The organism is Oceanobacillus sp. J11TS1 (genome assembly GCF_018333215.1).
In the GTDB taxonomy this organism is placed as follows: Bacteria; Bacillota; Bacilli; order Bacillales; family Amphibacillaceae; genus Oceanobacillus.
Window position 1 is genome coordinate 1 of sequence record NZ_BORO01000031.1, and the last position, 43735, is coordinate 43735.

General features: G+C 38.0%; 36 protein-coding genes, 1 rRNA gene and 1 pseudogene. 9 read left to right on the top strand and 29 right to left on the bottom strand.

The features are described from left to right. Window positions 1–84: ribosomal RNA gene (locus KI343_RS17195) — 16S ribosomal RNA — on the bottom strand; the annotation flags it as partial. A gap of 657 nt (window positions 85–741) precedes the next feature. Next, the gene (locus tag KI343_RS17200; RefSeq protein WP_212927652.1) at window positions 742–1617 is read right to left on the bottom strand and encodes a nucleotidyltransferase-like protein; all 876 of its coding nucleotides are present in this window, start codon (window positions 1615–1617) and stop codon (window positions 742–744) included. Between the two features lie 353 nt (window positions 1618–1970). Here KI343_RS17200 and KI343_RS17205 point away from each other — a divergent pair, with 353 nt between their 5' ends. After that, window positions 1971–2342, top strand: a complete 372-nt coding sequence (locus KI343_RS17205; protein ID WP_212927653.1) for a YgzB family protein — start codon at window positions 1971–1973, stop codon at window positions 2340–2342. 247 nt (window positions 2343–2589) lie between these two features. Here KI343_RS17205 and perR read toward each other — a convergent pair whose 3' ends face one another. The 4 genes from perR to KI343_RS17225 form a co-directional block, all read right to left on the bottom strand. After that, the gene (gene perR, locus KI343_RS17210; protein ID WP_212927654.1) at window positions 2590–3030 is read right to left on the bottom strand and encodes a peroxide-responsive transcriptional repressor PerR; all 441 of its coding nucleotides are present in this window, start codon (window positions 3028–3030) and stop codon (window positions 2590–2592) included. 99 nt (window positions 3031–3129) lie between these two features. Further along, complete coding sequence (locus KI343_RS17215) at window positions 3130–3687, bottom strand: cob(I)yrinic acid a,c-diamide adenosyltransferase (RefSeq protein WP_212927655.1); 558 nt, start codon at window positions 3685–3687, stop codon at window positions 3130–3132. A 26-nt stretch (window positions 3688–3713) separates the two neighbouring features. Continuing rightward, complete coding sequence (bcp, locus tag KI343_RS17220; RefSeq protein ID WP_212927656.1) at window positions 3714–4187, bottom strand: thioredoxin-dependent thiol peroxidase; 474 nt, start codon at window positions 4185–4187, stop codon at window positions 3714–3716. A gap of 58 nt (window positions 4188–4245) precedes the next feature. Beyond that, a complete protein-coding gene (locus KI343_RS17225; protein ID WP_212927657.1) occupies window positions 4246–4680 on the bottom strand; it encodes a potassium channel family protein in 435 nt (144 codons plus the stop codon). A gap of 306 nt (window positions 4681–4986) precedes the next feature. On the opposite strand from KI343_RS17225, the gene KI343_RS17230 reads away from it, so the two are divergent. After that, on the top strand, window positions 4987–6285 hold the full coding sequence (locus KI343_RS17230) for a glutamate-1-semialdehyde 2,1-aminomutase (protein ID WP_212927658.1): 1299 nt from the start codon (window positions 4987–4989) through the stop codon (window positions 6283–6285). An 85-nt stretch (window positions 6286–6370) separates the two neighbouring features. On the opposite strand, the gene KI343_RS17235 is transcribed toward KI343_RS17230, so the two are convergent. The 4 genes from KI343_RS17235 to mutY all read right to left on the bottom strand — a co-directional run bounded on the left by KI343_RS17235 (window position 6371) and on the right by mutY (window position 10513). After that, on the bottom strand, window positions 6371–8119 hold the full coding sequence (locus KI343_RS17235; protein WP_212927659.1) for an ABC transporter ATP-binding protein: 1749 nt from the start codon (window positions 8117–8119) through the stop codon (window positions 6371–6373). A 199-nt stretch (window positions 8120–8318) separates the two neighbouring features. Continuing rightward, window positions 8319–8852 carry a nucleoside tri-diphosphate phosphatase gene (gene ntdP / locus KI343_RS17240; protein ID WP_212927660.1) on the bottom strand — a complete coding sequence of 178 codons (534 nt, stop codon included), beginning with the start codon at window positions 8850–8852 and terminating at the stop codon, window positions 8319–8321. Between the two features lie 236 nt (window positions 8853–9088). Beyond that, the gene (locus tag KI343_RS17245; protein WP_212927661.1) at window positions 9089–9259 is read right to left on the bottom strand and encodes a gamma-type small acid-soluble spore protein; all 171 of its coding nucleotides are present in this window, start codon (window positions 9257–9259) and stop codon (window positions 9089–9091) included. Between the two features lie 177 nt (window positions 9260–9436). After that, complete coding sequence (mutY, locus tag KI343_RS17250; RefSeq protein WP_212927662.1) at window positions 9437–10513, bottom strand: A/G-specific adenine glycosylase; 1077 nt, start codon at window positions 10511–10513, stop codon at window positions 9437–9439. Window positions 10514–10585: 72 nt separating this feature from the next. Between mutY and KI343_RS17255 the strand changes: the two genes are divergently transcribed. Then, on the top strand, window positions 10586–11575 hold the full coding sequence (locus KI343_RS17255) for a metal-dependent hydrolase (protein WP_212927663.1): 990 nt from the start codon (window positions 10586–10588) through the stop codon (window positions 11573–11575). Between the two features lie 63 nt (window positions 11576–11638). Here the strand turns inward: KI343_RS17255 and KI343_RS17260 are convergent, their stop codons facing one another. Beyond that, window positions 11639–11971, bottom strand: coding sequence for a YfhH family protein (locus KI343_RS17260; protein WP_212927664.1), 333 nt, complete (start codon window positions 11969–11971; stop codon window positions 11639–11641). 388 nt (window positions 11972–12359) lie between these two features. On the opposite strand from KI343_RS17260, the gene KI343_RS17265 reads away from it, so the two are divergent. Beyond that, entirely contained in the window at window positions 12360–13559 is a 1200-nt protein-coding gene (locus KI343_RS17265) for an acyl-CoA dehydrogenase family protein (protein ID WP_212927665.1), read from the top strand. Window positions 13560–13798: 239 nt separating this feature from the next. On the opposite strand, the gene recX is transcribed toward KI343_RS17265, so the two are convergent. Beyond that, a complete protein-coding gene (gene recX, locus KI343_RS17270) occupies window positions 13799–14623 on the bottom strand; it encodes a recombination regulator RecX (protein ID WP_212927666.1) in 825 nt (274 codons plus the stop codon). A 141-nt stretch (window positions 14624–14764) separates the two neighbouring features. On the opposite strand from recX, the gene KI343_RS17275 reads away from it, so the two are divergent. Together KI343_RS17275 and KI343_RS17280 are read left to right on the top strand one after the other, a co-directional pair. After that, window positions 14765–15685 (top strand): TIGR01777 family oxidoreductase, encoded by a 921-nt coding sequence (locus tag KI343_RS17275; protein ID WP_212927667.1) that lies wholly within the window; start codon window positions 14765–14767, stop codon window positions 15683–15685. Between the two features lie 315 nt (window positions 15686–16000). Further along, window positions 16001–16564, top strand: coding sequence for a GNAT family N-acetyltransferase (locus tag KI343_RS17280; protein ID WP_212927668.1), 564 nt, complete (start codon window positions 16001–16003; stop codon window positions 16562–16564). A gap of 107 nt (window positions 16565–16671) precedes the next feature. Here KI343_RS17280 and KI343_RS17285 read toward each other — a convergent pair whose 3' ends face one another. The 10 genes from KI343_RS17285 to KI343_RS17330 form a co-directional block, all read right to left on the bottom strand. Further along, window positions 16672–17550: a ComEC/Rec2 family competence protein gene (locus KI343_RS17285; protein ID WP_244857075.1), complete on the bottom strand. Its 879-nt coding sequence runs from the start codon at window positions 17548–17550 to the stop codon at window positions 16672–16674. A 110-nt stretch (window positions 17551–17660) separates the two neighbouring features. Next, a complete protein-coding gene (locus tag KI343_RS17290; RefSeq protein ID WP_212927669.1) occupies window positions 17661–20696 on the bottom strand; it encodes a hybrid sensor histidine kinase/response regulator in 3036 nt (1011 codons plus the stop codon). Between the two features lie 330 nt (window positions 20697–21026). Then, entirely contained in the window at window positions 21027–22010 is a 984-nt protein-coding gene (locus tag KI343_RS17295; RefSeq protein WP_212927670.1) for a response regulator, read from the bottom strand. Between the two features lie 682 nt (window positions 22011–22692). Then, the gene (locus KI343_RS17300) at window positions 22693–24984 is read right to left on the bottom strand and encodes a collagen-like triple helix repeat-containing protein (protein WP_212927671.1); all 2292 of its coding nucleotides are present in this window, start codon (window positions 24982–24984) and stop codon (window positions 22693–22695) included. Between the two features lie 374 nt (window positions 24985–25358). After that, window positions 25359–27509 (bottom strand): ATP-dependent Clp protease ATP-binding subunit, encoded by a 2151-nt coding sequence (locus KI343_RS17305; protein ID WP_212927672.1) that lies wholly within the window; start codon window positions 27507–27509, stop codon window positions 25359–25361. A 320-nt stretch (window positions 27510–27829) separates the two neighbouring features. Beyond that, window positions 27830–28612 carry a delta-lactam-biosynthetic de-N-acetylase gene (pdaA, locus tag KI343_RS17310; protein WP_212927673.1) on the bottom strand — a complete coding sequence of 261 codons (783 nt, stop codon included), beginning with the start codon at window positions 28610–28612 and terminating at the stop codon, window positions 27830–27832. Between the two features lie 60 nt (window positions 28613–28672). Next, on the bottom strand, window positions 28673–29980 hold the full coding sequence (locus KI343_RS17315) for a Na+/H+ antiporter family protein (RefSeq protein WP_212927674.1): 1308 nt from the start codon (window positions 29978–29980) through the stop codon (window positions 28673–28675). A gap of 143 nt (window positions 29981–30123) precedes the next feature. Then, window positions 30124–30921, bottom strand: a complete 798-nt coding sequence (locus KI343_RS17320) for a YfkD famly protein (protein WP_212927675.1) — start codon at window positions 30919–30921, stop codon at window positions 30124–30126. Window positions 30922–31062: 141 nt separating this feature from the next. Continuing rightward, the gene (locus KI343_RS17325) at window positions 31063–31749 is read right to left on the bottom strand and encodes an amino acid ABC transporter permease (protein WP_212927676.1); all 687 of its coding nucleotides are present in this window, start codon (window positions 31747–31749) and stop codon (window positions 31063–31065) included. A 9-nt stretch (window positions 31750–31758) separates the two neighbouring features. After that, on the bottom strand, window positions 31759–32628 hold the full coding sequence (locus KI343_RS17330) for a transporter substrate-binding domain-containing protein (RefSeq protein WP_212927677.1): 870 nt from the start codon (window positions 32626–32628) through the stop codon (window positions 31759–31761). A gap of 205 nt (window positions 32629–32833) precedes the next feature. On the opposite strand from KI343_RS17330, the gene KI343_RS17335 reads away from it, so the two are divergent. Next, complete coding sequence (locus tag KI343_RS17335) at window positions 32834–33154, top strand: hypothetical protein (protein WP_212927678.1); 321 nt, start codon at window positions 32834–32836, stop codon at window positions 33152–33154. Window positions 33155–33256: 102 nt separating this feature from the next. Here the strand turns inward: KI343_RS17335 and KI343_RS17340 are convergent, their stop codons facing one another. The 5 genes from KI343_RS17340 to KI343_RS17360 form a co-directional block, all read right to left on the bottom strand. After that, window positions 33257–34048 (bottom strand): YihY/virulence factor BrkB family protein, encoded by a 792-nt coding sequence (locus tag KI343_RS17340; protein ID WP_306432593.1) that lies wholly within the window; start codon window positions 34046–34048, stop codon window positions 33257–33259. A gap of 191 nt (window positions 34049–34239) precedes the next feature. Beyond that, entirely contained in the window at window positions 34240–34536 is a 297-nt protein-coding gene (locus KI343_RS17345; protein ID WP_212927679.1) for a YtxH domain-containing protein, read from the bottom strand. 13 nt (window positions 34537–34549) lie between these two features. After that, entirely contained in the window at window positions 34550–35017 is a 468-nt protein-coding gene (locus KI343_RS17350) for a low molecular weight protein-tyrosine-phosphatase (RefSeq protein WP_306432594.1), read from the bottom strand. Window positions 35018–35244: 227 nt separating this feature from the next. Further along, the gene (locus KI343_RS17355) at window positions 35245–36240 is read right to left on the bottom strand and encodes a glutaminase (RefSeq protein ID WP_212927681.1); all 996 of its coding nucleotides are present in this window, start codon (window positions 36238–36240) and stop codon (window positions 35245–35247) included. A 220-nt stretch (window positions 36241–36460) separates the two neighbouring features. Next, window positions 36461–37189, bottom strand: coding sequence for a CAP domain-containing protein (locus KI343_RS17360; RefSeq protein ID WP_212927682.1), 729 nt, complete (start codon window positions 37187–37189; stop codon window positions 36461–36463). Window positions 37190–37733: 544 nt separating this feature from the next. Between KI343_RS17360 and mreBH the strand changes: the two genes are divergently transcribed. After that, window positions 37734–38741, top strand: a complete 1008-nt coding sequence (mreBH, locus tag KI343_RS17365) for a rod-share determining protein MreBH (protein ID WP_212927683.1) — start codon at window positions 37734–37736, stop codon at window positions 38739–38741. Window positions 38742–39182: 441 nt separating this feature from the next. Here the strand turns inward: mreBH and KI343_RS17370 are convergent. Both KI343_RS17370 and KI343_RS17375 read right to left on the bottom strand, forming a co-directional pair. Continuing rightward, window positions 39183–40356: pseudogene (locus KI343_RS17370) on the bottom strand (saccharopine dehydrogenase family protein). Between the two features lie 45 nt (window positions 40357–40401). Continuing rightward, the gene (locus tag KI343_RS17375) at window positions 40402–41901 is read right to left on the bottom strand and encodes an aldehyde dehydrogenase family protein (protein ID WP_212927684.1); all 1500 of its coding nucleotides are present in this window, start codon (window positions 41899–41901) and stop codon (window positions 40402–40404) included. Window positions 41902–42142: 241 nt separating this feature from the next. On the opposite strand from KI343_RS17375, the gene KI343_RS17380 reads away from it, so the two are divergent. Beyond that, the gene (locus tag KI343_RS17380; protein WP_212927685.1) at window positions 42143–43486 is read left to right on the top strand and encodes a sodium-dependent transporter; all 1344 of its coding nucleotides are present in this window, start codon (window positions 42143–42145) and stop codon (window positions 43484–43486) included. Window positions 43487–43735 lie beyond the last annotated feature (249 nt).

The following is a 43735-nucleotide window of genomic DNA, read 5'->3' on the forward strand; positions in this document are numbered from 1 at the left end:
TTCCGTTTGCTTCCTGCGCTCGACTTGCATGTATTAGGCACGCCGCCAGCGTTCGTCCTGAGCCAAGATCAAACTCTCTATAAAAGTTTTTTGTTTCTTAGCTTTCAGAAGTCAACTTCTGACTTATCCAATAAGAAAAACGAGGTTGTCTTTCTTCTTTCGTACTGGTTGTTTTGTTCAGTTTTCAAAGAGCAATTTTTATTTCTTCGCCTCAAGCAGCGACTCTATTAATATAACATAAAAGGAAGATTGTTGTCAACAACTTTTTTTATTTTATGTTACCTGAGCGCTCGCTCGAATCAGCAACGAAATTAACTTTACCATGTTGGAAATAGAAAGTCAACGGTTATTTTAAAATTTATTCAAAGTAAATTTTAAACCTTGTATATATCATTGCACGAAGGCGCCTATATTCATCTATACATCATTATATAGAACTTTAGGAAGTCCCCACATTTCAGTTTTTACACTCCCTACAAAAACAAGTAAAACACTATTTAATTAGTATTTCTCTTGTTTTTATAGAATAGATTACTTCTATTGTCTATCCACGAAGTCTTTTTTAAATACCCACATTAGGAGGCGAGCGCAGAAGCCCCTGCTCCACATGACAAGTTCGCAAGTAATTTCTCTTTCATAGAAATATAAATCATAAAACTAAAAAATTACTTATACCGCAATTTCATAAGAATTGCAGGATAAGTAATTGTCTATTCTTGCCACCTTCCGTTTGATATACCTTCAACATAGATCCTTTACCCTATACATTCTCTGAAACACATCAGGATTTTTAGTAGGAACTCGTTTCATATCAATAATGTCCTTCTCTTCTAAATAAGAAATAATGGCATGCAAGTCTAAAGTGTAATGTTCAATCTCCGGTAATGCTTTAATAGAAGCATAGGACCAATATTCATCTTTCTGGCGTAAGACATTTAACAAATGCGCTGAAGCAGATGCCGCTTTATGAAACATCACAAAATCCATTGCAATCAACATTAATTCTATTCTCTTCTCTAAATCCTCTGTACTATCCATTAATTTTTCATAAAGCTTGTACACTTCCAAATCAATGTTTTTCACCTGGTTCCATACAGTAACTTCTGGATAATAACCTTGATCAATGACAGATAGCCTTGCTAAATAATGCAGGGCATTTAAAATCTTGCTGTAGGAATCCATTACCTCTTTTGCTTCATATAATGCTTTCCCCTCGCTGAAATTTTTCAGCAGCTTTCCGAAATCAATCATCTTTCTAAGCGTACGCTTTTCTTCCGGAAAGGACTGGAGCTGGTCCTTCAAACCCATCACAAATTCATTTCTATCATATACTTTCCTTCCATAAATAACCCATTCTACCGCACGCCGATAACCGCTTGTGTCAATCCAATCCATTAAAATGGATCTAGATACCATATGCATAGCCACTTTCTGGCCATTCACTTCATAATGCTTCACATACCAATCCACTTCTTGGTTCTCAACAATAATAAGTAAAATACTATCAAATTCATCGGTGATTGGACGGTCAAATTGTGTTTTCTCTACAATCAGTATTCCTAATGTATTTGGATTGCTCGCATGTTCTTGATAGATTATTCTTAAAAAATTCTCCATGTAATGGTGCCTCCCTGTTCTACTTCTTCCAATTAACATAATTCGATATATCCTTTTCAAAATCCTCTTTTGTGCGAGATAGGAAAGGATAAAATTTACGAAGAAACAGTTTCGATTCCGCTAGTTTTAAAGACGATAAGAGTCAAAGAACACTTTCTAGTACCTGGGTTGACCCCAAATGTTTTCGGGGGAATGAGTTATTCCAACCCGAGGAGTAACTGCGCTTCCTCGTTAAAAGTCACAACGAAAGCGATAATTCTCACGCCTAAAATGCCAGCTAGCTAATCTCTCATTAATATTCATTCTTCTAATATTCTATGATATACTACAATTGTAACTTAAGGGGGATCTAAATGGCACAACAAGTAACGTATTCAAGTAAAATAAATAAAATTCGTACCTTTGCCTTAATCCTTGTATTCGCTGGTATTCTTATCATGTATGGCGGAATTATGGTTCGCCGTATAGAGTGGTTAATGCTCACCCTATTTATATTAGGTGTACTAATGATTATACTTAGCTGTGTAGTATACATATGGATTGGCACTTTATCTTTGAGGGCGGTTCCAGTCATATGCCCAAACTGTGAAAAGCCTACAAAAATGCTAGGTCGCGTAGATGCTTGTATGCATTGTAAAGAACCATTGACATTGGATAAAAATTTAGAGGGTAAAGAATTCGATGAACGGTTTAACAATCGTAAATTCCGTGAAGAAAATAAATAATGGAAGAAGTATCTTTCCGGAAAAGTTATTTGTACAAAATATGTTCAGAATTTGCTGGATTAAAAAACTTTTGTCCCAGCATCCTCTGATTACTCATTAATCTAGAAAAAGCACCATGCTCTACAGAAAGAATCTCTTTCATTCGAGGCATAGTGCTTTTTAACTCAACCAAAAAGATGATTAGACATAATACACGAGCCATGTTGCAGTACTATGTCTAATCATCTTTTTTATATTCATTATTTCCTTATTTTGCCGCCTGTTTCTCTTTACAAGCGTTACATGTACCGTAAACTTCCAGACGATGGTGGCTTACATCAAAACCTGTTACTTGCTCCGCTAGCGATTCAACTTCATCTAATGAAGGGTAATGAAAATCAACAATCTTTCCACATTGATTGCAAATGATATGATAATGATCTGATGTGTTACAATCAAACCTGCTTGAAGAATCTCCATACGTGAGTTCTCTTACTAGTCCAATATCCTTTAACACCCGCAAGTTATTATATACCGTTGCAACACTCATATTCGGAAATTTTCCTTCAAGTGCTTTATATATATCATCTGCAGTTGGGTGAACCATTGAATTAAGCAAATACTCTAGCACGGCGTGTCGTTGTGGTGTAATCCGGACGCCTGATTCTTTTAAAGTATCAATTGCTTGCCGTAATTTATCTTCAGACACCCTAAACACCTCTCTTCCCAATTAATAAAATTATTACATTATAATTCTTATAATTAGTTTATCGCCCTGTGTGCATAATGTCAATCATTCACGTACAAATCAAACATCGACGCGGAGGGGTTTTTCTTCTCCTCCTAGTTGCTGATTTACATACCTGGCAGCAACAAATAAATAATCCGATAGCCGGTTCAAATATGCGAAAACAAGCTTATTCTCCACTTCATCCTCTAATCCTATCGTTAAACGTTCCGCTCTTCTAGCAACTGTGCGCGCATGATGCAGCGCACTGGCTGCCCGATGTCCGGATGGCAGTATAAAATTCTTCAAGGGTTCAAGTGATGCATCCCACTCATCAATTTGCTTTTCCATCTCGTCAATATGCTTCTGCTGCAACTTCCAATAAACTTCCTTTCCTTGTGGCGTGGATAATTCTGCCCCAACGTGAAAAAGAATGGTCTGTACGCGGTATAATTGATCCAGAAAAGCAGCTTTTTCATTCCAATCTGTTTCTTCAATATAGCTTGTTGCAAGGCCGATACTCGAATTCACTTCATCACATGTACCATACGCTTCTACTCTTAAATGGTTTTTCGGTACACGTTGGCCGTAAACTAACGATGTCTGTCCTTTGTCGCCAGACCTTGTATAGATTCGCATGTTATTCCCCTCCTGTCGTAAAGATCTTAATTTACTTCATTTTCTTTCAAATAATTTAAAGCATCTAGTACATGGTCTTTCACCCGGACTTTACGGTACGCTTTCAAAAGCTTCCCTTCTTTATCTATAATAAATGTAGAGCGCTCAATACCATAATATTCTTTCCCAAAGTTTTTCTTCAACTTCCATACCCCAAATTGATCAGCTACCTGATGATCTTCATCTGAAAGTAAGGTAAACGGCAAGTCATGCTTATCAATAAATTTTTGATGGCGCGTTTCTGGGTCTGGGCTGATGCCGACAATGACCGCATCTAATTCCCTGAAGCTTTCATGATGATCTCGGAAATCACATGCCTCCGTCGTACAGCCAGGCGTCATATCCTTTGGGTAAAAATATAGGACCACGTATTTCCCTTCAAAATCAGATAAACTTACTTGTTCACCATCCTGATTTGGTAATGTAAAATCTTTAACTTTTGTTCCTAACTCGATTGACATCTTATCCCTCCATTTTATCTATCCTCTATCTTCAATATAGCATATCGCTGAGTCAGATTCATTTATCACTATCTCTGCTGCTGATTTGTACAACCTTTAAAACAAAAGCGGCAGGGAGTATATAGCCAATCAGAGCTTCCGAAATGGCAATAACTCTGCCTAATCCTACCGGTGCCAAATCGCCATATCCTATAGTTAACAATGTTACCCCGCTAAAATAAATGGAATGTACAATTGATCCCCAAATGGTTACTTCTCTGAGTTCACCATGCTCGACAAGCACAATCCCTTGGAAAGATAAAACAAAATAAATCAGCCCATAGCCAACCATCGTAATACAATACACAATCAACAGTGCTATAAATATTTCTAAAGAGAAATGCCCTTCTTTCATTTGTATAGGAGAAGGAAACGATTTATATTGAATAAAATCATAAATGCTTTTGCCAATTAAAAATATAATCATGATAAAAACGATCCAAGGGATTCCCATTCCACTTACTCCCTCCAAAAATGCCTTTTCTCTATGTCTATGCAGAAAGTGAAACAGTTTGTACAAGTTTTCCTTTCATTTTTTTGTTATATTAGTAACTAGGGTAAAAATAAACGCTAAAAGATGCTGTTCAAAAAGTCCGGTAAAAATGACATTTTGAGAAAAGGTACTATTCGGTCCTTTTTACCCTCCTTTTTGATCATACAGTAAAAGCATTGCTATTTATTTCTACCTTTCTTAAAAGAACTTGTACAAGTTATATGATTAAAATGCTTTGCAAGTCGGTTAGAACGAGGAGGAAACAAGATGAAATTTACACATTCTGAAAAGCTACATCAGGAAGCTTTACAACATATTGTTGGCGGGGTTAATTCTCCTTCCCGCTCTTATAAAGCTGTCGGCGGTGGATCGCCTGTATATATGAAAAGAGGACAAGGGGCCTATTTCTGGGACGTTGATGACAATAAATACATTGACTATTTAGCGGCATACGGTCCAATCATTACCGGGCATGCACATCCACATATTGCTAAAGCCATTGCTGAAGCAGCAACAACAGGTGTCCTTTACGGAACACCGACAGAACTTGAAAATACATTTGCGAAAATGCTTAAGGAAGCTATTCCTTCATTAGAAAGAGTTCGTTTTAATAATTCAGGTACGGAGGCTGTAATGACAACCATCCGTGTTGCACGCGCCTATACAAACCGAACAAAAATCATCAAATTTGCCGGCTGCTACCATGGACATTTTGATGCTGTATTAGTCGAAGCAGGCTCTGGTCCATCTACACTTGGCACACCTGACTCAGCAGGCGTTCCTGCTTCGAGTGCTTCTGAGGTGATTACCGTTCCATTTAATGATTTAGATGCATTTAAACAAGCATTGGCATCTTGGGAAGGGGAAATTGCAGCAGTACTCGTTGAGCCGATTGTTGGTAACTTCGGAATTGTTGAACCGTTTGAAGGGTTTTTAGAGGAGGTCAATGAACTTACTCACCGTGCAGGTGCCCTCGTCATTTATGATGAAGTTATTACCGCATTTCGTTTTACTTACGGAAGTGCACAGCAAGTCTATCATATCGAACCCGACTTAACAGCTATGGGTAAAATCATCGGCGGGGGTCTGCCTATTGGAGCTTATGGCGGACGAAAAGATATTATGGAGCAAGTTGCACCGCTTGGGCCAGCATATCAAGCTGGTACCATGTCAGGAAACCCGGCTTCGATGGCAGCAGGGATTGCTTGCTTAGAAGTATTACAACAAGAAGGTGTCTACGAAGAATTAGAACGTCTGGGAAAACGCCTGGAAGAAGGTATTTTAGAAAAAGCAAAAGAAAATGATATCCGTATTACAATCAATCGCCTTCGCGGAGCTTTAACCGTTTATTTTGGAGTCGATAAGGTAACAAATTATGCGGAGGCAGAAGCTTCCGATGGAGAAGCGTTTGCTACATTCTTCCAGCTAATGCTGAGAGAAGGCATTAATTTAGCTCCTTCTAAATATGAAGCATGGTTCTTAACAACAGAGCATACAGATTCTGATATCGAAAATACGATTGACGCTGTTGGCCGTGTGTTTGCAAAAATGGCAGAGAATCAATAATTTAATGATAATAAAAAGGCTTTTCTAAGAGACGGATAATCTCTAAGAAAAGCCTTTTTTAATTTTTATTTCAAATTCTATTCCGCTATTCATCCAAATTCTGAATTTGGTACAAATCATAATAATGTCCGCCGAGTTTCATTAACTCATCATGCGAACCTATTTCTACAATTTCCCCATTTTCCACAACCACAATGCGGTTTGCGTGGGTTATGGTTGCTAAACGATGGGCAACAATGAAAGTTGTTCTGTCAGAAGCAAGTTTCTCCAAGGTTTCTTGAATTAAATGTTCACTTTCTAAGTCAAGGGCGGATGTTGCTTCATCAAAGATAAGCACGGGAGGATTCTTCAAGAATACGCGTGCAATGGCAACCCGCTGCTTTTGCCCCCCGGATAATTTCACACCGCGCTCACCAACCATTGTTTCATACCCTTCTGGCATTGCTTCGATAAAGTCATGGGCATTCGCTGCTTTTGCTGCCCGAATAACTTCCTCTTTTGTGGCTTCTGGATTTCCCATTCGAATATTCGTCTCAATCGATTCTGAAAACAAAATATTATCTTGAAGCACCATCCCAATATTATCTCTTAAGGCACGGGCTTGCATATCACGTAAATCCATTCTATCTATTTCAATGGAACCGCCTGTAACATCATAGAAGCGGGGGATTAAACTAATCAATGTTGATTTTCCTCCGCCGCTCATACCTACAAAGGCTATTGTTTCCCCTTTTTCCACGTGAAGATTAATATCTTTTAATACCGCTTCTGCTTCCTCATCATATTGGAACGAAACATGATTAAAAGTGACTTTCCCTTGTAATCGCCCTGGATCTACCGCGTCTTCTTTATCTGTAATATCATACGGTTCATTCATCAACTCAAATACGCGGTCAATGGATGCAACGGATTGCACTAATGTAGTAGATGAATTAATCAACCGGCGCAAGGGACTATATACTCGCTCCATATATCCAACAAATGCTACCATTGTTCCGAGAGAGGTATTCCCCATAATGACCTGATAACCTGCAAAAGCAATCACTAAAAGCGGTGCTAAGTCTGTAATTGTATTTGTTACTGCAAAGGTTCTAGCATTCCAGTCTGTATGCTTTAAAGCGCGATTTAAGAAATGACTATTTCTTTTTTCAAATTGTTCGTCTTCATAATCTTCTAAGGCGAAGCTTCTTGTGACCGGTACACCTTGAATTCGTTCATGTAAATGTCCTTGAACTTCTGCTAAAGCTTGTGATCGCTCTCGCGTTAAACGGCGTAAACGTCCAAAAAAGTATTTGACCGACAGTCCGAAGAACGGGAATAAAATAATTGATACAAAGGTTAATGGCACATCCATGGTAAACATAATGATAATTGCGATTAAAATGGTCGTTAAATCTAACCAAATATTCATCAAACCTGTAATGACAAAATTTTTCGTTTGCTCTACATCATGTATTACCCGGGAAATAATTTCGCCAGTCTTTGTCTGTGAATAAAATTTCAGACTCAATTTTTGGAGATGATCGAATAATTTTCCTCTGATATCAAAAAGTATTTTATTTCCAACCCACTGTGCCAAATATTGGCGAATGTACTCCACAGGTGGCCGGACAATTAAAAATACGACAAAAGAAATACCCATTATCCAGAATAACCGTGTTATCTTTTCGGACTGGGTAAGGTCCTCTACTGTGACAATATCATCAATAACAAATTTCAATATTAAAGGCATCAATAGTGGAATACCAAATTTTATAACACCAATGAGTAATGTCCAGATTATTTTCCATTTATATGGTTTTACAAATTGCATGTACTGCTTCATACTGCTCATTTATCAACTTCCTCTGCTTCTAAACTAGCGCTCAAAATTTTCGTTACTTCCTATCCACTTTTATGGACAATTATAAATATAAAAAATCCTTGCTACTTGATCTCGTAACAAGGATACCCTTTAACGCATTCTTAATGCAATTAAATCGCTCAGGAACCGCCTTTTATGGTTTTCCATGACAAAACGGCACCTTTTTAGCTTAATGGTATGTTAAATACATCTCATACCAATCATCAACAAACCCTGGAGAAAAAGGCCCCTTTCCTTGGCGAATCCATTGAATTAAAATATCTAATTGCTGATAAAGAATATGATGAATTTCTTCCGGATATTTCATCAATGCTTTGTTTTCTTCATATTCATCTTCATCAAGAAGATTAAATGTCATATCCGGGAATACTTTCACATCTAAATCATAATCAATATATTTTAATGATTCATTTTCCTCATCGTAGACACATGGGGAACTTAGATTACAGTAATAATATATTCCGTCGTCTCGAAGCATCCCAATAATATTGAACCAATGTTTGGAGTCAAAATAACAAATGGCCGGTTCTCTCGTCATCCATGAATGGCCGTCACTTTCAATAACCTTCGTCCGATCATTGGCTCCAATTATAACACTTTCCGTCCCTTTTAATACGACACTATTTTTCCAGACTCTATGAAGTTGTCCATTATGTTTATAACTTTGTATCATCATTTTTGAACCAGCGTTTGGAGAAACCATCTTAAATCTCCCTCTCCATTTTCATACAGTGATTTACGAATTATATTTTATTATAAGCCTTCAGCTATAAAAGTTAAAGGATAACTCCTTTTTAATTGAAATCCTGCGTATGATATGGAGTAAAAAGGTCTATTTACGTGAAGACTACATTTGTATGTAATTATTAAAAAGTCCTTTTCGACAAATAAGTAAAAGGGTTTCCGCATTTGGAAACCCTTTTTTTGGTAAAACAGATGTTATTGTTTGTTTTGTTCTGATTGTTGGTTTTGCTTTTTCACTTCTTGTACATCTGTTTCAGAAGCAAACTCAGTACCATATTGACCTTGAGCTGCTGCCTGATTTTGTTTTCTCACTTGCTGTGCATTTGTTTTTGCAGGATTTTGTTGGTTGTTTTGTTTTTTAGCCATCAATATCACCTCCGCAATAATTAATGTTTCCCGAAGCACATGTCTTTATCCAAACTTTTTAAAGAAAAATTTTCAACATGCTAATGAACGGGCGAACAATGGTGTGCAGACGATGGTTTAATGGTGTATATTTTTTTACAAGATCATCATTGGCTGATTAAATTTTGCTGAATTGCTTCATTTTCCTTCCAAAAATGGAATCATTTTTTGATGAGAAACTGGGAAAGGATAGCTTTTCATTTCTTCCAAGGAAACAAATTCCAACCGTTTATCCTCCAACGATTCATGTTTTGTTATTGCTTTTCGTACATCTAAATTCCAAATTATATGGGAAAAAACATGTTTAATGGAGGTGCATGATTCCTTTATTTCTACGTCTAATCCATAATTTTCTCTAAGCCATTGCTCCCAATCCTGTTTCACAATTTTATCCGCAGGGATCATTGGAAACTGCCATAAACCTGCTAATAAGCCGGTATCAGGTCTTTTTTCAATAACATACTTACCTTGCTTATTTTGGATAAGTAACGCAACATAGGATTTCTTTTGTTGTTTCTTTGCCTTCTTTTTAATAGGTAGTCTTTCTTGAATCCCTTCAGCGTATGCCTGGCAATGTTCCATCACAGGACAAAACATACACAGCGGTTGCTTTGGCGTACAAATCGTTGCACCTAAATCCATGATTGCCTGGTTAAAGGAGGACGGATCTTCCTTTGAGATTATTTCTCCTACATAGTATTCAAATAATTTTTTCGTTGAGGTTTGGGTAATATCTTCTTCAATATGTAATACACGGGAAAAAACGCGCATCACGTTGCCATCTACCGCCGGAACCGGCTGGTTAAAAGCAATAGAAAGGATTGCTCCTTTTGTATAAGGACCTATTCCTTTTAAATCTCCAAGTTCCTTTGGATTATCGGGAATCTTTCCATCATAGGACTCAACCACCTCACGAACAGCAGATTGTAAATTTCTTGCACGGGAATAATAACCTAGTCCTTCCCATTGTTTTAGAACTTCTTGCTCGTCTGCTTCAGCTAATTTATATACGGTTGGATATTTCTCCATAAACCGATTAAAATAAGGGATAACCGTATCTACTTTGGTTTGTTGGAGCATTATTTCCGATACCCAGACGCGGTAAGCGTTATTGTTTTCACGCCAAGGTAAATCACGCTTATTTTCCTCATACCATTGGAGTAAATCTTCTTGAAAAGCCAAAATATTTATATTTTCAAGTCTTTTATCGTTCATGTTTTCACATCCTATGTGTTAAAATAATAGTGGAGTGCTTTTACGGAAGCAACTTAAGGAGGATATATAACTATGGATACTGGCACGCATATAGTTATGGGTGTTGCGCTTGGCGGTTTAGCAACACTAGATCCCAATGTGCAAAGTAATCCCACACTATTCCATGCTGTATTAGTTGGGACAGTGGTTGGATCCCACGCTCCAGATTTTGATACTGTATTTAAATTAAAAAATAATGCAACATATATAAGACAGCATCGAGGAGCATCTCATTCTCTCCCTGCTATTCTTATGTGGAGCCTCCTTGTATCTGGAGCAATTTATTTATTTGTTCCTCAAGTAAGTTATTTGACACTTTGGCTCTGGACATTATTAGCTGTGTGTATTCATGTATTTGTTGATTTATTCAATGCATACGGTACACAAGCATTTCGGCCATTTACAAAGAAATGGATTGCAAAAGGATTTATTAATACGTTTGATCCGTACATTTTTTCCCTTAATGTCGCTGGCATTGCAGCCTGGGCATTAGGCGCAAATCCAGGATATACTTGGATTATTATTTATACAGTCATTGTACTATATTACATCAAACGGTATATGGACAAAAGGGAAATCGTGAAGAAAATCAAAGAATATTTCCCTGATACAGAGACTGTTGCTACGTCCCCTACGATCAAACAAAATTACTGGCGTGTCGCAATTACTACAAGTGACCGTTATTATGTAGGCAGCGTTGAGAATCGTCATATTGAGATAGTTGATGAATTTTATCGTGTGCCTTTGCCTGATACAGCTGTGGTAAACGCTGCTATAAAAGATAAAAACATCGCATCATTTTTAAATTTTTCTCCTGTGTATCGCTGGGAGATGAATACGGATGAAAATAATGTAACCGAAGTTCGTTTTATTGATTTACGCTACCGCAGCAAAGGATTTTATCCATTTGTTGCCGTTGTGAAGCTAGATCAAAATCTGGAAGTAATTACTTCTTACACTGGTTGGATTTTCTCAGAACAAAAGCTTCAAAATAAATTAGTTCCAAGTGACTCAACCCCATAATTTTATTAAGTGCAAAAACAACAACTCAGAAGAAGCATCCCTTCCTCTGAGTTGTTGTTATGCTTAGCTCGCCTTTTTCCCTAACAAGGAAATTGGCAAGGCTTCTAAATTCTCACTTACTTCATCCAATAAGTCAATCCGATAGCCCCATGCAAATACGCCATTAATATAAGAAATTTGAAATTTATAACCTGACTCCATTTTGAGATGATAAATTTCATCCTTTGCAAAATCATCTGGACTCATTGTATAAGCAAGCGCTACTTGCATCTTCCGTTCACAAATTTGCACCTCAGATATATTACCAAGCTGCTCCGCTTTTTGGGCTTGCTCCTTTAATTTACCAATTTCTTGATGTAATTGCTCAATCGAATAATCACTGTAACGAAATTTCATTCTTCTCCCCCCACTTGATATCTATTATACCAAATTAATCAAATGCACCCTATAAAGTAAGTTCAAAAAATCTAACGAAAATAAAACATCAGAGAAAGGAACTTCTACTAAGACTTCCTACAGCTTAGGTTGTGGCTTCTCGCCCCGCCGAAAAGAACGATATATTTACAAATTATTTAGATTTTTATATAATATAGAGAATATTATATAAAAAATTAAATTTAGTTTACAAGATTGTACAATAACAATATCTATAATGATAGGGAGCCCTTTAAAGTTATCGCGAACCCCACCAGTTAGGTTAAGACATCATCCGCCCATTGCGAGCGAGCATAACAAAGAAATATTAGATGAATCAAAAGCAATGAAAGACAAGGAGATGAATTAAATGAACTTTGATTTTTCTGAAGAACAAAAAATGTTGCGTCAAACAGTTAAAAGCTTTACTGATAAAGAGATTTTGCCATTTATTAATGAATGGGATCGTGAGGGGGAATTTGATCCTGCTATTATCGGGAAGCTTGCTAAATTAGGATTGATGGGAGTATGTATTCCTGAAGAATATGGTGGCAGTGGAATGGACTATAATTCGTTGGCTATTGTTTGTGAAGAATTAGAGTATGGTGATACAACCTTTCGTACTGCAGTATCGGTGCACACTGGTCTTAACAGTATGACTCTATTACAATGGGGAACGGAGGAGCAAAAAAGAAAATACCTGGTCCCCCAAGCAAAAGGAGAAAAAATTGGCGCTTTTGGACTGACAGAACCCGCAGCAGGATCCGATGTGGCCTCCATGCAGGCTACTGCAGTAAAAGAAGGAGATTATTATATATTAAATGGGCAAAAAACATGGATTTCTTTATGTGATACAGCTGATAACTTCCTTGTTTTTGCTTATACAGGTGAGAAATCGGAAAGACATAAAGGGATTTCAGCCTTTATTGTTGAACGCACATGGGAAGGCTTTTCCTCAAAAGCAATCAAAGGAAAACACGGTATACGCTCCGGTAATACAGGGAAGCTATTTTTTGAAAATGTTAAAGTACCGAAAGAAAACCTGCTTGGTGAAGAAGGGGAAGGCTTTAAAATTGCTATGGCTGCACTAGATAACGGAAGGTTTACAGTAGCAGCGGGAGCAGTTGGCCAAATTGCAGCATGTCTGGATGCAAGCGTAAAATACTGTCACGAAAGAGAAACCTTTGGAAAGAAAATCGGAAGACATCAACTTGTCCAGCAGATGATTGCCAAAATGGAAGCTAGTCTACAGATGAGTCGATTGCTTGTTTATCGTGCTGGAGAATTAAAAAATCAAGGAAAAAGAAATACAAGAGAAACATCACTTGCAAAATGGCAAGCTTGCGACTTTGCTAATCAGGCAGCCGATGACGCTGTTCAAATACATGGTGCATATGGTTATTCAGATGAATATCCAGTGGAAAGGTATCTGCGAAACTCAAGAGCACCGGTTATTTATGAAGGTACCCGTGAAATTCATACCATTATGCAAGCTGAATATGTTTTAGGATATCGTGAAGATAGAGAACTTAATAAAACGCTGCCAGCTTGGGATGGAAACGGACAGTAACTTACCAATCACTGAAGCATCAAGCAGCAATCTGCAATTGAGATGCTGCTTGACTTTATATTCTTTGCCTCTTTTATAAGTGCAATTTCAAAGGTAAAGAGTCCCCTTTTTTCATCGTGCAAAGTCAATGCTCAAAACACATGTTATGTACTGGAATCCACACTGACTTGGCCGATTTTTTTGTAGGGTGAGTAATCATGCCCTAGAATTAAACTGACTCCCCCCTTTTGAACATGAACCTATATTTCATCCCTGTTTTCAATATGCTCATCCACAAATTGCTGGATCATATCAAAGTGGAATCCTTTTTTATACAATCCTTCCATCACTTTTTGCTTTAACTGAAACCCCTCATGTTTCTTTACATGCTTTTGAAATAATTTTTCACCTTGAAATTTCAATGCTTTCCATTCCTGATCCACATTCTCTTCTTGATCCATTGTCTGTATGGCAGAAAAAACCAGCTGCTGATCAAACCCTTTTTGAAGAATCATGTTCTTCGCTTGATTCAATTGTTTTTGAAAAGAATCTTTCGAAGTCGATTTTATTTTTTTCGAGAGTAATTTTTGGATTTTTTCCTTTTGCTGTGCTGGTGTGTATTGTTCCAGAGCATTTTCAGCAATTTGTCCTTCGATTCCCTTTTCATATAACTCTTGGCGAATTAATTTTGGTCCTTTTGAACTTGAATTCATACGCGAGCGCACAAACATATCTGCAAACTGCTGATCATCGATTAATTTTTCTTTCGCTAACCTCTTCATAATTTCAGCAATCTGTTCATCATCAATTTCTTTTTTCTTCAAATATGTCACAACTTCTTTTTCTGAACGTATTCGATAGCTTAAAAAGTGTATAGTAAGGGTATATACTTTATGGAGATTATCTTGTTTTTTTAGTGTTTCAATGAATTCCTTATCCAACTCCATGCCTTTTTCTAATCGGAATTTGATAAGGATATCCTCGTCAACACTAAAGCCATATTCATCACCATTTTCTGTACTTAAAAATATATTATACCGATGTTTATGTTTTTTCTGGGTCGTAATACGAGTAATTTTTCTCAACGTCCTTCACCTCTCTTTTCATCATAGCAAAAATACGCATAGAAATATATTCTAAGTGTGTATGCAAAAGGTATAGAGGTTCCTTTTTTGACGCGTCCATTTTTGTTTTTTGAACATTATTTCTAAGGAGGTTTCTAAACAATGAATATACTAATCAGCGGCGGCACTGGTTTTTTAGGAAGTAAACTAGCAGCACACCTCTTAAGCCTCAACCATAAATTATATATCTTGACCCGCAATCCAGAAACACAGGCAAACACATCGCATATGACTTTTGTCGATTACGATACAACTGCAGCTGAGCTGCCTCGTATCGATGCTGTGATTAATTTAGCCGGTGAATCCTTATTAGGTTATTGGACGAAAAAAAAGAAGGAAGCCATACTGACAAGTCGCCTCCGCGTCACCAAATACTTAGTTCAGCTCATGAAAGATATGAAAACTAAACCAGATGTATTTATCAGTGGATCTGCTGTTGGTTATTATGGCATGTCCGAGGATTTTATTTTCACGGAGGCCACAACACAACCTGGCAATGATTTTTTAGCTTCGGTAGCGAGACAATGGGAAATAGAAGCAAGTGAGGCAGAAAAACTAGGTATCCGAACGATTTATGCCAGGTTTGGCGTCTTACTTGGCAGAGATGGCGGTGCGTTTCCGCTTATGTCACTTCCTATTAAATGCTATGCAGGTGGAAATATCGGTGAAGGCGAACAATGGCTCTCCTGGATTCATGTAAATGATGCCGTAAAATTAATCACCTTTTGCTTGGAAAATCATATTCTAAAAGGGCCGATTAATGTAACTGCTCCTAATCCTAAACGGAATAAAGACTTTATGAAAAAAGCAGCCCAAGTTTATGAACGGCCAAATTGGTTTCATATACCTGCTCTGCTCTTCTATCTTGCTTTAGGAGAAATGGCACAGCTCCTTACAAAGGGGCAATATGCTTATCCACAAAAAGCGCTCGATTACGGCTTTACGTACGATTTGGGATACCTCGATCAAGCTATAGAGAATATCAAAAATCCTTCACAGGAGCTTCCAAGCGAACGGAAATAAATTTACAATTATTTCTATTAACGAATGCTTGATTTTTGCTAAATAAATTGTAAAATAGAGCTACGAAATCGATAAATAAAAATATATTTGAAAAGAGCTGGTTAGCAATATTTCCATTGCATATATGAAGATTGAATTAAATAGGGAAGGCAAATGGTGCGCCACCAGGGTTTCCTGGTTCTAGTGGGTTCGATTCCCACCCCGAATTTTTGTTTCAATGCTACTTTTAAAATGAAAATTCGAGGGTGGGCGACTCCTAAATTGCGTTTTTTTCTGCATTTATGATCCCCACCTGGAAAAAGGAGGGCATTTTTTATGCTAAAAATACGCGATTTGAATGAAGTACCCATGCTATTTGAACTTATGATTGACCCTGAGGTGTTCCCTTTTGTCAGACAAAAAGCAACAACGGTGGATGAATTTTACTTTTTAACGAAACAAACTCTCGAAGCAGAAGAACGTGGCGAATTGATCTCTAGAACCATTCTAGATGAATATCAGCACCCAATTGGCACAATTAACCTTTTTGATATTGAAGATAACTACGGTTTTTTGGCTACATGGATTGGCAAACCTTACTTTGGGAAAGGTTATAATCGCTTAGCAAAAGATGCCTTCTTCCAGGAGCTATTTACAACCAAAGGGATTGACGGAATTTTTATGAAAGTACGCAAAAATAACCAACGTTCGCAAAAAGCTGTATTAAAGCTGCCATACGTCACTTTTGCAAATGATTTGTACGAAACAATGTACCACCGTGTAAATTCAAATCCAGACGAACCAATGTACGACTTGTTTGTCATTTCAAAAGAACATTTTCTATCCTATCAGCAATTTCAGTCAGAAACAGACGTTAATTCTGATGAGGAAGTATCATAAATAGTATATCCATAACACTAAAAGAGCCTTAAGAAATCTAAACTAAGTTTCTTAAGGCTCTTCATATTATATTAGTATGATATCGCTTTTGCAGTTAAAATGTATATTTATCCCGCTCCCTCCTCCACAAATTTTTGGATTGGATTCATTTTGGGATTGACGATGAGGGAATCCCCATCTGTTTCAACAGTAATACTATCCAAAGCAGCAGTGGAATAAATAAGCGCATTTATTTTGTTTAAATGGTCAATAACACGAGGAACAGGATGACCGTAATTATTATCTTTGCTATAGGTCAGAATAGCAATTTCAGGATCTACCGCTTTCAAAAAGGACATAGCAGAACTTGTATTGGAACCATGATGGCCTATTTTAATCAAATCAGCATGCACATCGTACTTTTTTTGTATCGCCTTTTCCTCTTTCTTCCCGACGTCTCCCATAAAAAGCATATCTGTTTCGCCATAGGTCAACTTAAGGACAAGTGATGAGGCATTGGGAGAAGTTAACGGTTGTGCTGCATTCCAAATTTCAAAGGAAACCATCGGATCTATTTCAATCGGCGTATCTTTTTCAGCAATTGTAATTGGTATTTCTAAATCACGAATCCGATTCATGTACGTAGCAAAGGTCTTCGTTGGATGCAGTTTTCCTGTATCAATCACTCTTCCTACCTCCATTTTTTTTAGTACTTTTACTAAGCCGCCGATATGATCGATATCTGGATGCGTTGCAACAAGTAAATCAATTTCATTAATACGCCGCTCTTTTAAATATTTAACAACGGCATCCCCCGCTCGAGGAGGACCACCATCAATTAAAATAGTCCGTTCTAAAGGCGTCTCAATTAAAATGCTGTCTCCTTGACCAACATTTATAAAATGCACCTTCATGGATGGCATTTCCTGCTTTGCATGAATAGGTGCCGGGTTATAAAAATGGATAACTGCAAGCATCAATAAAAAAATAAAACCTCTATTCCACAAACTCCAAACACCTCCCCTTCCTTTTTCATTAGTGTAAACAAAATGAAAGTACAGTATGAGGAAAGATGATTGGTAATTGTTGAAAAGAGAGGCTTATGGGAATTAAAACGTTACTTTCCCTTATAATATAGTTGAAACCGAATTGTAGTACCTTTATCTATCTCACTTTCTATACGTAATCCTTCTCCCATATATTGCTGAAGACGTTTTTCCGTATTAAGCAACCCAATACCCGTTTTATCGGTTTTTGTTTTCAAACGCAATGATTCCTTTATTTTCTTTGGTAACCCTACACCATTATCTTTCACTGTAATTTCACATCTCTTCCCGAGACGTACTGCTTCAATGGTTATTTCTCCACCTTCTTGACGCTTTAATATCCCATGCTTCACAGCGTTTTCTACCAATGTTTGAATCAATAATGGCGGAACATGGACAGATGCAGGATCTACATCAATATGTTTGTGAATACGAATTCTCTCTCCAAATCGTACTTTCTCAATAGCAAGATAAGCATCCACTAAATTGAATTCATGCTCCAACGAAACAAGGTTATTTGTATTTTGAAAATCAAAGCTTGTCTGTAAAAAGTAAATAAATTGGTCTAATAAGTCACGCATTTTCTCTTGGTCCATTTCCATCAAACTATAAATAGAGTTAATTGTATTAAATATAAAATGCGGATTAATCTGTGCCCGCAGCCAAGCCGCTTCCATGCTTAAACGATCTGTGACAGCTCGCTTTAAATCAGTCAGTACACGTACTCTTGCTCGTAGTTCTAAAGGTTCCACCGGTTTAACAACATAGTCATTCGCACCAGCTAAGAAACCAGTTTCTATATCTTCCGGACGAGCTCGTGCTGTGAGCAGCAATATAGGTAATTCAGATAAATTGTAATGCTCTCTTATCTTTCTCGCCAATTCAAACCCAGACATCATAGGCATCATCACATCACTTATCACCAAATCAAAGGTTTGCGCGTTTAAATGACCTAGTGCTTCTTCCCCGTTATCCGCAAAAGTAATTTCATACTGACCCTTATCTAGGATTTTTGATACCACGGTTAAATTGATTCTTTCATCATCCACCATCAATATCTTAAAGCGCGAGTCAGGCAGCTGCTGTAATCCTTCTGCTCGTTCAACAGAATGTATTAACGGTTTATCAACCATTGTATTTTCAAGTGCCAAGGAGTTTCCTTTAAACAGTGGAAGTGTAAAACATACAGTTGTTCCCTTCCCCACATCGGACTCCACACTGATTGAACCACCTTGCAGTTCAACAAGCTCTTTTGTGATAGCTAAACCAAGTCCTCTTCCAGCATGATGCAAATTATCCTCGCTTATTACCTGCTCATACGGGAGAAATATTTTTTCAAGGTGTCCCTTTTCAATACCCGCTCCTGTATCTGCTACCTTTATCACTGCATAATCATTCACAACTTCCGCCTGGATTGTAATGGTGCCTACTTTCGTAAATTTAATTGCATTATCCAGAAGATTTAGTAATATTTGGTTTAATCTGTTTTCATCTGCTTCAAGCACCGGAAAAGACGGATCTACGCTATTTATAATTTGCAACGGTTTTCCTTCTACCACATGCGCCAGCATATCCAAAACAACTTGTGTTTGCCCATGAAGATGAACCGCTTTTTGATCCAACCTTAATCGATGCTCCCTTATTTGCGATAGATCGATTAAATCATTAATAAGCAATGACATTTTTTTACCTACTTTAATGAGCAATGTAAGTTCATCACGATCTCTGTTAGTTATGGTGTTCTCCGGATTATCTAAAACATACTGAGCAATATGCATCATGCTGTGCAATGGATTTCTCATCTCATGCGATGTATGCGCTAAAAAATCATCCTTACTTTTATTAGCCAGACGCAACTTCGTATTTTTTTCTTCAATATCTTGCACGTGCTGTAAAAATAAGCATATCCAATACCCTGCAAACAGAAGGAGTGCAATCAGAATATCTAAGGGATAGAATTCGATTAACATATCTATTCGATGCTTTATAAATGACCATACGACATTATGAAATACTGCAATCGCCGCTAGGATTAGTAAAAAAGTATTTGGCGCACCATCTATGTTTGCTTTAAAAATCTGTATGGCTACAAGAGAAGCACTAAGAATCTGAATAATGCCGAGTATAACGAGATGCTCCAAAATAATAGAGATAGGCAAAGTTATCACAAGGAAACCATATATTATATATAAGATAGGTAAGATTTTATACAGCCGTTTGGGCGCATAATCTGGCAAAAAATACTCCGCAAATTTAAGCAGGAAAATAGATATTAAAACATAAATGAAGAGCGTTAGTTTAAACCGAAATGCCTGATCCATCGGCAAAGATAGTAACGCAGCCCCATCCGGGTCAAATAATACCATCAACGTAATGGCAGCCATCAACAGGCTGAAATAAAAGGATTGCTTTGTTTTATACCCCATACAAAATAAAAACATAGCTGCAATGGTAAGAAGCAGTGTGAAAATCATAATAATAATTTTTGCCAGCAAATTAAAATGCAGTACATTATCTATCTTATCCGCGGTACCAAATAATAAAGGATGCATACTAAAATTAACCGGCATATAATCATGACTCACTTGGATAAGTACATCAAGTTCTTGAGAATCTGTTTGAAAAATCACTGTATACGGAAGCGTCTGAGCAGAATAACCTTCCAGCTTTGTCGAAGGATTACCTGATTCACCCACTAATTCCCCATTAATGTACAATTTACTTGCCGAGGGAAATCTAGGTATATAAATGGATAATGGCTGCCCGATAAGCGCATCATCAATCGTTGCCTGTAAATGAAACGTACCATACGAAAATTCCTGATTCTGTATATATGTAAACCACTGTTCTGGAAACTGTATGTATCTTTTTTCTACCGTAACGTTTTTACGATTAATGTCTTCGGGAGTGATTAATTGCTCAGGGTAAAATCCCCACTCTCCACTGAGTTTTAAAACCTCTCCCTCTAATCCCTGTTCTTTTAAATGAGCTTGTCCATTATGAATAAAACTGGCATGACCTATGTTAAAATAATGTAACCATACGAATCGCAGGCCTGTAAGGATAATCAGAAATAATAAAACAAGGATTATTTTTTTTCGATTCATTTTCAGGTATCATCTCCATTTTTCATAATTTCACACAAATATCCCTGTTTACATACGGTTCCTAGACAAAACGTGCTTGAAGGAACGCCTCTCAAAATTCCTTTCACAGAGAACATCCGTTTAGAAGGGAATTTCTACTTCGGCTCCAACAAATCAAACAGCATAGATAGCGAAACATGTAGTATACGAAAGAACCACCTGCAAAAGAGGCGGTTTTAAACGTAAATGCCAGCGACTGTCTTTTTCGAATAAATCCCTACTCATCATCTAGATTCCAAAAAATCATTATAGATTGCATTCAAACCTCCATGTCAATCTTCCCTTATGTGCTTAAATTTGCACTAACATAGCAGCTTCATCATCCAACTTTGCTAGTGAATTTATCTTTGGCAGCGCATATAAGGATACATCCTTATTATTTTTTATATATTCTATTAGAATTTCAATTATTTGAAGCCATAGAACTCGTAAATCCTTTCTTTCCTCTAAACTCCAGCTATATGGCATCTTTTCTAAGTAATGACCTTGGTATTCCTCTAATAATTCTAAATAACTTCTTATTGATACATGATCCATTTCCAATAACCGTAATGCTGATTGTCTCCATTCATCCGATTGAATCTTTACATTGTTCATGTTTATATGATAAAATTCATCTTCGCTGACGATTTTAATTTGTATGCCTGTTTGCTGAATAACTTTTCTAATTTGGTAAATAGTAGAATATAATTGGGAATGCGCCTTTTCCCACGGAAGATTGTCCCACAGCAAACTTGTTAGCTCACTTTTTCGAATAGCATTTCTGTGATTCTGAATAAGGTAAGCAAATAATTCTTTTGCTTTCGCTGTTCTCCATTTCACGTCTACCAAAATCTCCCCCATATAAATAGACAAATCTCCTAAATTCTTAATCGTATACGTTGATTGAGGGGAATCCAAACTTTTGCGTATGTTGCTTTTCTCTCTGATTCGGTTAATAGTTAATTGTAACCGATCTTTTTGTACTGGTTTTAAAATATAATCTAATGCATTTAATTCAAAGGCTTTTACGGCATATTCGTTATAACCCGTAACAAAAACGATATGTAATGAAGGTTGTATATTAAGTAATCGTTCTGCTACATCTATTCCCTTCATAGTAGGCATATGTATATCCAAAAATACAATATCTACATTTTGCCTCCGGACATAATCGATGATATTTTGAGGGTCGTTAAACTTCCCTATCACCTGTACATCATCCATTTTATTTAGTAAGGAATCCAAATACTGCAAAGCCAAATTTTCATCATCCACAATACAAATACGAAGCATGGAATCTCCCTCCAAATTAACTTTTCTAGTATTTACCGACATCTCCAAATTGCCACTCTATTCCGATTATAAAAATGATAGGAATTTGCTACTTGGTCAATTTCGATATGATACAACCGGTAAGTAGATCAGTAAAATTATGAATAGTATTAATTTTCATTATGAAATATATAAAAAAATCTTATAATTAAAGAATTATTCCTGTCCACATCTCTAACTATAAGGGGAGGATACTACTGCAACTATTATACCTTAAAACCCATTTTTAATGAATATATACATTTATAAAGTATCATTTTCTTTACTTAAATTATTATTATATAATCATAAATCTATTAATTGATTAAATCAAGTTAATATTTCCTTTGCCAGATTTCTAGTTAAAAAATGGTCTCATTATGTAACCAAGTAAATACAAAGAAACGCCTCATAAGTAAGTAATATATTTCCAAATTTATTTTTAACAAAGCAGTTTTGGGAAACAGCTGGTAACCTTATTATTCACTTGCTATACAGAGCTCTTTAATGTATATGAGGATGCAGCATAAATATTCTATTTATAAAAATAAGCACAACAGCTAATAAATCTCTTGGTCTTCTTATTCCTGTAACGTCTGCCAAAGAAATTATCTTACTGAGAGCATAAAAAAAGCGGATTAAAGAATCCGCTTTTTTACTGAAATTATGATTTTCGTCGACCAATTAACTGACTTACCAGTCCTAGCAACAATGTGCCAAGACCTACTAAGCCCAGTGTACCAATGGCAGTTGCAGTATTGGGGAGCTTTTCCCCTTTACTATCCTCTGCGTTGGTTTCCACAGAACCCCCATTATGCTTGGAACCAACATTATTGTCATAATTGGCTGTATATACTGTTCCATTCGAATTTTCCGTCTTATTTACGTCTGTTAGTTCACGCTTACCCGGCTCTCCTGGTTCTCCTGACTTACCTGGCTCTCCCGGTTCTCCTGGCTTACCTGGCTCTCCCGGTTCTCCTGGCTTACCTGGCTCTCCCGGTTCTCCTGGCTTACCTGGCTCTCCCGGTTCTCCTGGCTTACCTGGCTCTCCCGGTTCTCCTGGCTTACCTGGCTCTTCCGGATCAGTCGGCTCTTCTGGATCTACTGGTTCTTCTGGTTCAGTCGGCTCCTCTGGTTCAGTCGGCTCCTCTGGTTCAGTCGGCTCCTCTGGTTCAGTCGGCTCCTCTGGTTCAGTCGGTTCCTCTGGATCTACTGGTTCTTCTGGTTCAGTTGGCTCCTCTGGATCGGTCGGTTCTTCCGGATCGGTCGGTTCCTCTGGATCAGTCGGTTCTTCCGGATCGGTCGGCTCCTCTGGATCGGTCGGTTCCTCTGGATCGGTTGGCTCCTCTGGATCAGTTGGCTCCTCTGGATCAGTTGGCTCCTCTGGATCAGTTGGCTCCTCTGGATCAGTTGGCTCCTCTGGATCAGTTGGCTCCTCTGGATCAGTTGGCTCCTCTGGATCGGTTGGCTCCTCTGGATCGGTTGGCTCCTCTGGATCGGTTGGCTCCTCTGGATCGGTCGGCTCCTCTGGATCGGTTGGCTTCTCTGGATCGGTCGGTTCTTCTGGATCTGTCGGTTCTTCCGGATCGGTCGGTTCTTCCGGATCAGTCGGCTCTTCTGGTTCAGTCGGCTCTTCTGGATCTACAGGATCTTCTGGTTCAGTCGGCTCTTCTGGATCTACAGGATCTTCTGGTTCAGTTGGCTCCTCTGGATCGGTCGGTTCTTCTGGATCTACAGGATCTTCTGGTTCAGTCGGCTCCTCTGGATCAGTCGGCTCTTCTGGATCTACAGGATCTTCTGGATCGGTTGGCTCCTCTGGATCGGTTGGCTCTTCTGGATCGGTCGGTTCTTCCGGATCGGTCGGCTCCTCTGGATCAGTTGGCTCCTCTGGATCAGTTGGCTCCTCTGGATCAGTCGGTTCCTCTGGATCGGTCGGTTCCTCTGGATCGGTCGGTTCTTCCGGATCGGTCGGCTCTTCTGGATCAGTCGGCTCTTCTGGATCTACAGGATCTTCTGGATCTACAGGATCTTCTGGATCAGTCGGCTCTTCTGGATCGGTCGGTTCCTCTGGATCAGTTGGCTCCTCTGGATCGGTTGGCTCCTCTGGATCGGTTGGCTCCTCTGGATCGGTCGGCTCCTCTGGATCGGTCGGTTCTTCCGGATCAGTCGGCTCCTCTGGATTGGTCGGTTCCTCTGGATCGGTCGGCTCCTCTGGATCGGTTGGCTTCTCAGGATCTGTCGGTTCTTCTGGATCTGTCGGTTCTTCCGGATCGGTCGGCTCCTCTGGATCGGTCGGTTCCTCTGGATCAGTTGGCTCCTCTGGATCGGTTGGCTCCTCTGGATCGGTCGGTTCTTCTGGTTCAGTCGGCTCTTCTGGATCAGTCGGCTCTTCTGGATCAGTCGGCTCTTCTGGATCTACAGGATTCGCAATCTCATATCCCCATAATATATGACTAACTTTCGACTTGTCGTTTACTGTTGCTGTACTACCAACTACTTGATAGATTCCCCCGTTAGAAAGGCTGCCACTTAGATCGAAGGGATCGGAACCACTGAAATTATAAACTTCCTTAATATTCGCTAAGCTAGGATCATGAATGGAAACAGCTTTCAAATCTTCAGCTGTCCATACTCTTCCATCCGCTGACCAGATTACCGCAAATCTGGCTTGCTTAAATATCACGTACGTTGGAGGGGAAGAAAAATGATATTCCGTTTGCGCACTATCGACTTTTCCCCAATTTATTTCCTCAAAAGAATTTGATAACGCTACTTCATATTTTCCAGCATTTACTGGATTTTCAGCATGGACAATAGAAGCATTTCCTAATATAGATGATGGTAATGCAAGCGTTGTAATCATCATGGTTGCAATTATTTTCGATTTGTAACGATCCTTCTTCCTTCTGTTTATGTCCATCCTTACCTTATTTTGCATATCTCGTTTCCGCTTCAAATTTATTCTCCCCCTAAATTTTCAAGAATCAACCAGGACAAATTTTACTCCCCTACTTGGATGCAGAAGTAAATTGTACAGACAACACAACCTCATATTGAAACATAGCTATTTTGGGCGATCATTATTTCAAAAATTATCCCTCCAATTTCTTTTAAATAGTTATCAATATATTTCAATCTTAACTTCCCAATATAGGAGTTGGTAGCCTTGCCTTCTGTACCATTTCTGTACATATTTGTTTTAGGTCGGAGGAGATTTTTTCTTCAGCATGTTCTTTTCACACAAAAAAAGGCTTGCTAATCACAATTGATTAACAAACCTTTTCATTCATTATTTACTTATATCATTTCACAAAATCGTATTTCAGATGTTTAACGTGAAGATGCATTCTCAACAACAATTTCATCATTATTTACTTTTACGTTAACTGTTGTTAGCTCTTCTCCTTCTAGAATTAAATCCGTTAATTGATCCTCTACTTTATCTTGAATAACACGACGTAACGGACGTGCACCAAAGCGGGAATCATATCCTAATTCTACAAGGCGTTGTTTTGCCTCATCTGAAATAGTTATCGTGATTTGATTTTCTTTCATTGTTGCTTCCAAATCATGCAACATAAGGTCAACGATTTGTAATAGATCTTCTTCTTTTAGTTCATTAAAGTTTACAATAGCATCGAAACGGTTCAAGAATTCTGGTTTGAAATAGTTGCTTAACGTTTCTAATGTGGCAACTGATTCATGTGTTTCGCTATTAAAACCAACACTTACTTGCTTTTCTCCAGTTCCAGCATTACTTGTCATAATAATGACAGTATCTTTAAAGCTTACTTTTCTGCCGTGAGAATCTGTTAAATGACCATCCTCCATGATTTGCAAGAACATATTTTGAACGTCAGGATGTGCTTTTTCGATTTCATCTAACAGTAGAATAGAATATGGGTTTCTGCGGATACGTTCAGTCAATTGTCCTGCTTCTTCATGTCCTACATATCCTGGTGGTGAGCCAATAATTTTAGACACCGCGTGTTTTTCCATATACTCACTCATATCAAGACGAACCAACGCATCTCGAGTACCAAATAGTTCTTCTGCCAATACTTTGGTTAATTCTGTTTTACCTACACCAGTAGGTCCGACAAATAAGAAGGAACCAATTGGACGCTCTTTTGCTTTTAAACCGGCGCGGCTGCGACGAATTGCTTTAGCAACTTTGTTTACAGCTTCTTCTTGTCCAATTACTTTTGCGCGAAGATCATCTGCAAGATTTTTCATTTTTTCTTTTTCATCTTTTTGCATTTTTGTTACTGGAATTCCGGTTTTTTCTTCCACAATCAATTGAATATCAGAAACATCTACATCCAATGTTTTTTCGCCGTCTTCTACTTTCTCCAATTGTTTTTGCAATTGAATTTCTTGATAGCGAAGATTTGCAGCACGCTCATAATCCTCTTTATCTGCCGCTTCTTGTTTTTGCTTTGTAATTTCTTCTAAACGCTGTTGTATAGACACTGAATCTTTCTGAGCATTTGCAAGGTTTAATCGAGAGCCGACTTCGTCCATCAAGTCAATAGCTTTATCTGGTAAGAAACGATCTTGGATATAGCGGTTGGATAAACCGACAAACGCTTCGATTACTTCATCGGAATAACGTACTTCATGGAATTTTTCATAGCGATTTTTAATTCCTTGAAGAATTTTCACCGCATCTTCTAGAGATGGTTCTTTTACAATAATCGGCTGCAAACGACGTTCTAAGGCTGCATCTTTTTCAATTTGGCGATACTCTTTTAATGTTGTTGCACCAATTACTTGTAAATCACCTCGTGCAAGAGCCGGTTTAAGAATGTTTCCAGCATCCATTTGAGAGCTTTCTGCTGTACCTGCGCCAACAATAAGATGAATTTCATCGATAAATAGGATGACATCTTGGCGCTCTTGTAATTCAGCAATTAATTTATTCATACGTTCCTCAAATTGGCCGCGGATTCCAGTGTTTGCAACTAAGGAGGCTACATCTAGCAAGTAAATTTCTTTATTCATCAATTTCGTAGGAACGTTTCCTTCTACAATATTGACAGCTAGTCCTTCTGCAATTGCTGTTTTACCTACACCAGGTTCCCCGATTAATACTGGATTGTTTTTATTTCTTCTATTTAATGTTTCAATAACTCGTTTAATTTCTTTATCTCTACCAATGACAGGATCAATCTTTCCTGCTCGTGCTTGATCAGTAATATTTCTTCCTAACTGATCAATCAAGCCATTTCCATTGTTTGATTTTTGTTGTGTTCTAGTACGAGCATTTGCACCACTTTGCCCGTTACCTTGGAAAAAGTTGTTGGCAAATGATTGACCCATATTGCCAAATGGAGAATTAGAGAAAAAGTCACTATTCATCATGTCACCTTGGATTTCTTGCAAGCATTCATGACATAGATGCACTTCCATGCTTTGTCCATTCATTTGCATATGCGCATTTATGGTTGCATCATTTTGACCACATTTTTGACATTTCATTTCTCATTCCTCCTTTTAAATTAGTCTAGATAGCTTCATATTCGTTGTTTTGACTTTGACTATCTTTGACTATACCCATATTATACTCTGACCTATTTTGACTTTCAAGTATTTTAGTCAATTTTTTTATATTTTTTTTGACCTTTGTCATTTTTGCTAGTTTACATATAGGTAGAATCCTCATTTCATAAAGGGCTGATCGATTTATTTATCCATTCGATTTTTTTGAAGTATAACAAAAAAACTGCCCTTAAAAAAGTAAAAGAGCTTGTCGGATCCTCTCTCTCCGACTTTCTTTCCCTTCTTTAAAGGACAGTTTTTTAATATAGAAACTGCTTTGGCAATTGCTTGTGCATCCATAGGTCATCTAAGCTTTTAAATTGATAGCCTTCTTTTTTTAAATCCTGAATGACCTTTTCTAAGGCAGTTGCATTATCACTGGATACAGCATGGAGCAGGATAATCGCCCCAGGATGTATTTGCTTCATGATTTCATCGTAAGCATAATCTGCACCTTTTTGTGAATCTGTCTCCCAATCTTTAAAGGCCAATGACCAAAATACATGAACCAGTCCTAATTCTGTTGACCATTTTAATGTATCTGCACTAAATGTGCCACGAGGCGGTCTGACATATATTAATTCTTCTTGATCACTCACCTCTGCCACAGCCTGTTCTAACTCCTCCAGTTCTAGTTTAATGGCTTCTTTATCCATCACTGTAAAGTCCGGATGATGGTAGGAATGATTACCGATAATATGGCCGTCATCCACCATCCTTTTGACCAACTCAGGTTCGCTTTCCACATAATGCCCTGTTACAAAGAAAGTTGCAGGAACCGCTTCTTTTTTCAATACATCTAATATTTCAGAAGTAAATCCCTGTTCATAACCATTATCAAAGGTAAGATAAAGATTTTTTTCTCCGGAATCGTCTATATAAAAGGCGTTATATTTATCTAGCACTGCTTGGTATGCACCTATCTCCGGAGGGGTATGATTATTGTTTTTTTGGTAACCCCAGCCAAATGCAGAAGCCGTATCCCACGGAAACATGCATAGGAAAAAGGCAAGTGAAAATAGGAAAGTGATTGTTCTTTTCATTCGAATCCCACCTAGTTTTTCTCTTACCTTTTCCTTTTGTTTCTATATTATACGCTTTTCTTAAAGAACCATTGCTGCAATCCATCCGAAAATAAATAACGGAATATTATAGTGTATAAACGTCGGTACACAGGTATCCCAAATGTGGTTATGCTTGCCATCCGCGTTAAGCCCTGACGTAGGTCCGAGCGTACTGTCTGAAGCTGGAGAACCCGCATCCCCCAAGGCTCCGGCTGTTCCAACTAAAGCAGCTATAGCTAATGGTGAAAACCCGGCTGCTAAACAAATCGGTACAAACAAAGCAGCAATAATTGGAATGGTTCCAAATGATGTTCCGATACCAATGGTAATAACTAAACCTAATAATAGTAGTACAAAAGCGATTAAGGGCTTATTATCTCCTAATACGGAAGCCGATGCTTCAACTAATTCAGCAATAGCGCCTGTTTCCTGCAGCGTTTTAGCAAATCCGGCTGCTACTAAAATAACAAAAGAAATAGTTCCCATCATTGCAATACCCTGCGTCATAACTTGGTCTAATTTTCTATACGGAATAACTACGAATGCAAACAGTGCTATGATTCCGGTTAAAGCACCTAAAATTAAGTTTCCTGTAATAATTTGTACAATCAGTGCTAATACAATCGCAACAAGCGTGAGCAAATGTTTCTTGCTGAATGTTACTTCTTCAACGACATCATCTGTTTCTATTTTAGTTCCTTTTCTTGCACCGTTGGTAGCTTTATCTTTTCTATAGGTGATTAATATACCTATTAATAGCCCTGCAATCATCCCAAAACCCGGGATTAACATGGATAAAGTTACTTGATGAAGGGTAATTTCTGCACCGTTTGATTCTAATCCAGTTAGTATCAAGTCTTGGAATAAAAGTCCAAAACCTGCAGGAATCATAATATAAGGCGCCTTTAACCCAAATGTCAGTGCCACTGCTACGGCCCGGCGATCCATTTTCATTTTATCAAATAGTTTTAATAAAGGAGGAATTAAAATGGGAATAAAAGCAATATGTACTGGCACTAAGTTTTGTGACAGGCTCGCAACCCCGGCTAATGCCAATAACATCATTGTTTTCTTTCCTGTTAACACCCGAGTAATAAAATTCACTAAAATTTGGGTGATTCCGGTGTAACTAATTGCAGCTGCAAAAGTTCCCAATAAAATATAGCTGAGTGCAGTATTTGCAGAATCTCCCATTCCACTTACCATTAATTCAACAGACTCTACAAAGCCAAGCCCTGTCATTAAGCCAGCTGAAATAGCAGAAATGATAATAGCCAGTATAACATTTACTTTTAATAAACATAAAATAGTCATTAATAAGACTGCTACAATAACAACCCATCCCATTTTACTTCCCCCAATAAATATAATAATCTATAATTTCTTTAACACTTTATCATGATAAAGCATTAAAGAAAAAATTGCAAGGGGTTTTTCATTTTCCGCGCACAAAAAGGACTGTCCTTCTCGACAATCCTCTCTTGCGGTTCTTATTTTACTTGAAAGGAAAAGGATACATGATCTTGTACTGGTATCCAAGCACCAATTCCCTGCTTTGTTACATTTTTAATTTGTATCTTCTTATTCGAACCTTTTAACTCGATATATACTTCTCCAAAAGTTACTTTCCCTTTTTCGTTTACCGCTGGTGCATAAGCATCTAATATACCTTTTTTCTCGATTGGAATATTATATGAATTTGCCAATTTTGTATTGTGCCCGATAACGGTTTGATAAGACAATGGCAGCTTGGTTTTTTCGCTTGCCTTTAATAACATCATTGTCTTTACTTGTTCTGGATTATTTATTTTACTTGTAAGTGCACCTTTTACTTCTTTATGCGCTTGTTGATAATAGCTCATCTCTTGCACTTGATCGCCTTCAACATTATTCATTTCGTTTTTGTTAATGTGTTGATATTCCCAGTTTACATTTGATTCTGCGGATTGATAATTTATTGGCCATCTTCCTAAATAAACCATACCGCGATAACCGATTGCAACGGGCGATGGTTTAATTGTACTTTCATTTAAAATCTTAATGAGCTCCGGGTTTTCAATTGGTATGTCCACGCCTTTGATTAGTTCCTTTGTCAGTTCACTGGGTTCAATAATTTCTTGATCTTCGGTTGAATTCGGAAATGTATTTTCTTTAGAAACATCCAATACATGACTTGGTATATTGGATTCTTCTGCTTTTTCTTCCTTTGCAAAGCTCTGCGTTGGTATCAGAAGCCATGTCAAACATAAAAGAAGCGTATAAACATAAGCACGATTGCATTTTTTCATTCCGTACCTTCCTCTCTTTTTGTTTTATTTTTTCTGAAAGGAAGAAAACTATACATACGGTGCCATGAAACTTTTTGGTAAACGAAAAGAGACACCTCTTAACGTAAAAGATGTCTCTTTTTGTAAAAGCATTTTTTTTGCTTATTTTACAAATACACTATACCTTTTCTCTAATCGATCTTGCACGATACCGATTAGAATGCATACCGGCCAATAAATAAGGGCCACTAGAACGTACATGGTCATTGCATCGAATTCTCTCCCGGCAACAATTTGAGCTTTTTGGAATAATTCTGGTACAGTAATAACCGCTGTTAAAGAAGTTGCCTTAACAATATCCATAAAAACATTTGTCAAAGGTGGGATAGCGATCCGTGTTGCCTGCGGAAGAATGATTTTACGCAACGTTAACCAATAAGACATATTCAGCGCGCGCGAAGATTCCCATTGTCCTTGCTCCACACTATTTAATGCAGATCGATCGATTTCGGCAATATAAGCAGCACTATTCAAGCCTAATCCAATAATAGCAGCATGCACAGCCGCAAGTTGAATGCCAGCAGATGGTAAACCTAGATATAGGATATATAAAAATACGATAATTGGCGTTCCACGCATAAAAGATATATAGAGCCTGGCCGGCCATCTTAGAAACACATATTTGGAGCCTCTCGCCAGCGCTAAAAATAACCCTAAAATCAGTCCAATCAACATACTTCCGATGGAAATAAGTAATGTAATTGGAAGTCCGCCTAAAACAAACGGTAAGTTCTCCCAAGCTAATTGAACATCAAAAAAACCGCCGAAATTTATCTCTGTTATATTCATCAGAGACCTCTAAAAATCCAGACCTTCCACAATTTCAACATCTACATCAGGCTTTTGCGATGCATCTTCTTCGTAGAATTCTTTCGCCAATTTACTCAGTGTACCATCTTCACGCATTTCGTTTAAGGCACGATTCATTTCTTCTTGTAGCTTGTCTGCATCTTTTGGCATCATAATTGCTTGCTCTGTCGGATTAAATTTCAACGTCGGATGTAAATGCAAATCAAAATCAGGAAATGCTGCTACACCAAATTTGGTTAAGTAATAATCATTTAATACCAAATCGGTTCTTCCTGTACTCACATCACTTAGATACGCTTCATTCGGAGCATTACCATAAGTTACAATTTCCGCTCCGTAATGCTCTGCAATTTGACTGTAAATGGTTGACGCTGCTCCCCCAGCCTTTTTACCTTCTAAATCTTCTAATGTTTCTATCCCTGAGTTGTCTGATTCTCTTACTGCGGCTACAAGGTAAGAGTATTTATAAGGGTCCGTAAAACTGAATTTCTCTTTGTTTTTTTCTGTTATGGTAGCATCATTTGCCCCTACATCAATCCTGCCGCTATTAATGGCAGAAGCTAAATCATCTGCGCCCATTATTTCAAACTTAACTTCCAGGCCTAAGCGGTCCCCTATTTCCTTCATGATTTCTACCGTATATCCTGTTAACTCGTCATTTTCATCGTAGAAGGAGGCACCAATTAATGTTCCTGAAGTACCTGCAACAATCTCTCCTTTTTCTTGGATGCTTTCCCAACGCTCGTCGGTTGCATTTTCGTTCCCTGTGGTATCGGTATCATTCCCTTTTCCACAAGCAGCTAGTAAAAATACTGCTAAAAGAATAACACTAAAAATAGATATTTTCTTTCTCACCATAAAACCTCCCTGTATTATATGTATTTCACAAATTTAGTATAACAAAGAAAGGCTTATAAGGAAACATTTTCGGGATTCTGTTCTAACATTTATACAGAACAGTATTAATACAAATCATCTTCCAATCCGTATTTTTTAAAATTTGATGGGGTAGCGCCCAAGTTAGCGGTTGGGTGGAACGGATTGAGGTGAATTGGAGCGGATATTGAGCTTGGTGGAGCGGATTGAGGTGGGTTTGGAGCGGGGATATTGGCCTGAGTGGAGCGGATTGTGGCGGATTTGGAGCGGGTATTGGCTTGATGGAGCGGATTGTGGCGGATTTGGAGCGGGTATTGGCTTGATGGAGCGGATTGAGGTGGATTTGGAGCGGGTATCGGGCTTGGTGGAGCGGATTGAGGTGGATTTGGAGCGGGTATTGGGCTTGGTGGAGCGGATTGAGGTGGATTTGGAGCGGGTATTGGCTTGGTGGAGCGGATTGAGGTGGATTTGGAGCGGGTATCGGGCTTGGTGGAGCGGATTGAGGTGATTTGGAGCGGATATCGGGCTGAGTAGAGCGGCCAGTACGGTAGCGCTCGTCAATCATAGATTCTAAAAAATGAAACGGCAAATTATCTGGCCGTTTCATTTTTTAAGCTGATTTTCGATCTAGTAGTGTGGCATTTAAGATGCCGCCTGTAATTACAATTATTCCAAATAGATAAAACCAAATTAACAAAATAATAATTGTACCTAAACTGCCGTAGGTGGTGGAATAATTCGCCAAGTTATTCACATAGAAGGAAAATCCCCAAGAGACAAGCTGCCATGCAAAAGTTGCAAATGCCGTCCCCCATATCACCTCTGTAAATCGAAGACGACGATTTGGAGCAAGCTTATATAAAAAGAGCAAAACAATAAAGAAAATAAAGGAAGATACTACCCATCGTAATGTTCCCCATATTGCTAAGAAAGAATCTGCAAAGCCCACCCAAGAAAACAGATAAGTACCAATCATTCTTCCAAATAACGGCAACAACAATGCTAATATAATGATTAAAATCATTCCTATGGTTAATATCATCGCCACTAGTCGTGCTACTATGAAAGAACGATCCGTGTTTATCCGATAAGCATAGTTAAACGCTCTTGTAATTGCATTAACCCCATTGGAAGCTGCCCATAGCGTTCCAATGATACTAAGGGAAAGCAACCCACCATTTTGAATGGTTAATGATTCGAGATTCGTCGTAATTAAACGTATGACTTGCTCTGGAGCAAAATCTCCAAGCGTTGCTAAAATTAAATCCATATTAATAGGTAAATACGGAATTAAATTAAGTAAGAAGATTAGAAATGGAAATAAAGATAAAATAAAAAAATAGGAAAGCTGCGCTGCTAAACCAAATACATCTACCTCATCAAAACGAGCCCAGACCTGCAAGCCTATATTCCGTACATTTCTAATGTTCCCCCACCTTCCTTCTCATTTTTAAAAATAGCTTGTTCAAAAAATGAGAAAGCATGCGGTAGAATAAATGCCTCTGCACTGCTCTCCATACGGAATCAGGATGCACGTCTTCTATTTCTTCATCTTTATCCTACTATTATTCCTTACTTTTTGAACATGCTTTATTACTCTATTTCTTTACGACCGTATTTATTCGTAACTTTATCTAAAGTTTGTTCTACCTGTTCTAAAGCATTCATTGCATTAGAAGATCCACTTTCAAAAATTTGATTCACTTTGTCCACTGTTTTTTGCAGGCCTTGGATTGCCTCAGATGGATTGCTGATGTAATAAGACGAAGAGTCTTTTATTTCTTTTACTTTTCCACATGCATAACTGCGTGCTTCTTTATCAAATAATGCTGTAGCTCCTCCTATAACTGCTCCTGCAACGACACCTAAAATAATTTTTCGTTTACCCATGATTATCTCTCCTTTAAATTAAATGATGCTTCCCTTTCAAAAATTGAAGGAACTGGTGACACCCATTTGAAACTAGTTGATATGTTTGTTCAAAATCCCCTGTGTAATATGGATCAGGAATTTCATTATCTTCTATGTCTTCTACAAAATCCATTAATTTCACAATCTGAGTATCCTTATGATTGCCAGAACGCTTTAGTGCTTCATAATTATTTTGATCCATTGCAACCATATAATCAAATTGTTTATAATCATCCTCTGTAAGCAGTCTTGCCTTCATCCCATCATAAGAAACACCTTGCTGTTCTAATATTTTCTTTGTTCCTTGATGGGGCGGTTGTCCAAGATGCCAATCTCCTGTGCCACAAGAATCAACCTTTATCCTATCCGCCAGCTGTTCTTTCGCAACAAGGTCTCTAAATATCGCCTCTGCCATTGGAGAACGGCAAATATTACCTAAACAAACAAATAACACACGCACCAATCGCTATACACCCCATTCATTTCGCAGCTAATTGCATTTGCAATGAAAGTTATCTTTCTTAATTAATCTTAGAATAAGCTCATCTAAATGAACACCCTAAACAAGTATACAATAAGTTTAGGGTGTTTTGCTTTATTTCTATTATAAGCAACTTAGTCCGATAAGCAAAGTCTTAATTGTAGAAAATTGTTATACTGCTTGCATTATTGTCGAATAGAACATCCCTAAAACAAGCTCATGTCCCAGCTGTTGGCAATATGACGAAGCAACTTAATTCCTGCAATACTATTTCCCTGCTTGTCTAAGGCTGGACCAAATACACCAATGCCGCACCCATCCAGGAAAGGTAAATCATTATCACGTACCCTTGGGGGAACGACAGCTAAAATACCGCCAGATACACCGCTCTTTGCTGGAATTCCAACATAAGCAGCAAATTTTCCAGAAGCATCATACATACCACACGTTAACATCAGAGATTTGGCTATTCGGGTCACATTTCTAGGAATAATAACTTCCCCTGTGTCGGGGTGGAAACCATCATTGGATAGAACTAGCCCGATTCGTGCCAGGTCATCTGTTGTAATATTAATAGAGCACTGCTTAAAGTACGTTTCCAACGTTACCCCTAAATCAGATTCCAAGTACCCCTCTTCTAATAAATAATAACCAATTGCTCGATTGCGCATCGACGTATCACGTTCCGATTCATAGACCTCTACATCTAGTTCAGGCCGATAGCCAATCATCTTTTCCAGCAATGCAAATATCGGTTCCAGCTTTTGATCAGAGGTTTTTCCATTTAACAAAGAAGATATCGTAATTGCCCCTGAATTTACCATAGGGTTAAATGGACGTTTAGGGTTATTTATTTCCAAGTGCATAATCGAATTAAATGCCTCTCCAGTCGGCTCCACATCAACACGATGCAAAACATATGTCAGTCCGCGATCCATACATGCCACAATAAAACTAAGCACCTTCGAAATACTCTGAATAGAAAAAGGAATATCCAGATCACCCGACCGAATCTGTGTCCCATGCTTGCCGATAATAGTGATACCTAAAGCATTCGGATCCGCATCTTCCAATTTCGGAATATAGTCAGCTACTTTTCCAGTGTCCGTCTGCTTTTTGAAAAATGTAACCCAATTATCAACATATTCTTGCAGCCATTCTTTATTTCTTTCTGTATTCAAATTCACATATCCTTGTACCATGTATTGCCCCCCGCGTCACATAATAGTTTATATATGTATACCCTGTAAAGCGTATCATTACCCATCCATATTCCTTATGATAAAGTATTTTCATTTTAAATAAAAACAATACCATTTAAAAATTAAAAAACCTTTCCTCATGGCTGGCTATCTCTTAAAGAGAGTCAGACCATCCAAGCGGAAAGGTTTTTCATTCGATTATTCATTTAGTAAACGATGCTTATTTTCCAATAAACATTTGTGTCCAGTAGTTGCCTTGTTCTACATAACCAATTCCAATATGAGTGAAGTCACCATTCATGATGTTTTCACGGTGGCCTTGGCTGTTCATCCATGCATCGACAACTTCCTCTGGAGTTTGCTGCCCTTGAGCGATGTTTTCACCAGCAGTATTGTAATCAATACCGAAGCTTTGCATCATATCAAATGGAGAGCCATAATTCGGGCTATTATGATCGAAATAGTTGTTTGCTTGCATATCTTTGGATTTTTCGCGAGCTACTTTGCTTAGCTCCGTATCCAATTCAAGTGGAGCAAGTCCTTGTTTTTCTCTTTCTTGGTTTGTTAAATCAACTACTTCTTGTTCAAATTGACTAACGTCACCGTCTGTTTGCTTATCTTCTTTATTTTGCTGAGCTTCTTCCGCAGTATTAGCCTCTTCTTGGTTTGCTTCCTCAGATGGCTGATTTTCAGTTGGAGCTGCTGGAGTCTCTGCTTCAGCGTTTGGAGTAGCTTCTCCATTTATAATATCAAAGCAATTATAATTGTTTTGCTTTAATTGCTCACTATTTAATGCATTCCATCCTTGTCCATTAACAGAATAATAGACTTGCATAGAATTTTGGGCAGATGGTTGAGGATTTGCAGATGCTTCTACATCAGAAACGAATGCTCCTCCAAATAATACAGTTGCTGATAATGTAGCAACAATACCTACTTTCTTAAACATGCACATACACTCCTTTTTTTGTTGTTTTGTTTTGTGCAAAATGATCATAACACGGTTTTTTCTGTAACATTTGAAATAATCAAGGCAAGGTTTACCAGACTGCTTTATCCCACTAAAATTTATTGCTTTGAAACTTGTAAAACCTTGTCAAATCTACTATTCTAAATTGGGCATAATTCTCCTAGAATGGAAATTAAACATTTTGAAGGAAATCATTGCTACAAAACGCATATTGACAAGTTTCAGAAGTAGGTCTAATGTTACAAGAAAGACGTATTTGTAACGAAAATGTTACTTGATTTCATTTCTTTTATGCTTTATTTTATAGACTAGTTCTTTCTATATTATTAAAGGGGAGTTCATTACCCCCAAAAAAATGAATTTTTGATAGAATAGTATTCTAGGAAACTGAAATAAAATGATATATTGTAGATAATGTATATATGTATAAACGAAATCACACGGAAAAGTGTCGTATCTTGTCTTTTCTGTTTACAATCACGATAAAAAAATAAAACTGTACTTATAATGGAGGATTATATATATGTTTTCAAGCGCTGAAATTGGAATTGATTTAGGAACTGCAAATATCCTGGTTTATTCAAAAACGAAAGGAATCGTTTTAAATGAACCTTGCGTCGTGGCAATAGATGTAAATACAAAGCAGGTAATGGCGGTAGGAACGGAAGCAAAAGAAATGGTTGGTAAAACACCAAAAAACATCATCCCAATTCGTCCTTTAAAAGATGGTGTTATTGCCGATTATGATGTTACGGCACAACTATTAAAAGAGTTATTAAAAAAGGTAAGCAAAACATTAGGAATGTCTATGCGAAAACCAAATGTCATTGTATGTACACCTTCTGGCAGCACAAGTGTGGAAAGAAGAGCTATTCATAATGCAGTCTCAAGTTATGGTGCAAAACAAGTTCATTTAATTGAAGAACCTGTGGCTGCAGCTATCGGAGCTGATTTGCCTGTGGATGAGCCTTATGCAAATGTGATTGTCGATATCGGAGGCGGCACTTCAGAGGTAGGTATTATTTCCTTTGGCGGAATTGTATCTTGCAACTCTGTACGCACAGCTGGGGATAAAATGGATGAAGAAATTATTCAACATATCCGTAAACAGTATAATATTTTAATCGGAGAACGTACTGCTGAAAATATTAAAATGGAAATTGGTTACGCTCATCCAAATCATAAAGAAGAAAAAATGGAAATTCGCGGCCGTGACATGGTTACTGGACTTCCAAAGACCATTGAAGTTACCTCTACAGAAATTTATGCATCTCTAAAAGAATCATTAGAACAAATTCTAGAGACTATCCGTGCAACATTGGAAGAATGCCCTCCTGAATTAAGTGGTGACATTGTTGATAATGGAATTGTCCTTACTGGTGGCGGTTGCCAATTAAACGGTATGCAGGAATGGCTAGCAGAAGAGCTTAGTGTTCCTGTTCATATGGCTCTAAATCCATTAGAATCGGTAGCAATCGGAACTGGCCGCGCACTAAAAATGATTCATAAACTGCAAAAAGCGGCAAAATAAAACTTCAACCATCGCACCGTGATAATACTTGTCTAAGAAAGGAAATAGATTGCTGGCGTCTTTTCCCTTTCACTAATAATCCGTGGGGACTTCGTACGACCCCCACGAATTATTAATAAAGGAAGGCAACCGACAGGCCCTTAGCTTTGTCTGATAACCTCGTTATCATGCAATGAAAAAGGAAATATACTTGTTGAAAATTAGATAATATCTATTCCCCTTTAAAAATGCTCATTTAGAAGGCTTCTTTAGATTGCAAAAAAGACTCAATGACTCAGGAAATGGACTTACGAATTTATTATCGAAATCATTCTTATACGAAATGGACAGGTGTCAGCGATGTTTTAAGGATTAAATTAAAATAAGGAACAATGAATCTTCTTTTTTAAATAACAAAATGGGGGATTAATTTGTTATGCGCATAAATGTAGGCGTCATCATTTAGGAAGCGGTTGTATGGTTTTCCATTGATATTTTTTCTTTAATAATGACTCCCCGTTTCGCCATTTGGTGGATATAAGCCTCACCTGGAACTATTTTTTCTGGTGGATGTACCCCTATTTTGGTAATTGTCCCGTTTCCAATCATTTGAGCCGCGATAGAAATTGTATTTGCAGTAGCGCGAGCCATCGCTGTTACACCTGTTTGCTTGTCTTTGTACGTCACCATTTCATAGGTAAATACCGTATCCACTTGTTTGTTTTGGCCTTTTACCTTCGCACGCAGTAAAACAGCATCTTCCTTATCTTTTAAATCAACAATCGGATCAAGTACTTTTAATAAAACCTTTCGAGGACTGACTTTCACACCGTCCACAACTACTTCATAATGATTCCTGGTTAAATTCAAATCGACTAATAGTTTCATTTTTTCTGCATGCCCTGGATATCGGATGGTTTTATACTCTAATGTTTCTAAATAAGGAAAAGACTGTGTCAGTGTAGATGTTCCGCCGGATGTATGGAATGCCTCTAATTCTCCAAAATCGGCAAAGTCAATTGGCTCCAATTCGGATAAGGACGGTACAGAAATTAATTTACCATCACGAATAATCTCGGAAGGATCGGTGTAGTGATCGAGTACTCCTTCCATGGAAAACACATGATTATATTCTAATGGCGCTTCTGGATGAACAGGGATGCCACCTACATATAATTGAATCGATGTTGCTTTTTCTAATTTACTGACACCATAGGCCTGATAATATATTTATCATCCCGGGAGCAACGCCTAAATCGGGAATAATAGTGACATTAGCAGCTCTTGCCTCTCCATCTAATTTCATTACTTTATCGGTAATATGATCAATATGCCCACCTAAATCTACCACAGAAGTGCCTACTTTCATGCCTGTTTTAGCAACTTGTTCATTAAAAGTATAAAATAGTGCATTCACAACAACGTCAAAACGGCACATGAAATTTGCAAGCTCATCTTCATTCTTTGCATTTACTTGGTAGGCTGTCATTATTGGAGATTGTAGCTGATAGCAAATGTTCTGGGCACGTTGCAGATCAATATCTGCAAGGCCGATTTCTTGGATGCCTTCACTGTTTACCAAATCCCTTGCGACTTCTTTTCCCATGAGACCGGTTCCTAATACACCTATTTTCATGCTAACTCCTCCTTTTCAATTCGTACTTTAAAAGGCACTTATAGTTTATGCATCCGTATCGATTTGGGCACGCTGTAATTTACCACTATAATCGACATAGACCGCCTTCCATTCCGTGAAAACGTCCAAAGCCTGCACACCGGAATCTCTATGCCCATTTCCTGTCCCTTTTGTTCCTCCAAATGGTAAATGAATTTCTGCCCCTGTAGTTCCAGCATTTACATAAACGATTCCTGTATCCAAATCGCGCTGTGCTTTAAACACACGGTTGACGTCTTGTGTGTAAATCGAACTTGATAAGCCATATTTCACTTTATTGTTCGCAGCGATAGCTTCTTCCAAATCATTGACCTCAATCAAAGAAACAACAGGACCAAAAATCTCTTCCTGAGCTATTCGCATATCTATCGTCACATCTGTAAATAGTGTTGGCGCAAAATAAAAGCCATTTTCATAATTTTCTACCGTCAGCTGCTTGCCGCCCGCTGCTAAATTTGCTCCTTCTTCCTTTCCGATTTCAATATATTTTAAGATTTTATCTAATCCGGCTTGATTAATAATTGGTCCAACTTTACTTTTCGGGTCAAGACCGTCCCCGATGGTTAAATTCTCCATTGCAGATAACAAACGTTCCTCCAAGGTTTTCCGCACATCTTTATGGACAATCACCCGGCTACATGCCGTGCAACGCTGGCCGCTGGTTCCAAATGCACTCCACAAAATTCCCTCTACTGCTAAATCAATATCTGCATCCTCCATAACAATCACTGCATTTTTACCGCCCATTTCAAGTGACACTTTTTTTAATTGTCTGCCGCACTCTGTAGCCACTTTTCTGCCCGTTTCATTAGAACCTGTAAAAGAAATAACGCGAATATCCTCATGTTCAATCATTGCTTGCCCAATTGTTGTTCCAGATCCATATACGATATTGATAACACCTTTTGGCAATCCGGCCTCCTCAAATATCTTTGCTAACTCGTAAGCCATGATTGGAGTTTCTGAAGAAGGTTTCCAAATAACTGCATTTCCGGCAACAATTGCAGGGAAGGACTTCCATGTAGCTATAGCTATTGGAAAGTTCCAAGGCGTGATAATCCCGACAATACCAACGGGGCATCTCTGACTCATGGCAAATTTATCTTTTAATTCTGTTGGTGTGGTTTGCCCAAATAAACGCCTTCCCTCTCCAGCCATATAAAATGCCATATCTATTCCTTCTTGAACTTCACCACGTGCTTCCTCAATGACTTTTCCGTTCTCTAAAGTTAATAGTTGAGAAAGTCTTTCTTTCCGTTCCTTCATAATCGCCCCAACTTTATACAGGATTTCTGCACGTCCTGGTGCAGGAACAAGCGCCCATTCCTTTTGAGCAACACGAGCAGCTTCCACAGCCTGATCAATCGCTTCGGGATTAGAGTTCGGAACTTCAACAAGTACGTTTCCATTGGCTGGGTTATACACATGTTCCCGATTAGAAACTTCTATCCATTCTCCGTTAATAAAATTTTTTAAGATTTTCTCTTCATTTGTAAGCGTTGTCATTTAAATTCCTCCTTGAACATGGGTAATTTCGTTACATGTACTTCTTTCTCCCTAAAACATTCTGTCTCTTTCTAATTCTAGTATAATGGAAGCTTAAATATGTTTACAACTGTTTTTGGATAATATTCAGAAAACAGCGACAAGCCCTGTTTTTTATGGGATAGTTCAAACTCCCACTGAATGAAGTTTTGTTTTATGATATACTAAACATTGATTTTTTATTAGGAAGGAATTTACGATTATGGAAAAACAGACAGAACAATGGTCAACCAAGCTTGGCTTTATTTTATCTTCCGCCGGCGCTGCGGTTGGGTTGGGAGCCATATGGAAGTTCCCTTATATGACAGGAATGAACGGCGGTGGAGCATTTTTCTTTATCTTTATATTTTTCACTGTCCTAATCGGCCTTCCCTTATTGATTGCTGAATTTGTCGTTGGTCGAGGGGCTCAGAAAGAAGCAGTTAGCGCTTTTCAAAAGCTTGCCCCAAAGAGTATATTTTCTTTTATTGGAAAGTGGGGCGTAGTTGGAGCTTTTATTTTAATGTCTTTTTATAGTGTTGTAGGCGGATGGGTGTTAATATACAGCTTATTATCTATACCTGGGATGGTAATTAAAGACGGCGCAGACTATACAGGTCTGTTTGGAATGATAACAGAAAACCCGCTGATTACTGTAGCTGCTTTGGCAGTCTTTGTCTTTATTAATTCTTTTGTTATTTCCAATGGCATTAAAAACGGTATCGAAAAATATAGTAAGATTCTTATGCCTCTATTATTTATATTTTTTATTATCATCGTTATTCGTGCCTTAACCTTTGAAGGTGCGATGGAAGGTGTACGTTTCTTCCTGCAGCCTGATTTCTCCCAATTAAACGGGGAGAATATCTTATATGCATTGGGACAGGCATTCTTTTCTCTTGCTGTCGGTATATCGGTAATGGTTACTTACAGCTCGTATTTATCAAAAGATGTTAGTTTAACGAAATCAGCTGCGTCTGTTTCCATTATGAATATTATGGTTTCTTTACTTGCTGGACTGGCAGTATTTCCAATAGTGTTTTCATTCGGATTAGAGCCTACGGAAGGTCCAAAATTATTATTTATAGTTCTTCCAGAAGCTTTCTCGCAAATGCCTTTTGGAGAAGTATTCCTTTGTTTATTTCTTCTCTTGTTCTTATTTGCCATTCTAACCTCTTCTTTTAGTATGTTAGAGATCATTACTTCAGCAGTGCATGAAAAGACAAAAGCAAATCGCAAAACAATAGCATGGATTGCTGGTCTGATTGTTTTTATTGCTGGAATTCCAGCAGCTCTGTCATCTAATCTTCTTGCTGACTTTCATATTTTTGGGAAAACGGTATTTGATGCAAGTGATTTCTTAGTCAGCAATATTATGCTGCCTGGTGGTTGTTTGCTTATCGCTTTATTTGTAGGTTTTAAAATGGATCGCAAATTAGTTGAACAAGAGTTTCATGCAGGCAGTCACTGGAGAAATGGCATGTTTCAAACATGGTATCAACTATTAAGATGGCTTGCTCCGATTACCATCGTTGTCGTTTTTCTTTATTCATTAGGAGTAATTTAGGATAGCTTCGGATTTGGTCGAGCGCTTTTGGCCGGTTTTGGAGCGGGTTCGGCGGATGTCCGAGCGCTTCTGGCCGGTTTTGGAGCGGATTCGGGGAATGTTCGAGCGCTTTGGCTGGATTCGGGATGACGTACAATAGTCTGTGTAAGCTGAATAAATAGGAAAGGTAAGGTTATCCTACCCATTAGTTAATCATCACAAAAACTAAGAAGAGGAGACCTTACCTATGTCTACTAGTATAACTGATAA

What these genes read in the sequence shown, in the direction of transcription:
- KI343_RS17260 (WP_212927664.1), bottom strand. Translation starts at nt 11,971, where the DNA reads ATGAAATTTCGTTACAGTGATTATTCGATTGAGCAATTACATCAAGAA.
- KI343_RS17245 (WP_212927661.1), bottom strand. Translation starts at nt 9,259, where the DNA reads ATGGCTAAAAAACAAAACAACCAACAAAATCCTGCAAAAACAAATGCA.
- mutY (WP_212927662.1), bottom strand. Translation starts at nt 10,513, where the DNA reads ATGAACGATAAAAGACTTGAAAATATAAATATTTTGGCTTTTCAAGAA.
- KI343_RS17305 (WP_212927672.1), bottom strand. Translation starts at nt 27,509, where the DNA reads ATGAAATGTCAAAAATGTGGTCAAAATGATGCAACCATAAATGCGCAT.
- KI343_RS17265 (WP_212927665.1), top strand. Translation starts at nt 12,360, where the DNA reads ATGAACTTTGATTTTTCTGAAGAACAAAAAATGTTGCGTCAAACAGTT.
- KI343_RS17380 (WP_212927685.1), top strand. Translation starts at nt 42,143, where the DNA reads ATGGAAAAACAGACAGAACAATGGTCAACCAAGCTTGGCTTTATTTTA.
- KI343_RS17355 (WP_212927681.1), bottom strand. Translation starts at nt 36,240, where the DNA reads ATGGTACAAGGATATGTGAATTTGAATACAGAAAGAAATAAAGAATGG.
- KI343_RS17290 (WP_212927669.1), bottom strand. Translation starts at nt 20,696, where the DNA reads ATGAATCGAAAAAAAATAATCCTTGTTTTATTATTTCTGATTATCCTT.
- KI343_RS17230 (WP_212927658.1), top strand. Translation starts at nt 4,987, where the DNA reads ATGAAATTTACACATTCTGAAAAGCTACATCAGGAAGCTTTACAACAT.
- KI343_RS17200 (WP_212927652.1), bottom strand. Translation starts at nt 1,617, where the DNA reads ATGGAGAATTTTTTAAGAATAATCTATCAAGAACATGCGAGCAATCCA.
- KI343_RS17295 (WP_212927670.1), bottom strand. Translation starts at nt 22,010, where the DNA reads ATGCTTCGTATTTGTATTGTGGATGATGAAAATTTGGCTTTGCAGTAT.
- mreBH (WP_212927683.1), top strand. Translation starts at nt 37,734, where the DNA reads ATGTTTTCAAGCGCTGAAATTGGAATTGATTTAGGAACTGCAAATATC.
- KI343_RS17345 (WP_212927679.1), bottom strand. Translation starts at nt 34,536, where the DNA reads ATGGGTAAACGAAAAATTATTTTAGGTGTCGTTGCAGGAGCAGTTATA.
- KI343_RS17375 (WP_212927684.1), bottom strand. Translation starts at nt 41,901, where the DNA reads ATGACAACGCTTACAAATGAAGAGAAAATCTTAAAAAATTTTATTAAC.
- KI343_RS17275 (WP_212927667.1), top strand. Translation starts at nt 14,765, where the DNA reads ATGAATATACTAATCAGCGGCGGCACTGGTTTTTTAGGAAGTAAACTA.
- KI343_RS17320 (WP_212927675.1), bottom strand. Translation starts at nt 30,921, where the DNA reads ATGAAAAAATGCAATCGTGCTTATGTTTATACGCTTCTTTTATGTTTG.
- KI343_RS17315 (WP_212927674.1), bottom strand. Translation starts at nt 29,980, where the DNA reads ATGGGATGGGTTGTTATTGTAGCAGTCTTATTAATGACTATTTTATGT.
- KI343_RS17325 (WP_212927676.1), bottom strand. Translation starts at nt 31,749, where the DNA reads ATGAATATAACAGAGATAAATTTCGGCGGTTTTTTTGATGTTCAATTA.
- ntdP (WP_212927660.1), bottom strand. Translation starts at nt 8,852, where the DNA reads ATGGTTTCTCCAAACGCTGGTTCAAAAATGATGATACAAAGTTATAAA.
- KI343_RS17255 (WP_212927663.1), top strand. Translation starts at nt 10,586, where the DNA reads ATGGATACTGGCACGCATATAGTTATGGGTGTTGCGCTTGGCGGTTTA.
- KI343_RS17235 (WP_212927659.1), bottom strand. Translation starts at nt 8,119, where the DNA reads ATGAGCAGTATGAAGCAGTACATGCAATTTGTAAAACCATATAAATGG.
- KI343_RS17205 (WP_212927653.1), top strand. Translation starts at nt 1,971, where the DNA reads ATGGCACAACAAGTAACGTATTCAAGTAAAATAAATAAAATTCGTACC.
- KI343_RS17360 (WP_212927682.1), bottom strand. Translation starts at nt 37,189, where the DNA reads ATGTTTAAGAAAGTAGGTATTGTTGCTACATTATCAGCAACTGTATTA.
- bcp (WP_212927656.1), bottom strand. Translation starts at nt 4,187, where the DNA reads ATGTCAATCGAGTTAGGAACAAAAGTTAAAGATTTTACATTACCAAAT.
- KI343_RS17215 (WP_212927655.1), bottom strand. Translation starts at nt 3,687, where the DNA reads ATGCGAATCTATACAAGGTCTGGCGACAAAGGACAGACATCGTTAGTT.
- KI343_RS17225 (WP_212927657.1), bottom strand. Translation starts at nt 4,680, where the DNA reads ATGGGAATCCCTTGGATCGTTTTTATCATGATTATATTTTTAATTGGC.
- KI343_RS17280 (WP_212927668.1), top strand. Translation starts at nt 16,001, where the DNA reads ATGCTAAAAATACGCGATTTGAATGAAGTACCCATGCTATTTGAACTT.
- KI343_RS17330 (WP_212927677.1), bottom strand. Translation starts at nt 32,628, where the DNA reads ATGGTGAGAAAGAAAATATCTATTTTTAGTGTTATTCTTTTAGCAGTA.
- pdaA (WP_212927673.1), bottom strand. Translation starts at nt 28,612, where the DNA reads ATGAAAAGAACAATCACTTTCCTATTTTCACTTGCCTTTTTCCTATGC.